Source organism: Amycolatopsis sp. NPDC102389 (assembly GCF_044765885.1).
GTDB lineage: Bacteria > Actinomycetota > Actinomycetes > Mycobacteriales > Pseudonocardiaceae > Amycolatopsis.
In genome coordinates this window covers 56638-113995 of the sequence record NZ_JBIWKX010000015.1, presented here as the reverse complement: position 1 = coordinate 113995, position 57358 = coordinate 56638, and the positions used below count along the sequence as shown (strand labels likewise).

Annotated in this window: 52 protein-coding genes (2 of these 52 running past the window's edge); 31 read left to right on the top strand and 21 right to left on the bottom strand. The window is 69.6% G+C overall.

Features of this window, described 5'->3' with window-relative positions; translation table 11 throughout:
• A protein-coding gene (locus tag ACIRGA_RS16230) for a ferritin-like protein (RefSeq protein ID WP_400941681.1) crosses the window boundary here: on the bottom strand, positions 1-611 show its 5' portion. The gene continues 436 nt to the left of window position 1, outside the view; 611 of the gene's 1047 nt are visible here — the first part of the coding sequence; its start codon is at positions 609-611; its stop codon lies off the left edge, out of view.
• Between the two features lie 155 nt (positions 612-766).
• Here ACIRGA_RS16230 and ACIRGA_RS16225 point away from each other — a divergent pair, with 155 nt between their 5' ends.
• The 4 genes from ACIRGA_RS16225 to ACIRGA_RS16210 are packed head-to-tail and all read left to right on the top strand — an operon-like array spanning position 767 to position 4603.
• Positions 767-1525: an SDR family oxidoreductase gene (locus tag ACIRGA_RS16225; RefSeq protein ID WP_400941678.1), complete on the top strand. Its 759-nt coding sequence runs from the start codon at positions 767-769 to the stop codon at positions 1523-1525.
• Positions 1522-3252 (top strand): FAD-dependent oxidoreductase, encoded by a 1731-nt coding sequence (locus ACIRGA_RS16220; RefSeq protein ID WP_400941676.1) that lies wholly within the window; start codon positions 1522-1524, stop codon positions 3250-3252. The genes ACIRGA_RS16225 and ACIRGA_RS16220 overlap by 4 nt, the downstream gene beginning before the upstream one ends.
• A gap of 58 nt (positions 3253-3310) precedes the next feature.
• Complete coding sequence (locus ACIRGA_RS16215; RefSeq protein ID WP_400941673.1) at positions 3311-4219, top strand: RNA polymerase sigma-70 factor; 909 nt, start codon at positions 3311-3313, stop codon at positions 4217-4219.
• Between the two features lie 18 nt (positions 4220-4237).
• Positions 4238-4603: a hypothetical protein gene (locus ACIRGA_RS16210; RefSeq protein ID WP_400941672.1), complete on the top strand. Its 366-nt coding sequence runs from the start codon at positions 4238-4240 to the stop codon at positions 4601-4603.
• A 40-nt stretch (positions 4604-4643) separates the two neighbouring features.
• Here the strand turns inward: ACIRGA_RS16210 and ACIRGA_RS16205 are convergent, their stop codons facing one another.
• On the bottom strand, positions 4644-5021 hold the full coding sequence (locus ACIRGA_RS16205; protein ID WP_400941670.1) for a cupin domain-containing protein: 378 nt from the start codon (positions 5019-5021) through the stop codon (positions 4644-4646).
• Between the two features lie 100 nt (positions 5022-5121).
• On the opposite strand from ACIRGA_RS16205, the gene ACIRGA_RS16200 reads away from it, so the two are divergent.
• Positions 5122-6360, top strand: a complete 1239-nt coding sequence (locus ACIRGA_RS16200) for a PucR family transcriptional regulator (protein ID WP_400941668.1) — start codon at positions 5122-5124, stop codon at positions 6358-6360.
• A gap of 78 nt (positions 6361-6438) precedes the next feature.
• Entirely contained in the window at positions 6439-8433 is a 1995-nt protein-coding gene (locus ACIRGA_RS16195) for a fatty acid desaturase (protein WP_400941666.1), read from the top strand.
• Positions 8434-8464: 31 nt separating this feature from the next.
• On the opposite strand, the gene ACIRGA_RS16190 is transcribed toward ACIRGA_RS16195, so the two are convergent.
• Complete coding sequence (locus ACIRGA_RS16190) at positions 8465-9307, bottom strand: alpha/beta fold hydrolase (RefSeq protein WP_400941664.1); 843 nt, start codon at positions 9305-9307, stop codon at positions 8465-8467.
• Positions 9308-9415: 108 nt separating this feature from the next.
• Between ACIRGA_RS16190 and ACIRGA_RS16185 the strand changes: the two genes are divergently transcribed.
• The 4 genes from ACIRGA_RS16185 to ACIRGA_RS16170 all read left to right on the top strand — a co-directional run bounded on the left by ACIRGA_RS16185 (position 9416) and on the right by ACIRGA_RS16170 (position 15078).
• Positions 9416-10441: an NADP-dependent oxidoreductase gene (locus tag ACIRGA_RS16185; RefSeq protein ID WP_400941662.1), complete on the top strand. Its 1026-nt coding sequence runs from the start codon at positions 9416-9418 to the stop codon at positions 10439-10441.
• A 36-nt stretch (positions 10442-10477) separates the two neighbouring features.
• Positions 10478-11056: a TetR/AcrR family transcriptional regulator gene (locus ACIRGA_RS16180; protein WP_400941659.1), complete on the top strand. Its 579-nt coding sequence runs from the start codon at positions 10478-10480 to the stop codon at positions 11054-11056.
• 97 nt (positions 11057-11153) lie between these two features.
• Positions 11154-13658: a tetratricopeptide repeat protein gene (locus ACIRGA_RS16175; RefSeq protein ID WP_400941657.1), complete on the top strand. Its 2505-nt coding sequence runs from the start codon at positions 11154-11156 to the stop codon at positions 13656-13658.
• Positions 13659-13941: 283 nt separating this feature from the next.
• Positions 13942-15078 carry an integrase core domain-containing protein gene (locus ACIRGA_RS16170; protein WP_400941655.1) on the top strand — a complete coding sequence of 379 codons (1137 nt, stop codon included), beginning with the start codon at positions 13942-13944 and terminating at the stop codon, positions 15076-15078.
• A 200-nt stretch (positions 15079-15278) separates the two neighbouring features.
• On the opposite strand, the gene ACIRGA_RS16165 is transcribed toward ACIRGA_RS16170, so the two are convergent.
• From ACIRGA_RS16165 to ACIRGA_RS16150, 4 genes are all read right to left on the bottom strand, one after another.
• Entirely contained in the window at positions 15279-15830 is a 552-nt protein-coding gene (locus ACIRGA_RS16165; RefSeq protein ID WP_400941652.1) for a hypothetical protein, read from the bottom strand.
• 199 nt (positions 15831-16029) lie between these two features.
• The gene (locus ACIRGA_RS16160) at positions 16030-16497 is read right to left on the bottom strand and encodes a hypothetical protein (protein ID WP_400941650.1); all 468 of its coding nucleotides are present in this window, start codon (positions 16495-16497) and stop codon (positions 16030-16032) included.
• A 70-nt stretch (positions 16498-16567) separates the two neighbouring features.
• Positions 16568-17644 carry an endonuclease/exonuclease/phosphatase family protein gene (locus ACIRGA_RS16155; RefSeq protein ID WP_400941647.1) on the bottom strand — a complete coding sequence of 359 codons (1077 nt, stop codon included), beginning with the start codon at positions 17642-17644 and terminating at the stop codon, positions 16568-16570.
• Between the two features lie 181 nt (positions 17645-17825).
• Complete coding sequence (locus tag ACIRGA_RS16150; RefSeq protein WP_400941645.1) at positions 17826-18581, bottom strand: hypothetical protein; 756 nt, start codon at positions 18579-18581, stop codon at positions 17826-17828.
• A 288-nt stretch (positions 18582-18869) separates the two neighbouring features.
• Between ACIRGA_RS16150 and ACIRGA_RS16145 the strand changes: the two genes are divergently transcribed.
• The 3 genes from ACIRGA_RS16145 to ACIRGA_RS16135 are packed head-to-tail and all read left to right on the top strand — an operon-like array spanning position 18870 to position 21162.
• Entirely contained in the window at positions 18870-19394 is a 525-nt protein-coding gene (locus ACIRGA_RS16145) for a hypothetical protein (RefSeq protein WP_400941643.1), read from the top strand.
• A gap of 22 nt (positions 19395-19416) precedes the next feature.
• Positions 19417-20400: a GlxA family transcriptional regulator gene (locus ACIRGA_RS16140; RefSeq protein ID WP_400941640.1), complete on the top strand. Its 984-nt coding sequence runs from the start codon at positions 19417-19419 to the stop codon at positions 20398-20400.
• 18 nt (positions 20401-20418) lie between these two features.
• Positions 20419-21162, top strand: coding sequence for a DJ-1/PfpI family protein (locus ACIRGA_RS16135; RefSeq protein ID WP_400941638.1), 744 nt, complete (start codon positions 20419-20421; stop codon positions 21160-21162).
• Here ACIRGA_RS16135 and ACIRGA_RS16130 read toward each other — a convergent pair.
• Positions 21159-22385 carry an FAD-dependent monooxygenase gene (locus ACIRGA_RS16130; protein ID WP_400941636.1) on the bottom strand — a complete coding sequence of 409 codons (1227 nt, stop codon included), beginning with the start codon at positions 22383-22385 and terminating at the stop codon, positions 21159-21161. The two genes, ACIRGA_RS16135 and ACIRGA_RS16130, sit on opposite strands and share 4 nt — an antisense overlap.
• A gap of 31 nt (positions 22386-22416) precedes the next feature.
• Entirely contained in the window at positions 22417-25407 is a 2991-nt protein-coding gene (locus tag ACIRGA_RS16125; RefSeq protein WP_400941634.1) for a BTAD domain-containing putative transcriptional regulator, read from the bottom strand.
• Positions 25408-25527: 120 nt separating this feature from the next.
• Here ACIRGA_RS16125 and ACIRGA_RS16120 point away from each other — a divergent pair, with 120 nt between their 5' ends.
• The 4 genes from ACIRGA_RS16120 (at position 25528) to ACIRGA_RS16105 (ending at position 30439) form a co-directional block, all read left to right on the top strand.
• Positions 25528-27258, top strand: coding sequence for a cation:proton antiporter (locus ACIRGA_RS16120; RefSeq protein WP_400941631.1), 1731 nt, complete (start codon positions 25528-25530; stop codon positions 27256-27258).
• 973 nt (positions 27259-28231) lie between these two features.
• Positions 28232-28540 carry a hypothetical protein gene (locus tag ACIRGA_RS16115; RefSeq protein WP_400941628.1) on the top strand — a complete coding sequence of 103 codons (309 nt, stop codon included), beginning with the start codon at positions 28232-28234 and terminating at the stop codon, positions 28538-28540.
• A gap of 34 nt (positions 28541-28574) precedes the next feature.
• On the top strand, positions 28575-29822 hold the full coding sequence (locus tag ACIRGA_RS16110) for a nucleotide sugar dehydrogenase (protein WP_400941626.1): 1248 nt from the start codon (positions 28575-28577) through the stop codon (positions 29820-29822).
• Positions 29823-29902: 80 nt separating this feature from the next.
• Entirely contained in the window at positions 29903-30439 is a 537-nt protein-coding gene (locus ACIRGA_RS16105) for an EF-hand domain-containing protein (RefSeq protein ID WP_400941624.1), read from the top strand.
• A 49-nt stretch (positions 30440-30488) separates the two neighbouring features.
• On the opposite strand, the gene ACIRGA_RS16100 is transcribed toward ACIRGA_RS16105, so the two are convergent.
• From ACIRGA_RS16100 to ACIRGA_RS16075, 6 genes are read right to left on the bottom strand one after another with little or no spacing between them, the layout of a single operon-like run.
• On the bottom strand, positions 30489-30890 hold the full coding sequence (locus ACIRGA_RS16100; RefSeq protein WP_400941622.1) for a DUF6917 domain-containing protein: 402 nt from the start codon (positions 30888-30890) through the stop codon (positions 30489-30491).
• Entirely contained in the window at positions 30823-31767 is a 945-nt protein-coding gene (locus tag ACIRGA_RS16095; RefSeq protein WP_400941621.1) for a Gfo/Idh/MocA family protein, read from the bottom strand. The genes ACIRGA_RS16100 and ACIRGA_RS16095 overlap by 68 nt, the downstream gene beginning before the upstream one ends.
• The gene (locus tag ACIRGA_RS16090) at positions 31764-32813 is read right to left on the bottom strand and encodes an Ldh family oxidoreductase (RefSeq protein ID WP_400941763.1); all 1050 of its coding nucleotides are present in this window, start codon (positions 32811-32813) and stop codon (positions 31764-31766) included. Before ACIRGA_RS16090 ends, ACIRGA_RS16095 begins: the two co-directional genes overlap by 4 nt.
• Positions 32810-34030: a M20/M25/M40 family metallo-hydrolase gene (locus ACIRGA_RS16085; protein WP_400941618.1), complete on the bottom strand. Its 1221-nt coding sequence runs from the start codon at positions 34028-34030 to the stop codon at positions 32810-32812. The genes ACIRGA_RS16090 and ACIRGA_RS16085 overlap by 4 nt, the downstream gene beginning before the upstream one ends.
• Positions 34027-34845 (bottom strand): sugar phosphate isomerase/epimerase family protein, encoded by an 819-nt coding sequence (locus tag ACIRGA_RS16080; RefSeq protein ID WP_400941616.1) that lies wholly within the window; start codon positions 34843-34845, stop codon positions 34027-34029. Before ACIRGA_RS16080 ends, ACIRGA_RS16085 begins: the two co-directional genes overlap by 4 nt.
• Positions 34835-35863 (bottom strand): Gfo/Idh/MocA family oxidoreductase, encoded by a 1029-nt coding sequence (locus ACIRGA_RS16075; RefSeq protein ID WP_400941613.1) that lies wholly within the window; start codon positions 35861-35863, stop codon positions 34835-34837. The genes ACIRGA_RS16080 and ACIRGA_RS16075 overlap by 11 nt, the downstream gene beginning before the upstream one ends.
• A 249-nt stretch (positions 35864-36112) precedes the next feature.
• Between ACIRGA_RS16075 and ACIRGA_RS16070 the strand changes: the two genes are divergently transcribed.
• From ACIRGA_RS16070 to ACIRGA_RS16025, 10 genes are read left to right on the top strand one after another with little or no spacing between them, the layout of a single operon-like run.
• On the top strand, positions 36113-37177 hold the full coding sequence (locus ACIRGA_RS16070) for a DegT/DnrJ/EryC1/StrS family aminotransferase (protein ID WP_400941610.1): 1065 nt from the start codon (positions 36113-36115) through the stop codon (positions 37175-37177).
• On the top strand, positions 37174-38295 hold the full coding sequence (locus ACIRGA_RS16065) for a DegT/DnrJ/EryC1/StrS family aminotransferase (protein ID WP_400941607.1): 1122 nt from the start codon (positions 37174-37176) through the stop codon (positions 38293-38295). The genes ACIRGA_RS16070 and ACIRGA_RS16065 overlap by 4 nt, the downstream gene beginning before the upstream one ends.
• Complete coding sequence (locus ACIRGA_RS16060) at positions 38295-38936, top strand: class I SAM-dependent methyltransferase (RefSeq protein WP_400941605.1); 642 nt, start codon at positions 38295-38297, stop codon at positions 38934-38936. The genes ACIRGA_RS16065 and ACIRGA_RS16060 overlap by 1 nt, the downstream gene beginning before the upstream one ends.
• Positions 38933-39856: a UbiA family prenyltransferase gene (locus ACIRGA_RS16055; RefSeq protein WP_400941603.1), complete on the top strand. Its 924-nt coding sequence runs from the start codon at positions 38933-38935 to the stop codon at positions 39854-39856. Before ACIRGA_RS16060 ends, ACIRGA_RS16055 begins: the two co-directional genes overlap by 4 nt.
• Entirely contained in the window at positions 39853-41145 is a 1293-nt protein-coding gene (locus tag ACIRGA_RS16050; RefSeq protein WP_400941600.1) for a protoporphyrinogen/coproporphyrinogen oxidase, read from the top strand. Before ACIRGA_RS16055 ends, ACIRGA_RS16050 begins: the two co-directional genes overlap by 4 nt.
• Positions 41142-42635: a class I adenylate-forming enzyme family protein gene (locus ACIRGA_RS16045; RefSeq protein ID WP_400941597.1), complete on the top strand. Its 1494-nt coding sequence runs from the start codon at positions 41142-41144 to the stop codon at positions 42633-42635. Before ACIRGA_RS16050 ends, ACIRGA_RS16045 begins: the two co-directional genes overlap by 4 nt.
• The gene (locus ACIRGA_RS16040) at positions 42626-43417 is read left to right on the top strand and encodes a class I SAM-dependent methyltransferase (protein WP_400941594.1); all 792 of its coding nucleotides are present in this window, start codon (positions 42626-42628) and stop codon (positions 43415-43417) included. Before ACIRGA_RS16045 ends, ACIRGA_RS16040 begins: the two co-directional genes overlap by 10 nt.
• Complete coding sequence (locus ACIRGA_RS16035; RefSeq protein WP_400941592.1) at positions 43414-44787, top strand: CoA transferase; 1374 nt, start codon at positions 43414-43416, stop codon at positions 44785-44787. Before ACIRGA_RS16040 ends, ACIRGA_RS16035 begins: the two co-directional genes overlap by 4 nt.
• Entirely contained in the window at positions 44784-46334 is a 1551-nt protein-coding gene (locus tag ACIRGA_RS16030; protein ID WP_400941590.1) for a class I adenylate-forming enzyme family protein, read from the top strand. Before ACIRGA_RS16035 ends, ACIRGA_RS16030 begins: the two co-directional genes overlap by 4 nt.
• Entirely contained in the window at positions 46321-47400 is a 1080-nt protein-coding gene (locus tag ACIRGA_RS16025) for a hypothetical protein (protein WP_400941587.1), read from the top strand. The genes ACIRGA_RS16030 and ACIRGA_RS16025 overlap by 14 nt, the downstream gene beginning before the upstream one ends.
• 123 nt (positions 47401-47523) lie before the next feature.
• On the opposite strand, the gene ACIRGA_RS16020 is transcribed toward ACIRGA_RS16025, so the two are convergent.
• The 6 genes from ACIRGA_RS16020 to ACIRGA_RS15995 form a co-directional block, all read right to left on the bottom strand.
• Positions 47524-47781, bottom strand: a complete 258-nt coding sequence (locus ACIRGA_RS16020; RefSeq protein WP_400941584.1) for a Prokaryotic metallothionein — start codon at positions 47779-47781, stop codon at positions 47524-47526.
• Between the two features lie 30 nt (positions 47782-47811).
• A complete protein-coding gene (locus ACIRGA_RS16015; protein ID WP_400941582.1) occupies positions 47812-49758 on the bottom strand; it encodes an aconitate hydratase in 1947 nt (648 codons plus the stop codon).
• Between the two features lie 125 nt (positions 49759-49883).
• Positions 49884-50987: an acetate kinase gene (locus ACIRGA_RS16010; RefSeq protein WP_400941579.1), complete on the bottom strand. Its 1104-nt coding sequence runs from the start codon at positions 50985-50987 to the stop codon at positions 49884-49886.
• A complete protein-coding gene (locus ACIRGA_RS16005) occupies positions 50975-53275 on the bottom strand; it encodes a phosphoketolase family protein (protein ID WP_400941576.1) in 2301 nt (766 codons plus the stop codon). Before ACIRGA_RS16005 ends, ACIRGA_RS16010 begins: the two co-directional genes overlap by 13 nt.
• Before the next feature lie 51 nt (positions 53276-53326).
• Entirely contained in the window at positions 53327-53983 is a 657-nt protein-coding gene (locus tag ACIRGA_RS16000; protein WP_400941574.1) for a response regulator, read from the bottom strand.
• On the bottom strand, positions 53980-55083 hold the full coding sequence (locus tag ACIRGA_RS15995; RefSeq protein ID WP_400941571.1) for a sensor histidine kinase: 1104 nt from the start codon (positions 55081-55083) through the stop codon (positions 53980-53982). The genes ACIRGA_RS16000 and ACIRGA_RS15995 overlap by 4 nt, the downstream gene beginning before the upstream one ends.
• A 183-nt stretch (positions 55084-55266) precedes the next feature.
• Here ACIRGA_RS15995 and ACIRGA_RS15990 point away from each other — a divergent pair, with 183 nt between their 5' ends.
• The 4 genes in view from ACIRGA_RS15990 to chrA are tightly spaced (at most 54 nt apart) and all read left to right on the top strand, a layout consistent with a single transcriptional unit that may run on beyond the window.
• Complete coding sequence (locus tag ACIRGA_RS15990) at positions 55267-55599, top strand: DUF6223 family protein (protein ID WP_400941568.1); 333 nt, start codon at positions 55267-55269, stop codon at positions 55597-55599.
• Between the two features lie 54 nt (positions 55600-55653).
• The gene (locus ACIRGA_RS15985) at positions 55654-56406 is read left to right on the top strand and encodes an ArsR family transcriptional regulator (RefSeq protein ID WP_400941565.1); all 753 of its coding nucleotides are present in this window, start codon (positions 55654-55656) and stop codon (positions 56404-56406) included.
• A gap of 25 nt (positions 56407-56431) precedes the next feature.
• Complete coding sequence (locus tag ACIRGA_RS15980) at positions 56432-56815, top strand: VOC family protein (RefSeq protein WP_400941563.1); 384 nt, start codon at positions 56432-56434, stop codon at positions 56813-56815.
• A protein-coding gene (gene chrA / locus ACIRGA_RS15975; protein WP_400941560.1) for a chromate efflux transporter crosses the window boundary here: on the top strand, positions 56812-57358 show its start. It continues 644 nt past the right edge of the window; the window shows 547 of its 1191 coding nt (coding positions 1-547); it begins with the start codon at positions 56812-56814; its stop codon lies off the right edge, out of view. The genes ACIRGA_RS15980 and chrA overlap by 4 nt, the downstream gene beginning before the upstream one ends.

The following is a 57358-nucleotide window of genomic DNA, read 5'->3' as shown; positions in this document are numbered from 1 at the left end:
CGCGCGGCGCCCTCGCCCTGCTCGACGACCTCCGCCAACGCGGCCAGCGCCGACTTCAGGTCGTGGACCGGGATCACTTCGCCACCTCCGCCCCTGAGGTGGTACTCGCCGATCTGCCGGGCCGGATCGCCGCTGAAGACCTTCTCCTCGCCCAGCTTGTCGCACAGGGCGCGGAAACCGGCTTCGATGGCGGCGTAGAACTGCCCGATCGTCTGGTACTCGTCGGCTTGCGGCGGCGCGTCCGCCGACGCGGGCTGTTCGATGCGGAGGAACAGATCGAGGGCTTCGGGCCCGAACGGGGCCAGGTGGACGTGCACGGACCGGTCGCCGTGCGGCAGCGGATGCGGATACGGCGGCAGCAGTTCCGGCGTGTCGAGCTTGGGCGCGCCGCCGACGGCGTTGAGCAGATTCGCCGCCAGCGCCAGGTGGATCATCTCCTCGGCGAGGACCGTGCCGACGACTTGGGCGGCTTCGGCGTTGCGGGCGGGGTCCAAGGAGTACAGCGCGCACAGGTACGGGGGAATCGTCGCGTGCTCGAGCTCGATCGCCCACTGCAGGTGGCGGCGGAGATCGTCGATCGTTTCGATGGCGTGGGCGCCACTCGTGTCCATGCGGTACCTCGGTTCGTCGGATCGGTGTCGCCAGCCAGGACAGGACGCCATCGCGGTTTGTGACATCCGGGCTGTCACAAACCGGGAGCCTGTCGTGTCCTGGTTGGAGAACGGCGTTTCCCGGATCGGCCGGGACGCGGAACGAAAGGCATCCCATGAAGATCGTCGTGATCGGCGGCAGCGGGCTGATCGGCTCGAAACTCGTCCGGAAGTTGGGAGAACACGGCCATGAAGCCGTCCCCGCGTCACCCGATTCGGGCGTGAACACGTTGACCGGCGAAGGGCTGGCCGAGGTACTGGACGGCGCCCAGGTAGTCGTCGACGTTTCGAACTCGCCCTCGTTCGCCGACGACGCCGTGCTGGACTTCTTCCGCACCTCCACCGGAAACCTCCTCGCCGCCGGGGAGAAGGCCGGAGTGGAGCACCACGTGGCGTTGTCGGTGGTCGGCACCGAGCGGCTCGCCGAAAGCGGTTACTTCCGCGCGAAGATCGCGCAGGAAAAGCTCATCAAGGACGCGGGGCGGCCGTACTCGATCGTGCACGCCACACAGTTCTTCGAGTTCGTGGGCGGCATCGCCCAGTCGGCGACCGAGGGGAACACCGTGCGCCTGTCGGACGCCCGCATCCAGCCCATGGCCGCCGAGGACGTGGCCGCCGCGGTCGGCCGGGTCGCCGTCGGCGCACCGCTGAACGGCACCGTCGAGGTGGCCGGTCCCGAACAGTTCGGTCTCGCCGAGCTGATCCGCACCGGCCTGGCCTTCCGCGGTGACCCCCGTGAGGTCGTCGCCGACCCGGAGGCACGCTACTTCGGTGCCTTGCTGGACAAGGACATGCTTCTTCCCGGTCCCGATGCGCAGCTCTCCGCCACCCGGTTCGCCGACTGGCTGCCGCTGAACCCGGCACCGGCGAAGTGACCACGACCGACCGTCAGATCGCGACGTCCGTTCTCGTCATCGGGACCGGCGGGAGCGGCTTGCGCGCCGCGATCGAACTGGCCGAACGTGGTGTCGACGTGCTCGCGGTCGGCAAGCGGGCGAAGTCGGACGCGCACACCACGCTCGCCGCCGGTGGCATCAACGCGGCGCTGGCCACGATGGACCCGGAAGACTCCTGGCAGCAGCACGCGGCGGACACGCTCAAGGAGAGCTACCTGCTGGCCGATCCCGAGACCGTGCGGATCGTGACCGAAAACGCCGCCCGTGGCATCGAAGACCTCGAACGCTACGGAATGCCCTTCGCGCGCGAGGACGACGGGAAGATCTCACAGCGGTTCTTCGGCGCGCACACCTACCGCCGGACCGCGTTCGCCGGTGACTACACCGGACTGGAGATCCAGCGGACATTGGTCAACCGGGCCGCGCAGCTCGGCGTCCCGATCCTGGACACGGTCTACATCACGCGGATCCTGGTCCGGGACAACGTCGTCTTCGGTGCCTACGGGTTCGACCTCGAGGACGGGACGAGGTACGTGATCCACGCCGACGCGGTGATCCTCGCCGCGGGCGGGCACACGCGGATCTGGCGCCGCACTTCGTCCCGGCGGGACGAGAACACCGGTGATTCGTTCCGGCTCGCCGTGCTGGCCGGTGCCCGGATCCGGGACGCCGAGCTCGTGCAGTTCCATCCGTCCGGCCTCATCGCGCCGGAGAACGCGGCGGGCACCCTCGTCTCCGAGGCGGCACGCGGCGAAGGCGGAGTGCTGCGCAACGCGCTCGGCGAGCGGTTCATGGCCCGATACGACCCCGACCGGATGGAACTGTCCACACGCGACAGAGTGGCGCTGGCGGCCTACACGGAGATCAAGGAGGGCCGGGGAACGCCGGGCGGCGGGGTGTGGCTCGACGTCTCGCACCTGCCGAGGGAGACGATCATGCGCCGGCTGCCTCGGGTCTACCAAACCCTGCTCGAGCTCCAGATGCTGGACATCACCCGGGAACCCATCGAGATCGCCCCCACGGCGCACTACTCGATGGGCGGTATCCGGGTCCGGCCGGAGGATCACGGAACCGGCGTCGAGGGCCTGTACGCCCTCGGCGAGGCGGCGAGCGGCCTGCACGGCGCGAACCGGCTCGGCGGGAACTCCCTGATCGAGCTGCTGGTCTACGGGCGCATCGTCGGTGCGGCCGCCGCGCGCTACTCCCGTGACCTGGGAGCGCAACAGCGGTCGCCGTCGGCGATGGAGGAAGCCCGGCGCGAGGTCGACGAGCTGCTGGCCGCCGACGGCTCGGAGAACGTGCGCGCCCTGCAACGGACGTTGCGCGACACCATGACGGAACACGCCGGTGTGGTCCGCGACGAGACGGGCCTGCGCACCGGCCTGGCCGAGCTGGACGAACTGGAAGCCCGGATGCGGGACCTGGGCGTGCATCCCGACACCGCCGGGTTCCAGGACCTCGCGCACGCGTTCGACCTCAAGGCCGCGGTGCTGGCCGCGCGCGCCACTCTCGAGTCGGCGCTGGAGCGCCGTGAGACACGGGGCTGCCACAACCGCGCGGACCATCCCGGGCTCGACGAGTCGCTGCGCGTGAACCTCGTGTGGTCCGGGCCGGGACAGGTCGAGCGCGAAGAGCTTCCGCCGATCCCGGAGGAGATCGCGTCGCTCATGCGTGAGGTCTCCACCGCGGGCAAGCTCGTCGAATGAGCAGGAGGGTCCCGGCCGCGCCGCCGGGACCCTCTGGCCGGCCTCGTAGAGTGGTGAGGTGGCGGATTCCTTGGTGGGTAACGAAATCGGCGGAGCGGACGATCTCGAGGAGGCCATGGCCGTCTTCACGCGGATGCGGCCACGCCTGTTCGGGATCGTGTACCGCATGCTCAGCAGCGTCACCGAGGCCGAAGACCTCGTGCAGGAGGTCTGGCTGCGCTGGCAGACCTATGACCGGTCCACAGTGGTCAATCCGGAGGCGTTCCTGGCCACGACCACCACCCGGCTGGCCATCAACGTCCTGCAGTCGGCGCGGAAACGGCGCGAGACCTACATCGGGCCGTGGCTGCCCGAACCGGTCGACACCAGCGCGGACCCGTACCTGGGCGCCGAGCGCGGCGAGGCTTTGGAGTTCGCGGCCCTGCTGCTGATGGAGAAGCTCTCCCCGAACGAACGCGCGGCCTACGTGCTGAGGGAAGCCTTCGACTACTCCTACGCGGAGATCGCCGACATCCTGTCCGCGACCGAACCCGCGGTGCGTCAGCTGGTCAGCCGGGCCCGCAAGCACATCGCGAGCGAACGGCGCGCACCGGTGACCGCGGCCGAGCAGCGCGAGCTGCTGACCACGTTCCTCGCCGCCGCCCGCTCGGGCGATCTGAGCGCGCTGGAGCGGCTCTTCACGCCGGACGTGACCAGCCTGTCCGACGGCAACGGCCGCAAGGGGATCGCCCGCACGCCGATCGTCGGCGCGACGCGGGTGGCGAAGTTCCTGCAGGCGATCTCCACCTGGTTCTGGGACGGCGTCGACGTCGGCTGGGCGATCACGAACGGGCAGACTTCCGCCGTGCTACGCCAGGACGGCGTCGTGTACGGCCTGCTCACCGTCAGCGCCACCGCCGACGGCATCGACCAGCTGCTGTGGCTGGTCAACCCCGAGAAGAACGGGGCGGTGTCCGTCGGGGGCTGAGAAAGAACGGGGCTTCGGGTGCTCGATCGGCATGACCAGGCCGTCCGCAGGTTCGCCGAGGCCTGCCGGCGGGGAGACGTCACCGCACTCGCCGCCGTCCTGGACGTCAACGCCGTCGCCACGTGCGACAGCGGAGAAGCCGCGCCCGCGCCCGCGCCCGCGCACGGTGGGGGAGAGGTCGCCCGGCTGGTCATGGCCGTGCTGTGCGGACGACCGGGTGCCGAGCTGACCGTCGAGTCCGTCAACGGCCGCGCCGGGCTGGCCCTGCGCCGTGCCTCCCGCGCCGTCGCGGTCGTCGGCACCGAGACGGCCGGGTCCAAGGTCACCGCGCTCTGGATCGTGCTCAACCCGGCGAAGCTGGGCGGCTGGCATCGCCGCCGCTGACCGGGCCCGCACCGCGTCCGCCGTGCGGGCCCGGATCACCTCAGCGCGGCTTCCTCCTCGACCACCCATTCGCCTGAAGCTCTTCCTCGGGCACGAGGTCGACCATCGGCTTGCCCGGCTCGCAGAGCATGGTGACGGTGAACCGCACCGGAACGTCGTCGCGGTTGTTGCCGTCCTGGTAGTGGATGACGTCGCCGCCCGGCTCCCAGAACGCCTCGCCCGCCCGGACGACGCGCGGCGGCTCGCCTTCGAGCTCGAAGACCATCTCGCCCTCCAGCACGTAGCCGAAGGCCGGTCCGGGGTGGCGGTGCGGCGGGGTGCCCACGTCGCCCGGCGGGTACTCGATGACGATGGTCATCGCATGCGCCCCCTCCGGGATGAAGGGCGGTTTCGCCTCCTGCAGCACGGTCAATGACATCGGAAGACCTCCTCGTCGAACGGATGTATCCGCTAGGACCGGGCAGCCGGGCGATTTGTGACCCTCGGCCGTGCCGCTGTACCGCGGTTAGGCTCCCTGAATGGGTGTGAGTGTGGGTGAGCCGGCCGAGCTGCGCCGCATCGCCGCCGAACTGCTGGGGAATGTGTCGTCGTACGCCGACGACATGCTCGGCTACATCCTCGAACGCGTCCCGGAGGCCGGTGCCGACGACGACCTTCGCGGGCTGACGCTCGGGTCCTGCTCGTCGAACCTCGAGGCGGCCCTGTCGATGGTGCGGCACGGCATCGACGTCAGCGCCGCGACGGCGCCGGTCACCGCCCTCGAGCACGCGCGCGCCATGGCGGCACGCGGCTACAGCGTCGATGTGATGCTGCGCTTCTACCGGATGGGGCGCGCCTACTTCAGCGAGCGCATCCTGGCCGGCATCACCGCTTTCGTGCCGGATCCGGCAAGGGCGCTCGCGGTGGTGGACGACCTGCAGCGGTACGCGTTCGCCTACGTCGACCGCATCTCCAGCGAGGTCGCCGCCGAGTACGTCGCCGAGCTGGACCGGATGCAGAACCAGGCCCGCGCGGCCCGCACCGACGCGGTCCGCGGGTTGATCGCCGGGGACCGGATCGACCTGGGGCGTGCCGAGCGCACATTGTCGCACCGGCTGACCGGATGGCAGACCGCCTTCGTCTGCTGGACCGATCGCGACGACGCCGACCTCGCGCGCGTCGGTGCCGAAGTCGGTGCTCATTTCGGTTCCGGTCATCCGCTGCTCGTCCCGGACGGTGCCCAGGCGCTGTGGGGCTGGGTCTGCGGCCCGCGCGCTCCCGGCGTGGCGCCGGAGGATCTCGCGCCCTTGGCCGCCCGGATCCCCGCGATGGTCCGGATCTCCATCGGCACGCCGGCGAAGGGCCCCGGCGGTTTCCGTGACTCGCACGCGCAGGCGCAGCGCGGCCGTCGGATCGCCGAGCTCTCCGGCCGGGCCGCCCCGGTGACGTCGTACGCCGAGCTGGCGCTCGTGGACACGATGAGCGGCGACCTGGACCTGGCCCGTGCCTTCGTCGCGGCCGAGCTCGGCGCCCTGGCGGTCGAGGGACGCCGGGTGGAAGAGGAACGACGGACCCTGCTGGCGGTGCTGGACGCACAGGGCGGGCTGGCCGCCGCGGCCGAGGAGCTGGGGGTACATCGCAACACGGTGCTGCAGCGCCTGCACCGGGCAGAGGAACGTCGCGGGCGTCCGGCGACGGACCGGGTCGCCGAGCTGCACGCCGCGCTGCGGCTGGTCCAGGTGCTGGGCCCGGTGGTGCTCACCTCGGAATCCGGCTGAGCGGCATGTGCGGCGCGCACATCCCCCTGGGCTCGGACCTACTGTTCGGGGCAGCTCACGCTCCGTACGTTGCGGGCTATGTCAGCGACAACAGAAGCCTCACGCCACGCGCTTCCCGACCCTGGTGAACGGGTCCCGGCGATCTCGTGGCCCATCGTCGGCATCTTCTGCGGTGCCATCGCGGTCTTCGCGTTCTCCACCTGGGCGGCGCTGACCGGCAGGCTTCCGGTCCCGTTGACGGTGTTGCTCAGCGCGGCCGCGATCTTCGTGCTGTTCACGGTGCTGCACGACGCCGCGCACTACTCGGTGAGCACCCACCGCGGGGTCAACGTGGCCTTCGGCCGGGTCGCGATGCTCTTCGTGTCGCCGCTGATCTCGTTCAAGTCGTTCGCGTTCATCCATATCGAGCACCACCGCAATACCAACGACGACGAGAACGATCCCGACCATTTCGTCAGCGGCGCTCCGCTATGGCAAGTCCCGGTCCGGTTCGCGCTGATGGACGTGCCGTACCTCGGTTTTCTGGTGCGCCACTGGCGGCGTCGTCCCCGGGCGGAGGTGCTGGAGACCTCGTTCCTGCTGGCGGCGAGTGCCGCCGTGATCGCCGCCGCCGCGTTCACCGGGCACCTGTGGACGCTGGCGGTGCTGTACCTGATCCCCGAGCGGCTCGCGATGATCGTGCTGGCGTGGTGGTTCGACTGGTTGCCGCACCACGACCTCGAGGACACACAGCAGGAGAACCGCTACCGCGCGACCCGCAACCGCGTCGGCGCCGAATGGGTCCTCACACCCCTGCTGCTGTCGCAGAACTATCACCTCGTGCACCACCTGCACCCGTCGATCCCGTTCCACCGCTACGTCGCGACCTGGCGACGCAACGAGGAGGCCTACCTCGAACGCGAAGCGGCCATCGGCACCGTCTTCGGCAGGCAGCTCGACCCGGACGAGTACCGCGACTGGAAGAGGCTGAACGGCAAGCTGTCCCGGATCCTCCCCGTGCGGGTGCCGAAGCGGTCTTCCGCTCGTGCCGCGGTGTTCCATCGGGTGCGGGTCGCCGGGGTCGAGAGGTTGACCGACGACAGCGTGCTGATCCGCTTCGAGGTACCCGACGACCTGCGCGAGGAGTTCTCCTTCGAGCCCGGGCAGCACGTCACCGTCCGGACCGATCTCGGCGGCGAGGGCGTGCGGCGCAACTACTCCCTCTGCTCTTCGGCCACCTCCGGCGCGCTGGAGATCGCCGTCAAGCACCTTCCCGGCGGAGCCTTCTCCACCTTCGCGATGGAGCGACTCCAGACAGGCGACACTCTTGAGCTGATGACGCCGACCGGGTCGTTCGGCACCCCGCTCGACCCATTGGCCACGAAGAACTACGTGGCGATCGCCGCGGGCAGTGGCGTCACCCCGGTGCTCTCGATCCTGCGGACGGCGCTCGCCGTCGAGACCGAGAGCCGCTTCACCCTGGTCTACGGAAACCGGGACGCGGACAGCACGATGTTCCGCGACGAGCTGGACGAACTCGAGGCGCGGTACGCCGACCGGCTCCGGATCGTCCACGTGCGCTCTCGCGACCCGCGACACCCCGCGCGGCTGCGAGGTCGCATCGACCGCGCGAAGCTCGAACAAGTGCTCGGCCCCGACCTTGCCGTCGCCGCGGTGGACGACTGGTTCCTTTGTGGACCGGTCGAGATGGTGACTGACCTGCACGGACTGCTCGTCGAGCGCGGAGCCGAGCTGGACCGCGTCCACGTGGAACTCTTCCACGGCTACCGGAAGCCCAGGGCCGCCGACGGCTTCGCTCCCGCGACGGTCGCGGTCGGCCTGCGCGGCCGACGGCAAGAGGTTTCGGTGGCAGCCGGCGACACCGTCCTCGAGTCCGCGCTGAAGGCCGGGCTGGAGGCGCCGTATGCCTGCCTCGGCGGAGCTTGCGGCACCTGCAAGGCGAAGGTCCTGCTGGGGTCGGTCGCGATGGAACAGAACTTCGCCCTGTCGCGGGCCGATGTGGAGAACGGCTACGCGCTCACCTGCCAAGCGCATCCGACCACGCCGTCGGTCACCGTCGACTACGACGCCTGAAGGGCGGACGCCGTCCTCAGGGTCGATGAGGTCAGTCCTCGAGGAATTTCAGGACCTCGGCGACGAATTGCCGGTGGTACTGGAAGATGCCGCCGTGTCCGGCGTCGGGATAGAGCGTGAGCCGGGCGTTCGGCAGGCGCCGGGCCAGCTCGGTGGAGTTGCCGCTCGGCACCATCCGGTCGTGGGCACCGTTGGCGACCAGGACCGGTTGGCGGATGGCCGTCAGGTCGGAAGGCCGTTGCACGCCCCAGGAATGAATGGCCTTGAGCTGGCTGCGGAACGCGGTGACCGAGATCGCCTTGTCGCGGTCGGTCCCGCGCTCCTTCAGCCGGTTCACGAACCGGCGCGCCTCGGCCTTGCCGTTCGCGGTGCGGGTGAAGAAGAGGAGTTCCTTCGGGTCCTTGAAGGTCAGCGTCGCCCTGAAGGTGTCGAGAAGGGTGATCGGGGTGACCTTGTCGATTCCCTCACCTCCGGCCGGGCCCGTGCCGGCGAGGATCAGTTTGCGGACGAGCCGCGGTTCCAGTTCGGCGATCACCTGGGCGACGAAGCCGCCCAGCGAGAATCCGAGTAGGTCGACCTGGTCGTAACCCAGCGCCCGGATGAAGGCGACGGCGTCTCGTGCCATCGCGGCGACCGAACGTGGGGTTTTGCCTTGTGAGGCACCGATTCCCCGGTTGTCGAACGTGATCACGCGGTGGTGCGCGGCGATGCCGTCGACGACGCGGGGGTCCCAGTTGTCCAGGACCGCGGCGAGGTGATTGAGGAAGATCACGGGCGTGCCACCGTCCGGGCCGAGCTGCCGGTAGGCGAACTCCACGCCGTGGACGTCGATGGTCTCGGTCGGTGTGTCTTCGTAGGCGGTCGTCACGGTCATGGCGGCTTCCCATCCTTTGGATTATGGTCATACTACCATGAGTGGTGAGGGTGTCCGGATGCAAGAGTTTCGGCACCGCCGGCAAGATCACGAGGAAAGCGGGCAGGTATGAAGGCGTACGTCGTCGAGAAATACGGCAAGGACGGCCTGCGTGCCGCGCAGGTGCCCGAGCCCGCCGTCGGAGACCGCGACGTCCTGGTCCGGGTGCACGCGACCAGCGTCAATCCGCTCGACAGGATGGTCCGCGACGGGGAGTTCAAGCGGCTCCTGAACTACAAGACGCCGTTCGTGCTCGGGCACGACGTGGCAGGCGTCGTGACGCGCGTCGGCCCGGCCGTCCGCGGCGTCGAGGTCGGCGACGAGGTGTACGCGCGTCCGCGCGATCTGCGGATCGGAGGGTTCGCGGAGTACATCGCGATCGACCAGGACGACGTCGCGCCCAAGCCGGCATCGCTCACCTTCCAAGAGGCGGCCGCGGTGCCGCTGGTGGCCTTGGCCGCCTGGCAGATCCTCGTCGACCGTGCCGGGGTGAAGCCGGGGCAGAAGGTCCTCGTCCACGCCGGTGCCGGTGGCCTCGGATCGACGGTCGTCCAGCTCGCCAAGCACCTCGGCGCCACGGTGGCGGCCACCGCGAGCACGGCCAAGCAGGATTTGGTCCGCAGTCTCGGCGCCGACGTCGTGGTCGACTACACCAAGGAAGACTTCTCGAAGGTTTTGTCCGGCTACGACGTGGCTTTGGACTCCCTGGGCGGAGAGAACCTCGAGAAGTCGTTGACGGTGCTGAAGCCCGGCGGCCTGGCGATCGGGGTCACGGGGCCGCCGGACGCCGCGTTCGCCGAGCAGCTCGGAGCCCCGGCGTTCCTGGGCGTGGCCATGAAGCTGCTCAGCCGCAAGGTGCGCAAGCAGGCCAAGGCTCTGGGCGTGCGCTACGAGTTCTTCTTCATGCGGGCCAACGGTTCTCAGCTGCGTGAGCTCGGCGCGCTCTACGACAAGGGGGAGCTTCGCCCGGTCATCGACCGGACCTTCCCGTTTGATCGCACGCTCGATGCGATGGCCCACGTCGAGCAAGGCCGCGCCAAAGCGGGCAAGGTCGTCGTCTCGATCGTGCCCGAAGACGATCTTCCGCGCGTTTAGAGTATGGTCGTACTGGCATCGAAGGGGGTACGTGGCGTGGTGCGGTACGGGAAAGAGCACAAGCTGGTGACGAGACGCCGGATCATCGAGACGGCCGGTCGGCGGCTCAAACGCGACGGTATCGACGGCTCCGGCGTCGCCACGCTCATGGCGGACGCGGGACTGACCAACGGTGCGTTCTACGCCCACTTCGGCTCCAAGGAGGACCTGGTCGCCACCACGGTCGCGGATCAGCTGTCCGGACAGCGCGAATGGCTCGCCACGATGGAGCCGGGCCGGGCCGGGGTCGAGCAGATCGTGCGTGCCTACCTCGCGCCCGAACACCGGGACAACCCGGGAGACGGCTGTCCGTCCGCCGCGTTGCTGGACGAGATCGGCCGCTGCGCGGAGCCGACCAGGCAGGCCTACACCGACGGCATGCTGGCCATCATCGACGACATGGCCGCTCGCCTCGCACCGGACGATCCGGCGGCGGCTCGCGCCACGGTGCTCAGCGTCTACGCGTTGATGATCGGGACCCTGCAACTGTCCCGTGCCGTGACCGATCGCCGGCTCGCTGACGATCTGCTCGATCAGGGCGTCCGGAACGCGCTCACGCTGCTCGCCGAGTACTAGAGAGTGCACGGCTCGTGAAGAATCCGGTGTGGACACTCCCGGCCGATTCTCCTAAATGGACATTGCGGAACGACCGCACGGACTACCCTTGTCGATCATGAGTCCCGACCGAACGCCGGACGAGGGCGGAGCGCAGCCGGAGCCGCTGGGCGCCGGATCGTTCGACGAGCTGGCCGCCCGGCTGAACGCGCTGCGCAGCTGCAGCGGTGTGTCCTATCGGGAGCTGCACAGGCGGGTCGTGCGCGGACGGCGAGCGGCGGGAAACCCCGATCTGCCGGTGTTCAACACGGTTTATCGCTGCTTGCGGCCGGGACGGCGGAGGGTGGACGCGGACCTCATCGCGGATATCGTGCGCGCGCTCGTCGCCGATGAGACGGTGGTCGCGCGGTGGCGACAGGTGTGCCAGGTGATCGCGGGGCTCACGGCCGACTCGTCGTGGGTGACCGTGGCCGGCGAGCTGCCCGCCGACAGCGCGGAGTTCGTCGGCAGGCACGCCGAACTCGCCGCGATCACCGGGTCCGGCGACGAGCGGCGGCCGCCGGTGGTGGTGATCGACGGGATGGCCGGTGTCGGCAAGACCAGTCTCGCCGTCCGCGCCGCGCACCGGCTGGCATACGGCGCCGACATCCGGTTGTGGGCGGATCTGCGGGGCTACGACGCCGACCGCGCGCCCGCCGACCCGCTCGCCGTGCTGGACGAGTTCCTCCGGCGGCTCGGGGTGCCGGGCGGCGAGATCCACCGCCTCGGCCCCGAGGGCAGGCAGGAGACCTACCGGAAGCTGCTCGCGGAGCGGAACCCGGTCGTGGTGCTGGACAACGCGGCGGACGCCGGCCAGGTGCGCCCGCTGCTGCCGGACCGGCCGGGTGGCACCGTGCTGATCACCAGCAGACGGCGCCTGACCGGTTTGGCCGGTGCGCGGCTCGTGCACCTGGAAGCGCTTCCGGGGACCGAGTCGCTTGACATGTTGCGCAGGCTGGTCGGCGCGGGCGAAGTCGACGAGGACACCGAGGCCGCAGCGCGGATCGCCGAGCTGGTCGGTCATCTGCCGCTCGCGTTGACGGTGGTGGCCGGGCGGATCCGGAACCGCCGCGACTGGACGTTGCGCGACCACGCCGCCCGGCTCGCGGAACGCCGGGACAGCCTGCGGGTCGAGGACGAGCTGGAGAACGCCATCGGCCTCTCGTATGCCGACCTGCCCGCCGAGGCCGCGCTGCTGCTGCGGCTCCTCGCGATCCATCCCGGCCGCGACGTCGACACGCGCGCGGCGGCCGCGCTCGCCGGAGTGGACCTGCGCACGGCGGAGGCACTTCTGGGCGAACTGGTCGCCGGCAGCCTGGTGCAGCGGCGCGTCCAGGATCGGTTCGGCCTGCACGACGTGGTCCGCCTCTACGCGGCGGGACTGGCGCGAGACGTGGACGCCGCTTCCGCGCGACAGGCCGCGCTCGGCCGGTTGTTCGACTACTACCGGCACGCCGCCTGCCGTGCCATGGACCGCTACGCCCCGCACGAACGCGACCGCAGGCCCGCTGTGTCCACTTCGGACGTTCCGGCGCCGGACTTCGCCGACCTCGCGGCGGCGACGGCGTGGCTGGACGCCGAGCGGCACAACCTGGTGGGCATCACCGCGCTGGCCGAGGACCAGGGCAGACGCGAGGACGCGGCCATGATGTCGCCGATCCTGAACCGGTACCTGTACAACGCGGTGCACTTCGCCGACGCGGAGACCGTGCACGGCATCGCGGTCCGCGCCACCGACCCGCTGCTCCAGGCGAGTGGGCATATGAGCCTCGGTGCGGTCTACCTGCGTTCCAACCGCTACCCGGAGAGCATCGACCAGCTCAAGCAGGCGCTCGCGCGGTACGACGCGGGCGGTGACCGGGCCAGCTGGGCACGGGCGCTGAACAATCTCGGCAACGCGTTCGACCGGCTCAGCGACTTCGCGGCGGCCGAGGACTGCTACCGGCGGGCGTTGCTCGTGCACCGGGAAAACGGCAACCGCACCAGCGAGAGCCGCGCGCTGGGCAATCTCGGGAACAGCGCGATGCGTGTCGGCGACTGGGACAAGGCCGCGACGTACCTGGAGGAGGCACTGGCGATCATGCTGGAGGTCGGCGACCAGGTCGGGGAATGCCTGACCTACGGCAATCTCGGCACGGTGCGCGAGCAGCAGGGGCACTCCGCCGAGGCGCTCGACCACTACCGGCGGGCGCTCGTCACGGCGCGCGAGTTCGGCTACCCGTTCCCGGAAACCGAGGCGTTGCTCCACATCGGCGTGCTTCTCGCGCGGCTGGGCGAGCACGACGACGCTCTGGCGCATCTGACCGAGGCACTGGACCTCGCGCGCCGGAACAGCTTCGGCGAGTTCGAGATCAAGGCGCTCAACGGCATGGGCAGCGCACTCGGCGACTTGGGTGACGCCGCGGGCTCGATCGACAGGCACCGGGAAGCCCTTGCGGTCGCCGAAAAACTGGGCGACCGCTACGAACAAGCACGGGCGCACAAGGGGATTGAGCGCGGTGCGGCCGCCACCGGCGACACGGGCATGGCCGACGATCACGGGCGGAAGGCGCGGGCCCTGCTCACCGAGATCGGCCTGAGCTAGACGGCGTCCTGTTGGCGATCTCCGCACCCAGGTGTCGCGAACACTTGCGGGCTTGCCGAAGAGGACCAGCGCGGTCCCGAGTGTCCATAAAGGACATTTCCTTAGGTTGCAGTGACCGATTTGGGCACTTTGCGCATCTTCGCGCGGGGGTCGTGAGTGGCAAGGAGGGTTAGAACCCTCTTCAGTCTCGTGAGAGTTGTCGTACTGTGTGTCTCACTTGATGTGTCGCTTGATCACGCTATGACTTTGTGTCGTGGTGAGGAAGCAGGCGAAGATGAGGCTCATGGACGCGACCCTGATCGTGGATCCGGAGATCGACAATGTGGCCGAGTGGTGCCGGGTGAATGGCGTGAATCCACGCACGTTTTACCGGCACCGCGCCCGGATCCTGGCCGAGGGCGAGTGGCGGCCCCGGTCACGGCGGCCGCACTCGAGCCCGGCTGCGACGCCCGGGCCGGTGGTTGAGCTGATCCTGCGGTTGCGGGAGGAGCTGGCTCCGGACAACGGTGCGGACAACATTCGGGCGGAGCTGGAAACACTCGCCAACAGGCCCGGCTGGCCGGTCGGGACGCGGGTGCCGGCGCGGGCCACGATCAACCGGATCCTGGATCGCAACGGCCTGCTGGAGAAGAACCCGAAGAAGCGTCCACGTTCGTCGTGGCGCCGGTTCGCTTATGCCCGGCCGCGGGACTGCTATCAGATCGACGGCAGTGTGGTGGTGGCCATCGACGTGCTCGACGACTGCTCCCGGGTCTGGGTGGCCAGCCATGTCGCGCCCGCGGAGACCCCTGCCGCCGCCCTGGCCGCGATCAGCGCCGCCATCACCGGCTGGGGCCCGCCCGGGTTGATCCTGGCCGACAACGGCACCGCCTGGGCCCACCCGCATCGTTCCCGCGATAAGACCCTGACCAGTGTTTTCTCCCGAACCGTGTCCGCCGCCCACGGCAGCCGGGTGATCCATTCCAGCCCGTATCACCCGCAGACCTGCGGCAAGGTCGAACGCCTGCACGGCACCGCCGCCCGGTTGCTCAACCACCGCTGGCCCGATCCGGCCGCCACCATCGCCGAGCTGCAAACCCGCCTGGACCAGGTCCGCGAGCACTACAACACCCGCCGCCGGCACTCCGCCATCAACACCACCCCGGCCCTGGCCTGGACCCATGCGGCCAGCCACGGCGGACCAGGCGATCTGCCCCGCCAGGACGACGCCACCGTCCACAAGATCAAGGTCATGCCCAACGGCACCGTCGCCCTGGCCGACTACCGCATCAGCGTCGGCCGCGAACACGCCGGCGCCATCGTCATCCTGCTCCGCTGCGGCGAGCGGGTCACCGCCTACACCACCAACGGTGACCCGCTCGGACACATAACCCTGGACGAAACCAAGAAATACCAAGGAAAAGTCGCTCAGGCAGCCTAACCAACACACCAAACCGCGACACGACTACCGAGACACACCCTTGACACATCTCCCGAGACATGACAGGGGTTCTAACGACACTTGCCACTCACGACCCTCACGGAAAACCGGTCATGCGAGCATCAAACGGGCATTCGGGCGCCAGTAACGGTCCTGTGTGGACACTCGATGTCCCGGGTCCGTGGTGAGCGCGAGCCGACTCACTTCCAGCTGTATGCGCCACCGAGGAAGCCTAGCTGGACCTTCGCCCGCACCTTGGGGTAGCCGGAGTGGCCGTAATAGCCGCCATTCTTCTTCGGGATACCCGACCAGCGCACGAGAACGGTGCCACTGGTTCCGCAGCCCGCCGTCGTCCACTTCGCGACCATCTTCTTCTTGGCGGTGCTGTAGTAGTGGCCCTGCGCCTGGACGCAGACCCTGCTGTTGCTGCCAGGCGGGATCTGCCACTTGTAGCGGCGGTGCTGCGGGTTCTTCTTCGAATCCAACGTGATCCAGGCGCAGTCCGACTTGTCCACCGCCCACTTTCCGCGGCCGGCGATGTCGCCACGCCATCCGCCGCAGGCGGCGGTGACGTCGCCGCCCTCCGGGACCTCTTCGGTCAGCTCGACCTCGACCGCGCTGCCGTCGGCCTCCGATTCGGCGACCGTGGTGGTGTCCGCCTGCTCGTCAGCCATCGCCGGCGCGCTCTGCACGGCGAGCGCCATTCCCGCGACCACCAGGCCGGTCGTCACCCGTGTCGTCCATTTCTTCACTATTCATCTCTTTCTCGTCGTATTCGACAGGACAGTCGTCCCGCTGACGGAAGGGCATGACTTTTATGAGTGCTTGATTTACCGTCAGCCGGTTATGTGAACACGGCAGACGGTATCGCAATGCGCTGGACCGCATAGTGATCTTGTGCGGCGACTTTGATCGAAGTTGTTCGAAAACGCCGGGCCGGTGGTGCCGCCGTCAGAGCGGGTGCCGGTACTTCTTGGTGAACCGGACGCCGTTGAAGGTGTGGGTGCAGCAAGAGCAGGACGGCTCCAGGTCGCCGGCACCCAGTTCGGGGCGGACGGCCCGCAGCCGGTTGTCGTCGTCGACGTAGAGGCCGCTGTAATAGCTGGCCTCGCCGATTCGCACGTATTCGCGTCGTTCGTGCGGCTGCCGAGCGACCAGCCAGTAGATCGGGTCGGCGGAGTCGAGCCGCGCGGTGGCCTCGTCGCGCACCTGGTCCCAGTCTTCGCCGATCTTGCCGAGCAGGAACCGGAACAAGGGCGTGTAGTCCAGGCCCCGGCGTTCCCTTCCGCCCATAGGTCCACGCGTGAGGTCGGAGGCGCGTTCCCTTTTCGTGGTGCGCTGGTGCCGGTAGTCGCCGCCGTGGTCATGGTGGACGAACCTGGCTCGGGTGTTCACGCGACGGTACAGCGGCTCCTTCACCGTTCCAGTCTTCCTGGTCGGGGCCGAGGACGCCAGTGACCCGACACTTCCAACGATACGGGACCTGGTTTCAGGACGGCTTGAGGTCCACGACCACTGCGCAATGATCGGACCATGCCACGTTCCGTGGTGCGCACATGTTCTCCGGGTTCTCCGCCGGGCCCGGCAAGATCGCGGTCTTGACTACCGAAAACCCGACGGCCGAGGGGTACGAAGCTCGCTGGCCGCCGATGATGTAGTCAATACTCCCACCTGTCAGCTGATCAAACTTGGGGAATTTTTCGATTCCACCATTGAAGTCGCCGAGTAGAATAGGAGGGTATGTCGTATTGTCGTACTTTCTGGACTCGGTGTAGTCGATGAGCGAAGCGGCTGCTTCGATCGACCCGGAGATCAGTGGATGTAGGTGAACGTTATAGAGGTTGAACTGCGATGACGGATCCTCTGCGAACGAAAATCGGACAACGCCTGATTCGAAGTGATTACTCTTATCGTCGCTGAAGAACACGGAGGTCCAATAGGTCCCGTCGCCGTCGAGTAACTTACACATGTCCTTGAACTGTTTGGCGGGAGACGAGCATGGGTAGCTCATCCGTGGGTTCACACCGAGAACTGACGGCCGTGAGGCGCCAGGCTGGGCGGGACGTCCTCCGGCTCTGGTCACATTGACCAGTCGTGCGCTGTTGTAAAGCACTGCCTGCCCTTGGCTGAGTCCGGGGTGATTGGTCGGAGCGGCGCCGAGGTACGCGATTCGATATTGTACCCCGATCGATTCCTTCAGTTTGGAGATGAGAAAATGCAATGACTCGTGATCCGCCGGATCACCGTTGGCTAGCCATTCTTTTCGGGCGGTCGCCTCCTGTAAGGCGACGATGTCCGGTGCGACTCCGTACTGTTTGAACCCGTCGCCGATTCTGGTGTATCTCTCTCGCCAGGGGAGTGGAACCTCGGGATTCGAGCTGTATTCAGGAAGGGCGCCCGCGATGTTCAACGTCATCACGGAAAGTCGGAGAAGGTGCTTGGCGGCATCGCTCAGTGCTCGACCGGCCGTGCATCCGCAGACCAGAAGCACCGAGATCAGGAAAATAATCTTCAGGAATAGTGAAACGCGTTTGATCAACCAAGTGGTCGGAGTCGAGACGTACATGATCCACCTCTTCCGGTTGGCGTACGTCCTGTCGATCGCTCTTGATTCGTTCGGGCCGTAAAGGCTCAGAGGTACGAGGCTAATTATCGTGTCACAGTCGGGCTTGTTTGGAAACGGCCTCCGATGGGTGTGCTGCTCATTCGGGGTGCTGCTGTTACCTGACTGGAGGCCGACTTCCGGCTCAGCCCTTGGCGAGAATCCGGCCGACCGCCTTGAGGGCATCGTCCAATTCGGACGAAATCGATCTCGCTTTCTGGGCGAAGGCCGACGGTGTCAGCTCCGGCAGAGGCCGCCTGCCTTCGCGCAAGGCATTGAGCTGCCGCTCGTTTTCAGCGGCTTGGAGGTCGATGCCACAAATCGTTCCGCCGGAGACCAAGCCCAAAGATTCGATCCACGTCTGTGTGTCGTACCGCGCCGCCGCGCCGTAGCCGACGATTCGGGTGCCGGCTTCGAGGCAGCTCGTCACGGCCTTCTTGTACTTGTCGTTCTTGATCAGATCGGGAAGGTTTTCGCCGGCGGCGGAGACCGTCTTCCCGAGCAGGTCGAACGTCGCCCACTGGCGTTGAAGGACAGCGTCGATCTGGAGCGTCACCTGCGCCGGAGAGGAGGAAACGGTCACCGCGGTGCCGGGTTCGAGCGGCGTTCCGGGCAAGGTCCTCTTCGCTTTCCAGAAGCGGAAGAGCTGGACGTCCGTGGGCACGCCGCCGTGAGGATCGATCCCGACGTTCTCGGGTGTCTGGATCACCCAGACGAACTTGGTGCCGTTGCTGAGGAAAACCGACGTACCGAGACCGTTGGTGCACATGACCAGCTGAGACAGGTCTCGCGGCGGTCCTCCGGTCATCGACAACGGAACCCGCCTGCCGGTCGCGGCATCGGGGCAACCGGTGGCTTGCGTGGTTTCGTCGTCGCAACCCGTCGTGGTCGAAGTGATCACCAGGGCAAGCGCGACGCACGCTGTCCGTGAGCGTTGTCGTCGCATCACCGCCCCCTTCCATGGGAGAGACCTGTATGCAGGTCGCCGCGCCGGCGGAAGCCGTTACAGGGAAACGGATACGAAGGGGTGTCTCGTCCTGTCCCAGGGACGGCGAGAAACCGCTGTTCAGTGCCCATCTCATGTCCCGCGTCGCTGGTTGGGACACGAACCCCTTGTGTACGGGGAAATTCCGAAGAAACCTTGCTGAGGAAACCCAGTCGAATCGTCACCGAGTCGAAAGGAATTCGTATGCGAGCCATTCGCTTCATCGGCGCCGCTTGCGCCGCTGTCGCCATCACCACCGCCCTCGGCGGATCGGCCCAGGCCCAGGCCGAGGCGCGGCCGACCGGACAAGCCGACGCGGAGAAGTCCTTCTGCATGGATCGTGCCGGGGTCTTCCTGGACAGCGGCAAGGGCGAGACCGTCAAGGGTCGCTACACCATCGTCCAGACCGAGAGTCTCGCGGACGTGCAGGCCGGCGGCTACGCCGAGGACATCTCGACCGGAGACAGGGTCGTGGTCCAGCGCAGCCACCGGAAGTTCGAGATGCGCGACAAGCCCTGGTACCCGGACGACGACCTGATCGGCGGCAACTACGGATCCTGCCGCAGCCGGAAGGCGACCTGGTACGACGCCAACGTCCGGGACTGGATCAAGTCGCCCGCTGTCGCCTTGCAGATCTGGGACACGATCTACAGCTACGCGGTGCGCAGCTGCGTCGAAACCCCTGAGGGATACCGGGGCTGCACCGCCTGGTACGTCGACCACCTCTGAGACACCTGGGTAGATTCTCCGTGTGGGGGAATCGGTGCGCCGGGTGGTGATCGTCGCGTTCGACGACGCGCAGATCCTCGACGTGGCCTGTCCCAGCGGGGCGTTGGAGATCGCGAACTCGCACGGCGCCGCACCACCGTATGTCGTCGAGCTGGCGACGGTCCACGGGCGGACGACGCGGAGTTCGTCGGGGATCATGCTCGCGGGCGCCCGGCGGCTCGCCGACGTGGCCGGGCGGATGGACACGGTGATCGTGGTCGGTGGCGCGGGAACGGGGGCCGCCGCGGCGGACGAGCGCTTGCTGACGCAGGTGCGGCGGCTGGCCGGATTGAGCAGGCGGGTCGCCTCGGTGTGCACGGGCGCGTTCGTGCTGGCGGCCGCCGGGTTGCTCGACGACCGGCGGGCCACGACGCATTGGGGATACGGCGAGCTGCTCGCCGCGACCTTTCCCGCGGTGCGGGTGGATTCGGCTCCGCTCTACATCCGTGACGGCAACGTCTTCACCTCGGCCGGGGTGATCAGCGCGCTGGATCTCACGCTCGCGCTGATCGAGGACGACTGCGGTCCGACGCTGGCCCGCGAGGTCGCCCGTGAGCTGGTGACCTATCTGCACCGCCCGGCCAATCAGGCGCAGATCAGCACGTTCCTGGCCGCCCCGCCACCGGGCAACCGGGTCGTGCGGGATCTGCTGGGGTACATCACCGCGCACCTCGCCGAAGACCTGAGCCCGTCGGCGCTGGCGGCACGCGCCGGGGTCACCACCCGGCATCTCACCCGCTTGTTCACCGCACAGCTGGGCAGCACCCCGGCCAGGACCGTGCGGACGGCGCGGACCGAAGCCGCCGCCCAGCTGGCGCGCTCCACCGCGTTGCCGTTGTCCGCGGTCGCGCGGCGCTGCGGGTTCGCCTCCGCGGAGACCCTGCGGACGGCTTTCCGCCAGTACTACGGGATCAGCGGGGACACACTTCGCAGGATGACGGACATGCCCCGCCCGATCAGTACCTGAGCGCCACAGAATCGCGGCATGGACAGTGCGAAGACCACCCGCAGGACGGTTCTGGCCGGTGCCGCGGCAGCCGCGGCCTTCGGCCTCACCACCGGTACGGCTCAGGCGGAAACCCCGGGCTTGAAGATCGGCATCCTGCTCTACGACGGCTTCAGCCTGCTGGATCCGACTGGGCCGGCCGAGGTGTTGTCCCGGCTTCCCGGTGCCACGGTGACGATGATCGCCGAGCATCGCGGCCCGGTCCGCACGGACACGCGTGATGTCGCGGTGCTGGCGGAACGTTCGGTGGCCGAGGTGCACCGTCTGGACGTGGTGCTGGTCCCGGGCGCGGGCAACCGCGGCACGGTCGCCGCCATGGAGAACCCGGTCCTGCTCGACTGGATCCGGCGTATCCATCGGCATACGAGCTGGACCACGTCGGTGTGCACGGGATCCTTGATCCTCGGCGCGGCCGGGCTGCTCCGTGACCGGGCCACCACGTACTGGGCCTCGGCGGACTATCTCGAAAAGACCTTCGGCGTGCGCTACGTGCCCGAGCGGTACGTCCAGGTCGGCAAGGTCATCACCGCGGCGGGGGTGTCCGCCGGTATCGATCTCGCGCTGTATCTCGCCTCCCTGGTGGCCGGCGAGGAGACCGCCCGCGGGATCCAGCTCGCCGTCGAATACGACCCGCGACCGCCGTTCGACTCGGGCGACGCCGCGAAGGCGAGCCCGGAACTCAAGGCGCTCGCGCTGAAACTGCTCGCCGACTCGCAGGTCTAGCGGGGGCCGTCCGAGACCGGGCGTTCGGCGTAATCCTTCAGCACCAAGGCGTTCGCCGCTTCCCGGATCGGGCGGGCCATCTGCTCCAGGACGCGGTTGCGGCCGGGGAGGTAGGGCATCAGTTTGATCATCCGGGTGTTGAACCACGCGAACGCCCGCGACTGCGGGATGATCCCGCGTAGCGCCATTTTCGCCAGAGCCTGGTTCTTCTCGACGTACGGACGCATTTCCGCTTCGTAGCGGGACAACGCCGTCGTGAAGCCGCCCGAAGCCGCCAGCTCGCCCGCCAGGACGTACGCGCCGACGATGGCCAGGCTCGTGCCCTGCCCCGAAGCCGGCGACGGGCAATAGCCCGCGTCACCGAGAAGGGTGACGCGTCCGGCCGAAAACCGGTCCATGCGGATCTGGCACACTGGGTCGAAATAGAAGTCACCCGCATCGCGCATGGCGTCGAGCAGAGCCGGGATCTCCCAGCCCAGCCCGGAAAACTGGCGGGCGACGAGGTCCTTCTGGCCTTCGACATCACCCCGGTCGTAAGGCAGCGGCGGGGCGCTGAACCAGAACGCGGCCTTGGCGTCGTCGGCGCGCGCGGTGCTGTAGACGTTGACCATTTTGCCGGGCGCCGCCGAGTGCAGCAGTTCCCAGCGGTCGAGCTCGAAGGTGTTGGGAACGGTCGAGATCGAGATGTAGGCGTCGAACCGGTGCAGGAAGTCCTCCTCCGGGCCGAACGCGAGCGCGCGGACGCCGGAGTGCAGCCCGTCGGCGCCGACGACCAGGTCGAACCGGCGCGGGGCACCGTGGGCGAACGTCACGTCGACGCCGTCGGAACGCTGTGCCAGCGCGGTGATCCAGTCGCCGAAGACGTACTCGGTGTGCTCGCGGGTGGCGTCGTAGAGGATCTTCGCCAGGTCGCCGCGGAGGATTTCGGTGTCCTCGCCGTGGCGGAAACCGAAGGTGTCGGCGTCGAGCGTGGCGAGCTCCTTGCCCCGTTTGTTCACGAACGCGGCGCCCCGCATGTCGGTGCTCGCCGCGTGCACCTCGTCGAGCAGGCCCATCCGGCGGACGACGTCGACGGCGACGCCGCGGATGTCGACCTTGTAGCCGCCTTCGCGCGGGCTCGGGGCCCGTTCGACGACGGTGGCGCTGAAGCCGTGGCGGTGCAGCCACCAGGCGAGGGCGGGCCCGGCGACGCCGGCGCCGGAGATCAGGATGTTCTTCGTCATGTCCGGCAGCGTGGGCGCGGCCGCTGACCGGTCACGAACCGAGCGCGAACCGTCGCTGACCGAGCTCGTGGATCGCCTGCTCAGGGGGCATTTCCCGGCCTCTGGTGAAGGCGTCGGAGTAGGCGTCGGCGCCGATGCGCGACCGGACGCGGTCCACCACGCCGTCGACGTCGGCGTCTCCGGCGACGGGCGTGCCGCGCAGCCCGACCGCCACGCCGAGCAGGAAAGCCGCCCGCTCGTCCTCCTCCCGCGAGGCGAGGACCCCGGCCAGCCCCTCGATCGCCTGGGCCGCGCCGGGCAGGTTCGCGTATTCCAGCGCGGTGGCGAGCGCCTCCTGGTGCAGTTCGGTCGCCGCGTCGAGGTCGCCGTCAGCGGCCATCGTCCAGCCGAAGCCGGTGTGGAGCCGGATCCGGGTCTCGCCGCCGGTCACCGGGCCGACGGCCAGGCCGATCGCGGCGGAGTACCAGCGCCGGGCCGTCTCCAGGTCACCGGCGCGGCGCGCGACCTCTCCCAACCCGCCTCGGGCCCGGGCGAGCGTCAGCGGAGTGCCCCGCGCCTGGTCGGCGGCGGCTTCGTAGTCGGCTTTCGCGGCCTCGGTGTCGCCCGCGCGCAGGACGCCGTCGGCGCGGCGGCAGAGCAGATCGGCGGCGTCTTCGAAGGAACCGAGTTCGGCGGCCAGCCGGACGGATTCGTCCATCAGCTCGAGGAACCGGACGTGGTCGCCGCGCCAGTCCGCGAACTCCGCGAGCTTCTCCAGTGCGCTGGCCGCGCCCCAGCGGTCACCCAGTTCGCGGAACTCGGCCAGTGACGCGGTGAAGTGCGTCTCGGCCTCGGCGACCCGGCCGTCGTACTGCGCGCCGAGGCCGTCGCCGATCCGCGCGAACGCCCGCGACCAGCGGTCCTCGCCGATGAGCGCGGCGAGCCGTTCACCTTCTTTCGCCTTGGGGTGCGGGGAAAAAGCCCACAACAGGAACAGGTACGGATACCGCAGCGGACCCTCGAGCCTCCGCACGATCGGCTCGATCCCGACGTCGGTGGCCGACGCGTGGACGAAGCCGAGGACGTACTCCTCGGCCAGGCCCGGCGGCGGTTCGGGGCCGATGGCGGCGAGCGCGGCGTCCGCGAACGGCGTCGCTTCACTGCGCAGGCCACGCAGCCACCAGTACCAGGACAGGGCCGCGAGGAGCCGCAAGGCGAGGTCGGGGGCGGCGGTCACGCTCCAGCGCAGGGCGGCGTGCAGTTCGGCGTGCTCGGCGCTCAGCTCTTCCAGCGCCGCCAGCTGGTCCGCGCCGCGCAGCTTCGGTTCGGCCGCGAGGGCGAGGCCGAGGAAGTATCCGGCGTGCTCGGCGCGCCGTTCTTCGCCGTGCTCGGCGCAGAACGCGCGAATGGTCTCCAGCATCCGGTACCGGCCGCCGTCGAACTCGACGAAGGACTTCTCGACCAGTCCGGCCAGCACGTCCTCCGCGTCGGGAACGGCGCAGACGCGTTCGACGGCGTCGAGTCTCGCGCCGCCGGCGAACACCGCGAACCGGCCGGCCAGGCGCTGTTCTCGCGGGTCGAGGAGGTCCCAGCTCCACTCGACGACGCCGCGCAGGGTCCGGTGCCGCGGCTCGGCGGTCCGCTCGCCGCGGGACAGCAGACCGAACCGGTCGCCGAGCCGGGCGGCGACGTCGGCGGCGGACAAGGTCCGCAACCGCGCGGCGGCGAGCTCGATCGCCAACGGCAGACCGTCGAGCCCGGCGCAGATACGGGCCACGGTGGCCGGGTCCGGCGTTTCATGGGGAGCGACTGCCGCGGCCCGCTCGGTGAACAACCGGGCGGCGGCGCCCGCGGACAGGGGACCGACCGGCACCAGCGTCTCGCCGGTCAAGCCCAGCGCTTCGCGGCTCGTGACGAGCACCCGCAGGTCCGGGCAGCCGGACAGCAGCCGCCGCACCAGCCGCGCGGCTTCGGCGACGACGTGTTCACAGTTGTCGAGGACGAGCAGCGGCGAGCGGTCGGCGAGCCCGGCGGCCAGGCGATCGGCGGGGTCGGAAACCGTTCCCGGGGTCAGGACGCCTTGTTCGCGCAGGCCCAGCGCGGCGAGGACGGCGGGAGCGACCTCCGTCGCCGTGGCGAGTTCCACGAAGCAAACCTCGCCGTCCACTCGGGAAGCCGCTTCGACGGCGAGCCGTGTCTTGCCCGCTCCGCCGGGACCGGTGAGCGTCACGAGCCGCGTCGTGCCGAGCGCGGCGACGAGCCGGTCGAGTTCGCCGCGGCCGACGAATCCCGTGAGCGGTACGGGGACCCGGCGGGCAGGCGACCCACGCAAAACGGCGGCGTGCGCGTCGGCGAGTTCCGCCGACGGGTCGGCGCCCAGTTCGTCGGCGAGGCGGTCGCGGGCCTCGGCGAACACGGCGAGAGCCTCGGCGGACCGGCCGCTGCCGTGCAGGGCGCGCACGAGCTGGGCGGTGAGCCGTTCCCGCAGCGGGTGTTCCCGCGCGAGTTCACGGAGTTCGGCGACGAGCTTTTCGTGCTGTGCCAGGGCGAGCCCGGCCTCGACCCGGTCCTCTATCGCGGCCAGCCGCAGCTCGGCGAGCCGGGCCGCGCGCGGCGGGTCGGCGAGCCCGTCGAGGGCGGGCCCCCGCCACAGCGCCAGCGCTTCGGTGAAGAGCGCGAGTTTCGTATCCGGCTCGGCGGTCTCCCGCGCCTGGGCGGTGAGGCGTTCGAAGCGGTGGAGGTCGACGGCCTGCGGATCGACGGCCAGCCGATATCCCGCGGGGGTGAATTCGACGAGCCCGTCGGACGCGCCGCCGTCCTTCAGCCGCCGCCGGAGGCGGGAGACCTGAGACTGCAGGGCTTCGGCGGCGCCCTCGGGCGGATGGTCGCCGTGCAGGCCGTCGATCAGCCGGTCGGCGCTGACGATCCGCCCGGCGTCGAGCGCGAGGAGGGCGAGCAGACCGCGCAGCTGCGGCCCGCCGAGCGCGACGGGCGTCCCATCGGGGCGGCGGGCTTCGACCGGCCCGAGGATGGCGAACTGCACGCCGTCGATTCTGGCCCACCGCGACACGCCGGGTGGGGAGTGCTCCGACTTGCGGGTCCGGTGACGGCGTGTCACCAATGGACACGACAGGCCCTGAACGGCGAGAGGACACGAAATCCGGTGAACCTGACTCTCGTCGTCGTACTCGGTGTCGTCAGCATCGTCGTGGTGGCCGCGTTCTCCGAGCGGCTCAACGTGGCCGCTCCACTGAGTCTCGTGCTGGCAGGCATCGGCCTGAGCTTCCTGCCGGGCGTCCCGCATCCGGAGGTCGAACCCGAGCTGATCCTCGCCGGGGTGCTCCCGCCGCTGCTGTATTCGGCGGCGGTGAACATGCCGGTGGTCGACTTCCGGCGGAACATCCGGCCGATCACCGGGCTCGCGGTCCTGCTCGTGGTGGGGACGACGTTGGGCGCGGGCTGGCTGTTCCACGAGCTCGTGCCGGATATCGGCTGGCCCGCCGCGTTCGCGCTCGGCGCGGTCATCAGCCCCACCGACGCCGTCGCGGCGACGTCCGTGGGACGGCGGCTCGGCCTGCCGCCCCGGCTACTGACCGTGCTCGAAGGCGAAGGGCTCGTCAACGACGCCTCCGCGCTCGTGCTGCTGCGGTCGGCCGTCGCCGCGGTCGCCGGGTCGGTGTCCGTCTGGGGCATCGTGGGGGAGTTCGTCTACGCGGTCGTCGTGGCGGTCGGGATCGGGCTGCTCGTCGGGATCGTCAACGTCCGGGTGCGGGCGTTGCTGGGCAACGCCGTGCTCAACACCGCCATTTCCTTCGTGGTCCCGTTCATCGCCTTCCTGCCCGCCGAAGAGGCCGGTGCCTCGGGCGTGCTCGCGGTCGTCGTCGCCGGCCTGGTGACCGGGCATCTCGCTCCGCGGCATCTGCGCGCGACGGATCGGCTCGCGGAGACCGTCAACTGGCGTACCGCGGCTTTCCTGCTGGAGAGCGCGATGTTCCTGCTCATGGGACTCAGCGTCAAAACGCTCGTCGACGAGGTGCACCAGGACGGTTCGAGCGTGGGGCGTGCGCTCGTCATCGGCCTGGCCGCCTCGGCGCTCGTCATCGTCGCGCGGATCGTCTTCGTCGGGCCGCTGGTCGGCGGCCTCTACCGGGAGCAGCGGAAAGCCGCCCGGTTCAAGCCCCGGCTGGAAACGACGCAGGCGGTGCTGCGGGGCGACGAGTCGCATCCCGCCGTCACCGAACGGCTGGAGAAGGCTTCGCCGAGGCGGGTGGCGCATTTCCGGAAACGGGTCGACCGGGCCGCCGCCGACGTCGAGTTCCGGCTCACCGAGACACTGGGCTGGCGCGGCGGTGTGGTGCTCGGCTGGGCGGGGATGCGCGGCGCGATCACCCTCGCGGCGGCACAGACCCTTCCGCAGGACACGCCGGACCGCGCCCTGCTGGTCCTGATCGCCTACGTGGTGGCGACCACGACGCTGCTGGTCCAAGGGATGACGCTGCCGGCGGTCATCCGCGCGGCGCACGTGCCCGACGAGGACCCTGGCCGGTTGCGGCGCGAGTACGTCCGGCTCATGACCGAGCTGGCGGACGCGGCTAAGTCCTTTTTGGACGATCCCGCCCTGAAGGATCGGCGCGACGAGCCCTTCGACGACCGGATCGTGGACCGGGTGCGCTCGGACGTGCGCGTCCCCGGAGCGCCGGACGATCGCCCGGCGCCGGACCAGGTCGAGCGCTATCTGCGGCTGCGCTTACGGGTCCTGACCGAACAGTCCGAACGCCTCCAGCACGCCCGCTCGAGCGGCGAATACAGCTCGGAGGCGTTGGGCCGGGCCCAGACCGCCCTCGACGTGGAGATGGCCCGCCTCGAGCAGCTGGCGGACAAACCGGCCTCCTGACCGCACGTCTCCCAGCGCCTCCTGTTCGTCTCGGGACGCCACGTTCCCGCTGGTGAGAGCCACTGTTTCGGTACCGCGTCCCAGGCCCCGTTCCCCTCTCTTCGGAGATTCCATCGTCATCAGCCGGACGGCCCGGCGGCAAGGGGGGCGCCAACGTGGCTTGCGCGTTCTTGACTGTCCATAAGGGACATCGATCGACATTCGAGTGGCTGATTTGAGTGCTTTGCGCGACTTTGCGACCGAGTCGTGAGCGGCAAGTGTCGTTCTGATGGAACGGTATTTGCTTACCTGCCCGTACGATCAAGCTCCAAGGACTGAGCGGCTCCTCGACGATGTGGGAACGGGACACTCGACGTCCCGATTTCCACACGCGAGGGTGCAGCGGCGAGCGTCCGACGTCATCGAACTCCGAGACCTTGGCCCCTTCGACGGCTCGCCGACGACCCGCTCAGACGGCGGGCTGGGTGACGCGACACCGCACTCGCGTGTTCAGACCCGGAACTCGCGTGTTCGTAGACGAAACTCGCGTGTTCAGACTCCACACTCCCGAGTGCGGCATCCAGACACGCGAGTCACGTCCCTAAGCACGTGAGTCGCGACCTCGCGAAACCGCATATATGCGATATTCCGCCACCGGAATATGTTCCTTGTGGCCACTCATGACCGGACGGTCGATGGGTCTCCTCACTACCCGCCGATGTGATCGCTCGAGAAACCGGAAACACCTTCATTGACCACAAAGGACGGTTCGGCCCAGTAGTCCTCCGTCGTCCGGGAAACCGTTCGCGCCACTCGTTCATGTGAACGGCATGTGTTCGAAGATCACGTAGAGAGCGCTTGAAGCAGCCATCCGAATGATCTGTCCGGACCGGCCGCAACCTGCGCGCGTGAAGATCCGCCGGGCAACGGGTTTCACGCGGAGTGACTGTTAGCGTGCGGAGAGAAGTCGTGATCTTGGATGTGGAGGCATTCGATGAACCGTCTTGTCATCGCGGCGTTGAGCGCGGCAGCCGCGGGCGCCTTGCTGGTCGTGCCGAGCCCGCCCGCCGAGGCGGCGGCGGGCAGTGTGGTGGTCTTCTCGACCGAATTCCAGCGTCTGGATACCTACAGGAATCCCGAGGGCTGTCACAAACTCCCCATCGCCGCACACGTTTTGATCAACCAGACCTCGTCGGGAGTGGTCGTTCACGGCGATCCGTTCTGCCTGACGCCCGGCTTGACGGTCAATCCGGGGTACGGCTCCCACGTTCAGCCGGGCAGTGGCTCGTTCTCGGTCAGCTGATCGGTTCGCGTGACATCGAGACTGAGGGGGTCCCGTGTCTGTCGACGTTGTCGTGGTAGGAGTCGGCTACGTCGGGCTACCGCTGGCGGAAGCCGCCGTCGCGGCGGGGTTGTCGGTGGCCGGATACGACACCTCGCCGCGGGTGGCGGCCGAGGTGGCCGCGGGCCGCTCGCATATTCCCGACGTGTCCGCGAGCCGGTTGCGGTCGATGCGGGCGAGCGGGTTCACGGTGACCACCGATCCCCGGGTGCTCGGCGACGCGAAGACGATCGTGGTCTGCGTGCCGACCGGCCTGGATTCGGCGGGAGGCCCCGATCTCGCCGCCGTCCGAGCGGCGGCGGGGACGGTCGCCGAACAGCTGACGCCGGGCACGCTGGTGGTCATCGAGTCGACGAGTTTTCCGGGCACCACCGACGAGATCGTCCGGCCCATTCTGGAGAAACACGGTCTGACCGCGGGAAAGGACTTCTCGCTCGCCTACTCGCCCGAGCGGGTCGACCCCGGAAACCGTCGCTTCGGCATCCGTAACACCCCGAAGGTGATCAGCGGGCACACCCCGGCGTGCGCCAAGGACTGCGCGGAGTTCTACGGGCGGTTCGTCGACTCGGTGGTGGTTGCGCGCGGCACCAGGGAAGCGGAGATGGCCAAGCTGCTGGAGAACACCTACCGCTACGTGAACATCGCGCTGGTCAACGAGATCGCGATCTTCTGCGACCGGATCGGCGTCGACGTGTGGGACGTGCTGCACTGCGCCGCGACCAAGCCCTTCGGCTTCACGCCCTTCTTGCCGGGGCCGGGCGTCGGCGGGCACTGCATCCCGGTCGACCCCAAATACCTGCTGGACAAGGCCGAGCGGGAAGGAGCCCTGCTCGGTGTGGTGCACGCGGCTCGCCTCGTGGACGACCAGATGCCGGAGCATGTGGTCGATCGGGTGACACGATTGCTCGCCGAACAGGGGAAACCGTTGCCAGGAGCGAAAGTGCTCCTGCTCGGTGTCGCGTACAAGGCCGATGTGCCGGACACACGCGAGTCCGCGGCCATCCGGATCGCCGTCCGGTTGCGCGCGCTCGGCGCCGACGTCTCCTACCACGATCCGGTGGCCACCACGGTGCCCGAACTCGGGCCGCCGGTGGCCGACCTCGACGAGGTGCTCCGTACCGCGGACGTCGCCGTCCTGCTGGTGGCGCACCGCGCCTACGACCACGGCCGCCTGGCCTCGACCGCCAGGTTGCTGTTCGACGTGACGGGACAGGTGCCCGGAAAGGAGGTCGTCCGTCTTTGAACGTCCCGCCCGGCCGCGCGCCGGGCGGACGCCGGTACCGCGAATTCTTCCGAAGCTTCCGCGAAAAGGAGAGTGCACGAATGACCACGGCGGTCAAGAACGACAGGCTCAAGAAGCGTTTCGAGAAGTGGGATGTCAACGGCAACGGCAGGATCGAAAGGTCCGACTTCGAGGCCGAGGCCGGCAGGATCATCGATGCGTTCGGCGAGGACCACTCCTCGCCCCAGGCCCGCGCGGTGAAGGACTCGTTCCTGACGATGTACGAGTACCTGGCGGGCAAGGCGGGTGTCGGCCCGAACGGCTCGTTGGACGAGCGGCAGTTCACCGAGGTGATCGAAGCGCAGATCTTCCAGGAGGGCGACGCGGGTTTCGCGCGCGTGGTCCGCCCGACCATCGCGGCGATCGTCGGCCTGTGCGACACCGACGGCGACGGCGAGGTCGACCAGAAGGAGTTCGCCAAGTGGCTGAACGCCATCGGTGTCGAAGCCTCGGCCGTGGCCCCCGCGTTCCGGGCGATCGACGTCAACGGCAACGGGAAGCTGACCGTCGACGAACTCGTGCACGCGGTCCGTGACTACCACCTCGGCAAGAGCGACGTGCCCTTGCTGGGCAAATGACGGTGACCTGACGGCGTGGTGGTGAGTGGCCCTCCGGCGCGGAGGCCACTCACCACCGGCCGCGGAAGCAGACTTCCCGTTCCGGCTTCAGGCCGATCTCCTCACCGGTGACGGGCAGCGCGGTGTGGATGAGAATGTTGTAGTGGTTGGGAAAATGGCAGCCGTCGAAGCCGAGAACGGTGCCGACGAGTTCGCCACCGATCCACACCTCGTCGCCCCGGTCGATCACGCCGGCCCGCGCTATTTCGGCGAAGCCGAGGAAACCGACGTGATCGATCCGTGCCCCCGGCTCCGTGTCCTCATGGCTGGTCGTGACGAGTTCGTGCACCTCGCCGGCGCGGACGCACCGGCTGGCGAACGGTTCGAGACTCATTCCCCGGTCGTCACGCTGATGGACGAGCACCTTCACCACGGTGCCGGTGATCTCCCGTTTCGGTCCGTCTTCCCGCATCGTTCTCCCTCCGGTAACACTCGTCCACTATGGACAGTGCTTCGAGGCCGCTGTCCCGCCAAGCCCCACCCTCGCGGATGGCCTCCGCGAACTCGCGCAGCAACCCGGCGTACTCGTGCCACAGCGATTCCTTGAACTCCGGGTAACCGGCGAGCAGGTCGGCGCGCAGGACGGTCCCGTCGGTCAGCCGGACCTCGACGTCCTTGACCTCACCGGGAAACGACCAGTCGAGTTCCACGACGGCGCCCTCCAGCACGAGCGTCGCCCGCCGGTCGACACCGTCCGCGTCACGCGTGATCCGGACGTCCCGCAGCACCATCGAGCCGAGGAACAGCCGGACGAGGTCGAGGGCGTTCGGCCCGTTGTCCGCCACGCAGCCACCGCCGCACCGCGCGGCGTCGAGATACCAGCGATCACCGCCGACGTGCTCTTCGATCCGCTCCAGGTAGCGCACGGTCAGCGAAACGATCGGTGGCCCGACGGCGAGCCGCTCCCGCAGGGCGAGCACATTGCCGTTGTACCTGCGGTGGAAGGCGGTGAACAACGCGACGTCCCGCCGCGCCGCCCGCGCCACGAGATCCTCGCCGTCGGCGAGCCGGGTGGCGAGCGGCTTCTCCACGCACACCGGCAGGCCGGCGTCCAGCACGTCCCGGCACACGGTGGCGTGGACGTCGTTGGGCGCGGTCACGATCACCGCGTCGAGCCCGCCGGCGGCGAGCATCGCCCGATGATCGCGGAAGCCGGGCACAGCGCACGTCGAGAGTTTGGCCGGGTCGAGATCGCAGACCGCGGCGAGCGCGAACTCCCGCGACCGCTCCAGCGCGGCGAGGTAGAACTTCGAGATGACGCCGAGTCCGACGACTCCCGCCCGGATCATCCGGCCGTCCTCTCCAGCGCCGCGCGAAGTTCTTCGTAGACCATGTCCGGCACCGGAACACCGTGCTCGCGGAACCGGGCGGCGCGCTCGCCCTCGTGCCAGCCGGGATAGGCGACCGGGGCGGCGGGATCACGGGCGGGCCAGCCGCGCACGGCGGTGAAGAGCGCGGACGCGTCGGAGGCGAATCCGGAACGCAAGACCGCCGGGGCGATCGCCAGCGCCGAGACCCCGATGTCGTCGTCGCGGTCCGCGTCGGCGGACGTGGCGCCGAGTGCGGCTCCCGGCACCAGCGCGCCGAGCACCTCGACGAGCAGGCCGAGCCCGAATCCCTTGTACGCGCCCGTTTCGGGAGCTCCGCCCAGCCACTGCAGATGAGCCTCACCCCGGTCGAACGCGGCGGGATCGGTCACCGGCGAACCGTCGTCGTCGGCGAGCCAGCCCGGCGGGATCTCCCGGCCCGCCCGCGCCGCGGCCCGGATCCGGCCGGTCGGGACGACGGTGGTGCTCATGTCGAGGACGAACGGATGCGCGCCACCGGCAGGGCAGGCCAGCGCGAGCGGGTTCGTGCCGAGCATCGCGGCCGTGCCACCCGGCGGCGGGGCGATGCGCTGCCCACCGCAGTTCGACGCGATGAGGCCGATCATGCCGTGCGTGACGGCGCGCGCGGCGTGGTGACCGGCGCAGCCGATATGCGTGGCCCCGCGCAGCGACACCATGCCGATGCCGTGCCGTGAAGCCCTGGCGCACGCCAGCTCCATCGCCTGCGACGCCGACCACAGCCCGAGCGTGCGGCGGGCGTCGGCGAGGACGCACGCGCCGAGATCGGTCTCGACGACCATGTCCGCCTTCGGTTCCGCGCGCCCTTCGTCGAGCAGGGGCAGGTACAGCCGGGTCAGATTGACCAGACCGTGCGAGGTCACGCCGGTCAGGTCACCGTGGCACAACGCGGCGGCGGCGATGGCCGCCCGGTCCTCGGGAACCCCGCGGTCCACGAAGATCGTGGTGACCTGGGAAAGCAAAGCCGGATAGGGCACCAGCACGGTCAGGCTCCTCCGTTCCGGCTGAACCGCACGACGATCTCGCGTACGAGCTCACTGAACCGGTCGAGTTCTTCGACGTCGGCATATTCCCCCCGCGCATGCGCGTTGTTGGCGCCCAGCGAACCGGGGCCGAGTACGGCCGTCCGGGCGCCGGGGACGTCGGCGAGCCACAGGGCGTCGCAGGTGAATCCGGGTTCGTCGTCCGGCCAGCGTGGAACGAACGCGTCCAGCAAAGGAATGTCCTGCGCGGGCAACGCCGGCAGGTCGCGTTTCAGCCATCGCAGGCCGGTGATCGCCGCCGCGTCCGTCGCGGTCCGGGCGAAGGCCGGCGACTCCCGGAACCGGGAAACGAATCCGGCGATGCCGGTGCGCAATCCGTCCTCCAGAGCCGAAGTCATCTTCGCCGCTACTTCTTCGCAGTCGTAAGGAATGTTGAGCAGAAGCTCTCCGCTGCCGTACACCCTGTTGTGCAGCCGTCCGGTGTGCAGCCCGGCCACACAGACCTGACCGTGCTTCGCCAGATCTTCCGCGAGGTGCTGGGCGAGGAAGCCCAGCAGCACCGTCGCGTTGTGCCCTCGGTGCGGCTCGTCGTCGATGGCGTCCTCGCCGTCCACCCGCACGCACGCGGTCATCGACGCCGAACAGCGCGGCAGGTACCGCAGCCCGGTCGGCTCGCAGAAGATGTTGAGGGCGCCGTGAAATCCCGCTTCGACGAGCGGCCGCGTGCCGAAGGTGCCCATCGCGCCGCCCTCTTCGCCGGAGACGGCCTGGATGACGACACCGACGTCCCGGCCGACCGCCGGATCCCCCGCGAGGGCGGCCCGGACACCGGCCAGCAGCGCCACCGCGGGTCCTTTCGCGTCGATCGCGCCGCGGCCGGTGAACCTGGTGCCGTCGAAATCCGCCGGTTCGAACGGCGCCACCGTGTCGAGGTGCACGTTGAACATCACGGCGGGCGCGGCCGGGCCGATCCGCAGCACGAGGCTCGGCTGGCAGGCGAGGAACCCGGGCCCGGCGTCGCGGACGGCGAGGGGAACACCGGGGCGGTCCAGCACCGAGGGGTCCGGGGCGGCGAAGCTCAGGACGTCGAAACCGATTTCGGTCGCCGCGCCGGCGTAGGCGCGCATCGCGTCCCACAGCCGGACTTCGCCGGTGGTCTCGAGCGGTCCGGCCGTCGGCAGAGCGAGCAGCCGTAACAGCAGGTCCCGATCCGCGGGGATCACTGGACCAGCCCGGCCATCGCGCGGCCCGCGGCGACGAACGTGGACATCGCGTTGGGGGCGAGCACACCCTTTTCGTGCGGCTTGATGGCGAGATGTGGTTCCACCGACCACGCGCCCTGGTAACCGTTGGCCCGTAAGAGTTTCACGCAGTCGGCGACCCGCGCGGCGCCCTGACCGGGAAGGGTGAAGCCGCGCTCGTCGGCGTCCTTGACGTGCACGTGTTCGACGTGGCTTGCGATGTCGGCGAGCAGGTCGAACCCGTCGTACCCGTGAGCGACGCCGTTTCCGGTGTCGAACAAAAACTTCAGCGCCGGGCTCGCGACCTCGTCCAGCAGTTCGAGCATGCGCTCGGCCTTCGTGCCCGCCCAGCCCGAGCAGTTCTCGTGCAGCAGCGTCACCCCGTGCCTTTCGGCGCGTTCGGCGAGGGCGGCGATCCGCGCGATGACCTCAGCGCGCCACCGGGGTTCGCTCAGTCCGTCGTGGGGATAGGACATGATCCGGAGGTAGCGGGTACCGATCGCGCGGGCACGCCTGGCGAGCACGTCGAGTTCGGCGAGGTCGTGCCGGAAATCGGTGCTGATCGGCCTGGACCAGCTGCCGATCCGGGACGCCAGGCAGACCACGCGCACCCCCTTGTCCGACAAGGTGGCCGCGATGGTGTCGAAGCGTTCGTCGGTGAGGTCGGCGATGGCCTCTTTGTCGACGCTGCGCAGTTCGATCGTCTTCCACCCCAGGGCATCGAGCGCCGAGAGCTGGCCGCTGAGGTCGGCCGCGGCCTCGTCCGTGATACCGGCGAGCACCGGGTCAGCCGGCATGGGTGGCCACCGCGCCGGGTTCGGGCCGGGCGGGCCGGGAGACCGGTTCCGCACAGATGTTCTTGGCCACCGAAAGCAGGCGCACCACCTCGGTGGCGAAGGTGAACCCCTGCGTCTGCTCCCCGTCCAGCCGGAACTTCCGGTACGCCTCGAACATCCACTCGGTCATCGCGTCGTCCCGCAGCACGACGTGTTCGGACCGGCCGTTCGAAGACAGCGTCAGCTGCGAGTGATGGTCCTCGCCGCTCACCGCGAAATGCCCGACGGCGGTGCCCTGCTCGAATTCGACGGTGACCCGCCGCTCCCGCACGGGGGAGGTGAGGTCCGAACGGATCTCCGTGTGGACACCCGAATTGTGCCGGAGCCCGACCGTGGCCCCGCCCATCCGGGGGCCGACGTTGCCGTCGACTTCGAGATCGGACCCGGACGCGTGGGTGACCCGGGCGGCGCCCGCGAGCCGCAGCGCGAGCGCGACCCCGTGCGGCAGTTCGACGTCGAAGGCGGTCGGATGCCCCGGCCGGACGAGGGAACGGCGGAATCTCGGCTTGTTCTGCACGATGCCGATCGACTTCGCGGCGCCGAACCGGCCGTCTCGGATCAGCTCGGCCAACCGCGCCGTGAGGGTGCTGGCGAGCCAGGGTTCGACGACCTCGACATGCAGCTTGTACTTGCGCCGCAGGCGGATGATGCGGGCTAGGTCGTCGATGTCGGCGGCGAGCGGTTTCTCCACGATCACCTTGCGGAAGCCCAAGGTGGCGAGCTCGGTGAGCACGGTGAGACGTTCGGTCGGTGGTGTGCAGACGTGGGCCACGGTGCCGCCGGGATCGAGCCCGGCGGCCGCGGCGTCGATGGTCGGCGCGACCACGAGACCCGGCCGGGAGGCGACGTTCTGTCGCGGCTCGCACGCCGTGACGGGGCCGTCGTCGAAGAGCTGAGGGGTTCGTTCGCGAAGTTTGGCCAAGACCGGAAGATGCAGACCCGCGCCGGCGCGGCCGAGTCCCACAACGAATGAACGCACAGGTGAGCCCGCTCCTCGAGTTTCGCAATTCGAAATCCATTTCAAAACTGACATCGCGAAGATCGACTGTCAATACTTCGGTCCCGGGTTGACCAGGAAGTGCGAATCTGCCGGGCGGCCGGATTGCCTGATCTACGCTCGGGAACGGTTCCTACGCCTCCGGAGGTGGGTACACTGTCAGTGTCTTTCCACGACCAATCGGCCACATTCGAGCGAACCTGGACCAGTACCAGGCGACATATTCTCGACGTGATCGAGAATGGCAAATATTCGCACGGTCGCAAGGTCGCCGAGCTCGAAGCCGCGCTGGCGGCGTACACGGGCGCGAAGTTCGTCATCGGGGTGAACAGCGGAACGGACGCGCTCGTCCTCCTGCTGAGGGCGGCGGGGCTGGGGTCCGGTGAGGAAGTGGTCGTCCCGGCCTTCTCCTTCGGCGCCACGGCGACCTCGGTCGTGCTCGCGGGCGGCACCCCGGTCTTCGCCGACATCGAGCCGGACGGGTACGGGATCGACCCCGCCGCGGTGGCCGACGCCGCCGGGGAGCGCACGCGGTTCGTCATGCCGACGCATTTGTTCTCACAGCTCACGGATATCGACGGGATCCTCGGCGTCGCGCGCCGCCTCGGGCTCACGGTGGTCGAGGACAGCGCGGAGGCCATCGGCATGCGGCACCGCGGCACCCACGCGGGACTGTTCGGTACCGGTGGTGTGCTGTCGTTCTTCCCGACGAAAACGCTGGGCGCGCTCGGCGACGCGGGCGCGGTGCTCACCGACGACCCGCGGATCGCGGCGACCGTCGACGCGCTCCGCCACCACGGGCGGTTCGGCGCCACGATCGCCGACTTCCCCGCGATCTCGACGGAGACCGGGCTGCCCGGCCTGAACAGCAAGATGGACGACATCCAGGCGGCCGTCCTCCTCGCGAAGCTCGCCGGGCTCGACGACGACATCACCCGGCGCGCGGAATTGGCTTCCCGGTACACCGAGGCGCTCTCGGGCGTCGCGGGGGTGCGCAAGCTGCCGGTGGCGCGGCCGGACAGCGTGTTCTACGTGTACGTGATCGAGGTGGACTCGCGGGACGACCTGGCGGCGCATCTGGCGGCGAAGGGCGTGCAGACCGAGGTGTACTACCCGACGCCGCTTCATCTGCAGCCCTGCTTCGCCGGGCTCGGCTATCGGAAGGGTGAATTCCCGAACGCCGAGAATGCCTGCCGTCACACTCTCGCGTTACCGCTGTATCCGGATATGCCCGCCGCCGATTGTGACCGGGTCTGCGACTCGATCCGCGATTTCTATCACGGACGGCGCGGATGACGCTCCCGTTCTTCCCGGCGGATCTCTTCGACGACGACCGCGCGGAACTGCTGGACATCGTCAGGCGGGTCGGCCTCGCGCCGGAACAGAAATTCATTCTCGGAGTGCATACGGCCCGATTCGAGCAGGTCATCCGTGATTCGATCGGGGCCGCGGACGCCATTGCTTGCGGCAGTGGAACCTCGGCGCTGATGCTGGTGCTGCGCGCGATGGACGTCGGCCCGGGGGACGAGGTGATCGTGCCCGCCTTCGGGTGCGCACCGCTCGCGGCCGCGCCCGCGCTGCTCGGCGCGACCCCGGTGTTCGCCGACATCGACCCGTGGACCATGGTCGTCGATCCCGCCGCGGTCGCCCGCCTGATCACCCCGCGGACCAAGGTGATCATGCCGGCGCACATGTTCTCGGTCATGGCGGACATGCCGGCGTTGCGCCGGATCGCCACCGACGCGGGGGTGCGGCTGCTGGAGGATTCCGCCGTCGCGCAGGGCGGGACGCTCGCCGGAACCCCGGCCGGGAAGTGGGGTGACGCGGGCGTGTACTCGTTCGTGCAGGTCAAGACGTTCGGCATGCCGGGCGAGGGCGGCATGGTCGTCACCGACGACCGCGAGCTCGGCTCGGTGGTGCGGATGCTGCGCAACCACGGCCAGGACGGCGAGAACCGGTTCCTGTATCACTGTGTCGGGTACAACAGCCGGTTCGACGAGATCATGGCGGCGTTCCAGCTGTACCGGTTCCCGGGCCTGTCCCAGCGGCTCGAACGCCGGGCGCGGATCGGCGAGTACTACACCGGACGCTTCGCCGAGCTGGCCGGGTGCGGGGTGCTCGCGCCGCCTCCGGCTCGCGACGGGCGGTGTTACTACGTCTATTCGCTGCTGAGCGAGCGCCGGGACGAACTCCGGGATCACCTGGCGGCGCAAGGGATCGGCTCGCACGTGTACTACCGGGCACCGTTGCCGCGGCAACCCGCTTTCGCCGGCTACACCCGGCCGGGCGGCGCCTGGCCCGCGGCGGAATCGGCGGCGCGACGCACACTGGCCATCCCGATCTACCCGCATCTGACCGACGAACAGGTGGAACGCATCGCGGACGCGGTGTGCCGATTCGCGAAGGAGTCTTGATGCAGCAGGTAACCCGGACCCCCGCGCCGAGTGAGGTCGCCGACGAGTGGCGCAGGCGCGCGGAGCGCCCAGGGCTGGCCCGGGTCATGCGCGCCTCCCAGCCCGCCGAACTCGCGGCCGAAACGACCGCGCGCACCATCCGGCTCGTCACCGACCTGCTGCGGTCACTCGGCGGGGTGGGGGCCGCGCTGGAGATCGGCTGCGGGATGGGCAGGCTCACCCCGGCCATCGCGGCGCAGGCCCGCACGGTGACGGCGATCGACATGACCCCGCGGATGCTCGCGCTGGCCAGGGAGAACTGCGCGCATCTGTCCACTGTGGACTTCGTCCGGACGACCGTCCAACGGCTTCCCTGGCAGGACAGGCGATTCGACGCAGCCGTCTGCGTCTGGGTGCTGATGCACGTGCTGGCCGACGACGAGATCGCCGAGGCGTGCCGGGCGATCTCCGCGGCGGCACGGCATCTCGTCCTGGTGGAGTACGAGGAGGCCGACATCCCGGTCGGCAGGTTCTCGCGGTTGCGGACGGTGGAGGAGTACTTGGCCCTGCTTCCCGGCGCCCGCCTGCTCGAACGGCGTGAGCTGCACTACGGCGGCGACCGGTCGTTCGCCGCGCTGATCGCGCTGGACGACCCGCGATGACCACTCTTGCCGTCACGCGCGGCAAAGCGTACTTCCGGCTCGCGAAGCTCGACATCGTCGACTACTACCTCGGCGTGGTCCTGGTGTGGACGCTGCTCGCGCCGGTGTCGAGGTTCGACCCGGGTGTCTTGGCCTCGGTCGGTGTGTTCCTGCTCGGCGAGGTGTTCGTGATCGCGGCGATGGTCGCGCTGGACGACCTCACCGGCTACCGGGACGGCAGCGACATCACGAACTATTCGCCCGACGACGCCCGGCGCAAGCGGTACCGCAAACCACTCGTGGCGGGAACGCTGAACGAGGAGCAGGTGCTGCGGTTCGCGTGGGCGACCGGCGTCGTCGGTGCGGCGTTGTGGCTCGCGGCCATCGCGATCGCGCCCCACCGTCCTGTGTGGACTGTCGTGCTCATCGTGGTCACCTACGTCTTCTCGTTGCAGTACTCGTGGGGCGTGAAGCTCAGCTACCACGGCTTCCAGGAGTTCTTCATCGCGGCGCTCGGCTGGGCGCTGGTGCTGGCGCCGTACGGTCTCGCGTCCGGTGAGTTCACCGGATTCGCGCTCGCCCAGGCGTTGCTCTTCGGGCTGGGGCCGCTGCTGTTCGGCGTCTACTCCAACACCAACGACGTCGACGGTGACCGGCGGGTCGGCAGGCCGACGGTCGCGGCCCTGACCTCCCCACGAGGCAACATGTTCTTCGTGATCGCCGTATCGGCGGCCGAGTTCGCGCTGATCGTCGCCGTACCCGCGCTCGGTGGTCCTTGGTGGTTCCCGCTCGCGCTGTCGCCCACGATCGTGGCACGGATCCGGCAGGTGTGGCTCGGGTTCGCGCTGGACGACATCCTGCGGGCGCGGATGCTCGGCATCCGGATCCACCGGCTCACCGTGCTGACCCTGGTCGTGGTGAACCTGGTGGTGATCACGTGACGGATGTCGACGTGGCGGTGATCGGCGCCGGTGTCGCCGGGCTCACCGCCGCGTACCGGCTGGGCGAGTCGGGGCGGGAAGCGCGGGTCTTCGAAGCGGCCGACGTGGTCGGCGGCCGGATGACGACCCTGCGCGAGGACGGCTACCTGATCGACACGTGTGCCGAGCAGATGGCCGAGCGGGGCTACGAAGCGACTTGGCGGTTGCTGGGGGAGCTGGGTATCGACGCCGCCGCGGCGCCCCGGATCGGCCGTGGCATCGCGATGTGGCGGGGCCGGGCGCGATCCGGCGTCGCACAGCCGCGAGGGCTGCTCACCGGAGCGGGCCTGTCCCTCCGGGCGCGGCTGGACGCGGCTCGCGTGATCCGGGGGAGCTTCGACACCGAACGCCCGGAGGCGTCCCGGCTGGGCGGGGCCACTGTCGCGAAGCTCGCCGCCCCGCATCATCCGGATCTGCTGGACTACCTGCTGCAGCCGGTCGTCTCCGGCTTCTTCGGCTGGGATCCCGCGCGTTCGGCGGCCGCGCCGCTGCTCGCCCTGCTCACCGCGGTGGGCCCACCTCCGACGTGGCGGGCGTACCGCGAGGGCATGGACACCTTCGCCCGCGCTCTCGCCGCGAAAACCGACGTCAGCACGGGGTTCCGGGTCGATCAGGTCGTCGATGACGGTTCGTCGGCGCGAATCCTCAGTGGCACGCGTGAGATCACGGCGCGCGCGGTGGTGCTGGCCGTGCCCGCTCCGGTGGCGGCGCGGCTGTACCCGCGGCACGGTTCGGATTTCCTCGACGCGTGCTCGTTCACCCCGGTCGTCAAGGCGCATCTGCTGCTCGATCGCCCGCTCGGTGGTCCCGACTACGCCTTGGTCGTGCCGACCGCGGAAAACGGCACGGTGTCCACGGTCATCTTCGACCATCTGAAACACCCCGGCCGCGCGCCGGAAGGCCGCGGACTGGTCACGCTCATGGCCCATCCGGCCGTGGTGCCGGAGCTGCTCGACGCCTCCGACGAGGACGTGGCGAGCCGGTTGGCCGGCGCCGCCGAACCGCTCGTTCCCGGCCTGAACTCGGCGATTCGCCGCTCGATCGTCCGGCGGGTGCGGCATGCGGCGCCCGAAGCGACGCCTCGGGCGCTCGCGTTGCGGGCGTCGTTCGAGGCGGGTCTCGGCCGTGGCGTCGTCGATTACGCGGGCGACTGGGTCTTCCTCAGCCCGTGCAGCGAATCGGCCGTCCGCTCCGGTCTCCGGGCCGCTCGACGGCTGGCCACTCGTCCGGCGGAGGAAAGGGCCCGATGAAACCGCACGACATGGGAACGCTGTTCGACCAATGCGCGCACACCGGGACGAGGGTCCACCTCGACCGGCCGTTCGACATCGCGCCGGAGCGCGGCACGTTCTACACCGTCGCCGAACTCGCCGGGCTGGTGCGGGACGCCGCGGGATGGCTGGCCGAAGCCGGTGTTGGGCCGGGGGACCGGGTCGCCATCGTCAAACGCAACCACTGGGACTACGACCTGCTCGCCTGCGCCGCGGTGCGGATCGGGGCGGTCCCGGCGAAGCTGTCCGGCCTGCTGCCGGACGACACGGTGGAACTCCTGCTGAAACGCCTCGGCCCCGCGGTGCTCGTCACGGATCGCCCGTCCCTTGGCGCGGAACGGATCCTGCGTGTCGAGGACTTCGCCGCCGCGTCACCGCCCGCGCCGCATCGAAGGCACGACGACGCACCCCTGCTCATCTGCCACACCTCGGGAACGACCGGCACACCGAAACTGGTCGTCCACACGACGCGGACGATCATCGACCGGCTGGCGCGCCCGGAGTCGGTCCGCTGGCCCGTCCTCGGTCTCCGGCGTGACGACGTGCTGGGCAACGCCAGCGCGTACGCGCACGGCCGCACCTTCTGCTGGACGGCGTCGGCGCTGTGCCTCGCGCCGAAGGAGATCGTGATCCTGAGCGATTCCTCTTCGGCGGCAACGGTTTTCGGCCGCCATCGGCCGACCGTCATCGAGGCCCTGCCGTCGGCGTACGTGCGCTGGCGGCCGCTCGCGGGCACGCCGGAGAACCCGTTCCGCCGGGTACGGAGGTTCGTCAGCACCTACGACGCCGTGCATCCCCCGGTGATCAGGACGATGCTCCACGCCACCGGCCGGAAGTGTCCACTGTGGATGCAGGGCTGGGGTCAATCGGAGACGGGACCGTTGTCGTTCCGGTTCTTCACCAGACGGTCCGCGCAGACGACGCGCGATCTCGGCAGGCCGTTGCCGGGCCTCGCCCGGTTGCGGGTGGTCGATCCGGAGACCGCCGAACCGGTACCGCCCGGCACCGCCGGACTGGTGCTGGCCCGCACTCGCGCGCGATGCGTGGCGTACGTGGGTGAACAGGACCGGTGGGAGGCCAAGGCCCACGGCCCGTGGTGGAACACCGGCGACCTCGGTGTGGTGAGCCGGACCGGCGCGGTGACCCTGCTGGATCGCGAGGTCGACAGCGTTCCCGGCATGAGCTGTCTCGAAGTGGAGGACAAGATCGAGGACCGCCTTCCGTCCATCGCCGAATGCGTGCTGCTGTCCGCGGCGGGGCGGGCGCCGATCCCGGTCGTGGTGACCGACACCGGGCTCGACCCGGCGCGCTGGCGGGCCGCGGTGCTCGACCTGCCGCCGCTGGGGGAGCCGGTGGTGCTCCCGTGGGAGGAGGTCCCGAGAACGGGGACCGGGAAGGTCCGGCGGCTGGAACTGCTGGCGCGGCTGACCGGGACGGCCGAAACGCACGGATCGGGAAGGTGGACGTGAAAACGGCTTATGTGTTCGACAACGACAGTGGGCACGCCACTGAACAGCACCGCTGTCTTTCCGAGGCGTACGACCCGATCACGTTCGCGCGGCTGACCGAGACCGGCGTCGGCGACGGCTGGTCCTGCCTCGAAGTCGGCGCGGGCGGCAGCGGCGTCGCGCAATGGCTCGCCGCCAAGGTGGCGCCGACCGGGTCGGTGCTGGCGACCGACATCAAGACCGGCCACCTCGCCTCCGGGCCCGGGTTGACCGTGCTCCGGCACGACATCGTCCGCGATCCGTTGCCCCGCCGCGATTTCGACCTCGTCCACGCCCGGCTGGTGCTGCAGCATCTGCCCGAACGGGAAACCGTCCTCCGCGCGCTGGTCCGCGCACTGAAGCCGGGTGGGTGGATGCAGATCGACGAATTCGACATCTCCTACGGCCCGGTGCTGCTCGCGCCCGACGCGCGGTCGGCGGAACTCTACGAGAAGTTCCTGACGGCCAAGGAAAAGACGTTCACGATGGCGGGCGGGGACGGCACGTGGGGCCGCCGCGCCGCCGCGTCCATGGCCGCCGCGGGCCTGGTCGACGTCGATCCGGTGCCCGTGCTCTTCCCGTGGCGGGCGGGCTCACCCGGGCTGAACCTGCTGATCCACCACACCCATCACCTGCGGGACAAGCTGATCGCCGCGGGCATGACCGACGGTGAGCTCGCCGAGGTGCGCGCGGTCATGGCGGATCCGGGGTTCCGCGCGTCGTCGTGTGTCGTGTACTCCGTGCACGGCAGGCGCCCGCGATGAGCACCGCGCTCGACACCGTGGCCGTGGCCGGCCCCGTCGACCTGCCGATGGCCGGGGAGCTCGACGTCCAAGCCGCCTGCGGGATCATGCATGTACATGGCCGGAAGTCCGGCGTGCCGACCCGGCTGGGGCTCGACTACGCGTCCACCCTCGCGGCCGAACTCGCCGAACTGGGCGCTGTCGCGCTGAAACTCGCCCACGGCCGGGGGATCCCCCTGCGCGGCGTGTCCACTTCACTGGCGCAGGCGGCTTTGCTGGCGATCTCGCAGTATCTCGCGGCGGCGACGACCGACGACGATCACCGGGAGCCGCTGGTTCCCGGCGGGCCGCCGTTCCGCTCGGCCGACGGGGTCTCCTTCGAGATCGAAACCCTCGATCCGGCGGTGTGGCAACGGTTCTGGCCGCTGTTTGGCGTGGACGAGCGCACGACTGCCCATGGCTGGCGGCCGTTCGTGCACCGCTTCGCCACCGCGACCTGTCCTTTGCCGCCGCGGCTGACGGAAACCCTTGCCGCACGGCCGATCGCCGAGATCGAGGCCGCCGCCGTCCGGTCCGGTATGACGCTGGTGCGAGTGGCGGACGGCCCGCTCGAGATCTCGCCCGCGTTCGTCGTGAGCGGCGAGGGCCGCGGCTATCGGCCGGTCCGGCCGGTGGAGCCGCTTCCGTTGTCCGGTTTGCTCGTGCTCGAATCATGCCGCCGGGTGCAGGGCCCGCTGGCAGGTCACCTGCTGCGGCTGCTCGGCGCGACGGTGCTGAGGATCGAACCGCCGGGCGGAGATCCGCTGCGGTGGGTCCCGCCGATCGCAGGGCGGACGTCGGCCAGGTTTCGCGCGCTCAACGACGGCAAGGAAGTCGTCGAGATCGACCTGAACACACCGGACGGCAGAAGCCATTTGCTCGAACTCGCCGCCGGGGCCGACGTGTTCCTGCACAACTGGGCGCCGGGCAAGGCCGGGCAATGGTCGCTGCGCGCCCTCGATCTGGCGCGCGCCCGGCCGGGGATCCTGTACGCGCACGCGTCGGGATGGGGCACCGAAGCGGGACCGGAACCACGGGTGGGCACGGATTTCGTCGTGCAGGCCCACGCGGGCGTCCCGTCGTCGCTGATGACGATCGTCGACGTGTTCGGCGGGGTCGTCTGCGCGCACGGGATCGTGACGGGGCTGGCCCGTGGCGCCACCCGCGTCGAGTCATCACTGCTGTCCGCGGCGGGCAGGCTCAACGCGGGCGCCTGGCGGTCCTGCGATCGTCCGTTGACCGTTCCGGTGTGCGACGACCTCGCCGCCCTGGGCGCGGATCCCCGGTTCTCCCGCGCGCTGATCCAGACCGACTGCGTACTCGTCGGGTCGCCGTGGGAATTCACCTCATGACGTGGGTGTCGGCGACCGGGGTGGTCCTGCGTGACCTCGTGCCCACCGCGTTACGGCGCGAATGGGTCCGATGTGGACACTGCCCGGATCGCGAGCTGTACTCGCTGTTCCGTGACCGGGTCCGCGAACATCCGTTGCGCACGGCGGTGATCGACGACGAGGGCGCGCTCGACTACGCGGAGCTGGACGCAGCAGTGCGGAAACTGGCGGCCCGGCTCGCGGTCGCCGGATGCGGTTCGACGGAGATCGTCGCGGTGCGCGAACCCGACGGACGCGACGCGGTGATCGCCGAACTCGCGGTCCTCGCGCTCGGCGCCGTGGTGTTGCCGCTGCCGTCCGGTTCGGACAGCCTCCTGGACCGCGCGGGTGTCCGGTTCGTCATCGAGAACGGACGAGTGACGGGCTCGGCGGATCCGCGCCGCGCGGCTCACGTCCGCCCGCATCCGGACGCTCCGGCCAGGATCCTGGTGTCGTCCGGCTCGGAGTCGGAACCGAAGATGGTCGCCTACTCGCACAACGCTTTCGCCGGCGGCCGGGCCAACTATCTCCGTGCCGTCCATGGTGAAACCGCGGTCCCTCGCGACCTGGTCCTCGTCTCGCTGACCTCGGGATTCGGCTCGTTCGGGGTGCCGGTGACGCTGTGCCGCGCCGGGGGCACGCTGATCTTGACGCGCCGGTTCGAGGCGGGCGCGGCGCTCCGGCTGATCACCGAGCACCGCCCGACACAGGTGTTCGCCGTTCCCGCGATGTGGCGGCGCATGGTCGAGCACACCGCGGCGGTGGACACTTCCGGACTCGTGTCCATCGTGTCGAGCGGCGACACGCTGCCGCCTTCGACACGCGACGCTTGCCGTCGGCGGTTCGGCGTCGGGATGATCGACATCTACGGTTCGTCCGACGGCGTCAACTGTCATACGACGGAGCCGGAGAACGGGGTCGGCGTCCCGGATCCCGCGGTGTGCGAGATCCGCCTCGTCGACGGCGAGATCTGCGCACGAGGTCCGATGACACCGTTGTGCCACGTCGGCGCGCCGGAACTGGACGCCGCGAACCGGCTCGACGGGGGCTGGGTGCGGACGGGCGACAACGGCCGGTTCGACGACCAGGGCAGGCTCCACGTCACCGGCAGGCGCAAACGCGTGGTGATCCGCGGCGGGTACACGATCAGCCCGGCCGAGGTCGAGCTCGCGATCGGGGACCATCCCGCGATCAGCGAGGTCGCCTGCGTCCCGGTCCCGGACCCCGGTCTGGGTGAACGGCTCTGCGCCTGCGTGACCGTCCGTGATGGGCACTCGCCGACGTTGACCGAACTGACGGCGTTCCTCACCGCCGGAGGCCTCGCCGTCCGCAAGCTGCCGGAACTCCTGCTCACCCTGCCCGAACTCCCGCTGGGCCGGACCGGCAAGGTCTGCCATCGCACGCTCGCCAGGCTCGCGGCCGGTCATGATTCGGTCGCCCGCTCCCGGGTACCCGAAGATCGGCAACGGAACCGACGAGACAGGAGACGCCGTGCACAGCTCAACGCTCCGGGAAGTGACCGCACGTGAAGGCCCGTTCGCGTCGGTCTACTTCGACAACTCGCACAACACCGAGGACGCCGCCGCGCAGCTGGACCTGCGCTGGCGTGCGATCCGCAAGCAACTCGCCGACGAGGGTGCCCGGGAGCGGACGCTCACCGCGCTCGACGACGCGGTGGCCGCCGCGCCACCTTCGGAGGGCAGGGCCGGACGTGCCCTGGTCGCGGGCGGGGACGAGGTCGTCCTCGACGAGGAACTCGTGGAGCCGCCGCCCCGGGAGATCGTCCGCGTCGCGCGGCAGCCGTATCTGCTCCCGCTCTTGCGGCTCAGCCCGGTCGTCGTACCGCATGTGGTGGTGGTCGTGGACAAGACCGGGGCCGATCTGTTCGCGGCGGGTGAGGACGGCGCCGAACGGCGGACCGTCCAGGGTGAGGAGCACCCGGTGCACAAGGTGCGCGGTGGCGGCTCGGCCTACTGGAACATCCAGCATCGCGTGGAGGCCGTGGTCGAGCGCAACGCCGCGGAGGTGGCCCGCGCGGCCGTCGAACTCGCCGACTCCGTCGGTGCCGCGGCGCTGATCCTCGCGGGCGAGGTGCAGGCGCGGACGCTGGTGCGTGAAGAACTCGCCCCGCGCGGCAAGGAAAAGGTCGTCGAGCTCGAAGAAGGCGGCCGAGCGGACGGCAGCGATCCGTCGGCACTGGAAGCTGAGGTGCGCCGCGTCCTCATCGAGCACGCGGAACGCCGTCGCCAGGACGTGATCGAACGCTTCCGTGTGGAACAAGGCCGTGAGGGCGGACTGGCGGCGGATGGGCTCGCGCGCACGACCGCCGCGCTGCGGTCAAGTGCCGTGGAGACACTGCTGATCGACGCCGATTCGCTGGCGGATCGCCTGGTCTGGGTCACGGACGCTCCGGCTCAAATCGCGACGTCGAGGGAGGAACTCGAACTCTCGGGGACCGGCGCGGAGGCCCTTTTGGAGTGCCGGGCGGATGAAGCGCTTCCCGCGGCCGCGTTGGCCGAAGGCGCGGACATCGTCCCCGTCAGCGGGGAAGGCCTCGGCGACGGCGTCGGCGCGATCCTGCGGTTCGCGATCTGATCGAGCGCCTGCGTCCGAGGCACGGACCGGCGACCATGTCGCGAAAGCCACTTTCGGGACATCCAACGTCCCGAAAGTGGCTTTCGCGACACGCTCGACGCCACGACACCTTTGCCTTACCCCTCAACGGGAAGCCGACACGGAGTCGCGAGCCTTGTCACCACCGGCGACGGAACTCTCCCTGGCGCAGTGGGCGCAGCAGAAGAACCGGTCTTCCACCTGGATCCCGTGCCCGACCACGCGGCATCCGCAGTGGTCGCAGATCGGGGCGAGCTGGTGGATCGCGCATTCGAACGAGTCGAAGGTATGCGTCGCTCCCTCGACCGTGCGGATCTCGAAGGCCTTGTCGTAGTCGTTTCCGCAGACTTCGCAGGTGGCCATCGGTCTTTCCTCCTCGGATCGGTACTTCGGTCAGTTCTGGGCGAGCAAAGGGATCCGGCCGCCGGCGAGCACCGCGTCGAGCTGGCCGGGGGAGAGCCGGTGGACGACGGAGTACTGCTCGTCTCGCGTCCGGTTGCGCACGGACAGTTCGCCCGCGGCGAGGGTTTCGTGGAGGTTTTCGAGGACGAGGACGTCACCGGCCGAGACCTTGTCGTAGTCGGCCGGATCCGCGAATTCCAGCGGTAGGACCCCGAAATTGGCGAGGTTCTGCCAGTGGATCCTGGCGAACGAGCGGGCCAGCACGGCACGGAGACCGAGGTGGCGGACGGTGATGGCCGCGTGCTCGCGCGAGGAGCCCTGTCCGTAGTTCGAGCCGCCGACGACGAAGTGGTCACCGGTTTCGGCGGCCCGGCGCGGATAGTTCTCGTCGATCCGGGTGAAGGTGAACTCCGCGAGTTTCGGGATGTTGGACCGGAACGGCAGGGCGCGGGCGCCCGCGGGGGAGATTTCGTCGGTGGAGACGTCGTCGCCGGTCTTGAGCAGCACCGGCGCTTCGAGCCGGCCGAGCAGGGGGTCGAAGTCCGGGAGACCGGAGATGTTGGGGCCCTTGACCAGTTCCTCGTCCGCGGCTTCGGATTCCGGCAGTGGCTCGACGAGCATGCGCGTGTTCACCGCGGAGCGTTCCGGCGGCGCGAGGTCGGGATGCGGGATGCCGTGGCCGGTGGCGAAGCCGCGCGGGTCGGTCAGGACGCCGGTCACCGCGGACGCCGCGGCGGTCTCCGGCGAGCAGAGCCACACGGCGTCGTCGGCGGTCCCCGAGCGGCCTGGGAAATTGCGCGGGAAGGTGCGCAGCGAGTTCTGGCCCGTCGCCGGCGCCTGGCCCATCCCGATGCAGCCGAGGCACCCCGCCTGGTGGATCCGGGCCCCGGCGGCGAGCAGTTCCGTGACGTGTCCGGCGCGGGTGAGGTCGACCAGGATCTGACGCGACGTGGGGTTGACGTCGAAACTCACCGAATCCGCCGTTTGCCGTCCCTTGACCAGCGCCGCGGCGACCGCGAAGTCACGGAAGCCCGGGTTGGCCGAGGAGCCGATGACGACCTGGCCGACCGGTGTTCCGGCGGCCTCACGGACCGGGACGACCTTGCCCGGCGACGAGGGTTCGGCGACGAGCGGTTCGAGGGTGCCGAGGTCGATCTCGTCTTCGACGTCGTAGGAGGCGCCCTCGTCGGCACGGAGTTCGGTGAAGTCGTCTTCGCGGCCTTCGGCGCGCAAGAACGCGCGCACGGCGTCGTCGGCGGGGAAGACGGTCGTGGTGGCGCCGAGTTCGGCGCCCATGTTCGCGATGACGTGCCGGTCCATCGCGGTGAGGCCGGCCAGGCCCGGGCCGTGGTACTCGATGATCCGGTGGACCCCGCCGCTCACCCCGTGCCGCCGCAGCATTTCCAGCACCACGTCCTTGGCGGACACCCATTCGGGTAGCTCGCCGGTGAGCCACACCCCCCAGATTTCGGGCATCCGCAGGCGAAGCGGTTCACCCGCGATGGCCAGCGCGACCTCGAGGCCGCCGACGCCGATCGCCAGCATGCCGAGCGATCCGGCGGCGCAGGTGTGCGAGTCCGAACCGGCGAGTGACCGGCCGGGAACGCCGAAGCGCTGCATATGGGTCGGATGGGAGACGCCGTTGCCCGCTTTGGAGAACCAGAGGCCGTACCGGCGGCAGGCCGACCGCAGGAACGCGTGGTCTTCGGCGTTCTTCTCGTCGGCCTGGAGAAGGTTGTGGTCGACGTACTGGACGCTGACCTCGGTACGCGCCCGGTCGAGCCCGAGCGCCTCCACCTCCTGCATGACCAGCGTGCCGGTGGCGTCCTGGGTCAGGGTCTGGTCGACGCGCAGGCCGATCTCGGCACCGGCGACCGGCTCGCCGTCCACGAGGTGCTCGTCGATCAGCTTGCGGGCCAGGGTGCGTGCGGCAGCCATACCGGTGGGCTACCCGGCTCGCTTCGCCGGCAATCACGCCGCGGCACATGAATCGACGTCGAAAGGGTATCCGGACCGGTAAACACGGCTTCCCTCGCGGCACCGGCAAGGCGGTCCGGGGCGGCTCAGGAAGCCGGCCCTGACCGCACCGCGGCGGCTGCCGCCGACGCCAGGGATAGTTCCTCGCGCGACCGCACGGTCAGGACCGGTATCCGCGCGTTCGCGCCGCTGATGACCGCGTCCTCCGAACGTTCGGAGGACAGGCCGCCCTGGATCCGGAGTACGCCGAGGCCGCCCGCGATGGCCTCGGCGACCTCGGGTTGGTCCCAGCCGATGTCGCCGGTGAACACCAGCGCGTCGACGTGGTCGAGGCTCGCCGCGGCGGCCGCGATTTCACGACGGGCACGGTGCTCGAACACCGCCATGGCGAACTGTGCCCTGACGTCACCGGACCGGCTGTCCCTGACCAGTTCGCGGGTGTCGTCCGAGCTGCCGGACAGCCCGAGCAGCCCCGAATGGTGGTAGAGGCCGTCCTCCAGTTCGTCCAGCGCGACGTGCCCTTCCCGCAGGAGCCACAGCAGCATGCCGGGGTCGACGCTGCCGGACCTTTTGGCCATCATCGTGCCTTCGAGCGGGGTGAAGCCCATCGACGTGTCGACACTGCGCCCGCCGGAGACCGCGCAGACCGAGCTGCCACCGGACAGGTGCGCCACGAGCAGGTTCAGCCCGGCGGCCGGGCGGGAGAGCAGCTCGGCGGCACGCCGGACCGCCCACGCGAACGAATGTCCGTGGAAGCCGTAGCGGCGCAGATCCCAGCGTTCACGCCAGCGCGCGGGCAGCGGATAGGTCCGCGCGACCTCCGGGAGCCCGTGGTGGAAGGCGGTGTCCGGGCAGACGACGTGCGGCACGTCCGGCAGCAGGCCGGTCAGCTGCTCCAGCAGGGCTTCGGTGTTCGGGACGTGTTGTGGCGCCAGCGATTTCGCCGCCGCGATCGCCTCGCGCACGCCGGCGTCCACCACGGACGGCGAGATGAGCGCGGACCCGCCGTGCACGAGCCGGTAGCCGACCACGTCGACCTTCAAACCCTCCACAAAGGACTGGACGTCTTCGGTGGCGTCGGCGGGCGGCTTCTCGATCTCCGCGGAGTCGACGACGTCCTCGCCGTCGACCACGTGCAGCCGCAGGCTTCCCGAGCCGGGATTGACGGTGAGGATCCTCATGCCCGCCACCGCCAGCCGGTGATCCCCGCCGGATCCTGACCGTCCTGATAGGACTGTCGCAGGACGGCGTCCCGGCGCCGGATCAGGTCGCGGGCGAGGTCACCGCCCGCCGAAGCCCAGCCCGGCGCTCGCCGGACGGCGTCGGCGGCGAGGTCGTGGCGGGTCATCCGGTTGCTCGCGAGCAGATCGAACGGGGTGGTCGTGGTGCCTTCCTCCAGGTAGCCGTGCACATGGAACCGGTCGGTGCCCGGACGTCCGTGCAACACCTCGTGTACCGCGGACGGGTAGCCGTGGAAGGCGAACACCACCGGAGTGTGTTCGCCGAAGCAGTCGGTGAAAGCCTCCTCGGACATCCCATGGGGATGCCGGTCGGGCGGGCAGAGCGCGAGCAGGTCGACCACGTTCACCACCCGCACCCGCAGGTCCGGCGCGGCTTCGCGCAGCAGCTGCGCAGCGGCGAGGATTTCGACCGTCGGGGTCGTCCCGGCGCAGGCCAGGACGACATCGGCCTCGCCTTCGGTGGTGCTCGCCCACGGCCAGACCGCGGCACCGGCCCGGCAGTGCGCGCGGGCCTCGCCGGGCGACAGCCACTGGGGGCCGCTCTGTTTCCCGGCGACGACGACGTTGATCAGGCCGGTCGAGCCGAGACAGCGGTGCATCGTCTCCAGCAGCGTGTTCGCGTCCGGCGGGAGGTAGATCCGCGAGGTGGTGGCCTTCTTGGTCAGCATCTGGTTGATGAATCCGGGGCCCTGATGGCTGTAACCGTTGTGCTCCTGGCGCCAGCCGTCGCTGGTGAGCAGGTAGTTCAGGCTCGCCACCGGTGCGCGCCACGGCACCTCGGCCGCCATCTTGAGGAATTTGGCGTACTGGTTGACCATGCTGTCCACAATGGACACGAAGGCTTCGTAGCAGGGGAACAGGCCGTGCCGTCCGGTGAGCAGGTAGCCCTGCAGCCACCCTTGGCACAGGTGTTCCGACAGCACCTCGTGCACACGGCCGCGCGGGCCGAGATGCTCGGTGTACCCGGGAACGTCACGGTCGAACTGGCGTGGTGTCGCTTCGAGAAGCGCGCCCAGCTTGTTGGACTCCAGCTCGTCCGGGCAGACGACGCGGAACGTGGCGGGCGCGCGCCGGACGAGTTCCGCCAGCCACTCGGCGAGTACTTCGGGGGCGCTCGCGTCGGCGGCGCCGGGCTCGTCGACCGCGACGGCGTACTTCGCGACATCCGGCAGCGGCAGGTCGCGGCGAAGCCGTCCTCCGTCGGCCTGCGGGGCCCGGCCGAGCCGCAATTCGGGAGCGGGCGGCACCGCCAGGATGTCCGCGGCCGGGACCCCGTTCTCGTCGAAGAGTTCCTCGGGCCGATAGGACCGCAGCCAGCGTTCCAGCGCGGCGAGTTCCCGCGGATCGTCCGCGGCGCCGGGCAGGGGGACCTGATGAGCGTGGAAGGTGCCTTCGAGCGGCGTCCCGTCCGGCGTGGTCGGCGGCAGGCCCGCTCCCTTGGAGCTTCGCAGGACGATCATCGGCGGCGGGCCCGTGTCGCGCTCGTGCGCCCGCGCCAGCGCCTCGGCCAGTGGGGTGTCCGGATCTTCGCTGTCGCGGACGTCCACCAGGATCGGGCTCCAGCCGCAGCCGGTGAAATAGGCGGCGAGTTCGTCCTCGGACATCGCTTCATAGATCGTCGGCGACGCGATCTTGTAGCCGTTGAGATGGAGGATGGGCAGCACCCGGCCGTCACCCTTGCCGGTGAATTTGGGGCTGTGCCAGGCCGCGGCGGTCGGCCCGGTCTCGGCCTCCCCGTCACCGATCACGCAGGCGACCAGCAGTCCGGGATCGTCGAGGACGGCGCCGAAAGCGGTCGCGAGGGCGTACCCGAGCTCTCCTCCTTCGTGGATGACACCGGGGACTTCGGGGGAGAGATGGCTGGGGAAGCCGCCGGGCCAGGAGAACCGTTTGACGAGTTCGGTGAGCCCGCGCTCGTCGAGAGACAGCTGAGGGTCGTATTCCGCGTGAGTGCCCTCCAGCCAGAGGTTGGCGTGGATGGCGGGCGCGCCGTGTCCGGGTCCCGTGACGAGCAGGGTCCGTTGCCCGGTCTCGGAAACGAGACGGTTCAGGCCCGCGTAAACGAGGGTCAGGCCGGGGCAAGTGCCCCAGTGCCCGAGCGGCCGCGGTTTCAGGTGTTCGGGCCGGAGAGGCTCGCGGAGCAGGATGTTGTCCTTGAGGTGGATCATCGCCGCGGCGAGGTAGTCGCACGCCCGCCGGTACCGCCGTAGCGTCCCGGCTTCGGTTCCGCCAGGCACCGGTCCCTCCTTCCGATGGGTTTTCGGAGGGGGTACCCGATGCCGGAGCGGTTAACCCGGTACGACCAGGCCCGATTCGTAAGCGAGGACCACGAGTTGCGCGCGGTCGCGGGCGTGGAGTTTCGTCATGGCACGGTTGACGTGGGTTTTCGCGGTCGACGGGCTGATCACCATCCGGTCGGCGATCTCGTCGTTGGACAGGCCGCGCGCGACCAGGGTCACGGCTTCGCGTTCGCGGTTGGTCAATTCCTTCAGCCCGGTACCGCTGCCGGCACCGAGCGGGAGGGTGACGTACCGATCGATCAGTTTGCGGGTGATCGAGGGCGCGAGCAGGGCGTCGCCGCGCGCGGCGACCCGTACGGCGTGAAGGAAGTCTTCGGGCTCGATGTCCTTGACGAGGAACCCCGCCGCGCCCGCGCGCAGCGCGTTGAACACGTACTCGTCCAGGCCGTAGTTGGTCAGGATGACGACGTGCACGCCGGACAGGGCCGGGTCGGCGGCGATGCGCCGGGTCGCCTCGATCCCGTCCACGACCGGCATCTGGATGTCGATGAGCGCGATGTCGGGCAGGTGTTCCTTGGCGAGTGCCACGCCTTCGCGCCCGTCGGCGGCTTCGGCCACGACCTCGATGTCGTCCTCGACGTCGAGCAGCGCGCGGAATCCGCTGCGCAGGAGCGGCTGGTCGTCGACCAGCAGGACACGGATCACGTTGGCTCCACGGGAAGTTCGGCTTGGACGGAGAACCCGCCCGCGGTTCGCGGCCCGGCGTCGAGCCGTCCGCCGAGAGCGGTGACCCGTTCACGCATCCCCAGCAGCCCGACGCCCGGGATCGGGGTGGTGCCCGGTGCGGCCTTGCCGTCGTCGTCGACCTGGATGGCGAGGGCACCGGGACGGTGTTCGATCCGGACCGACGCGGTGGTGGCCGCGGCGTGCCGGGCGATGTTGGTCAAGGATTCCTGGACGATCCGGTACGCGGTGCGGTCCACGGCCGCGGGCAGGTCACGCCGTTGTCCCTCGACGGTGAGCGTCGCGTCCAGGCCGGTCGCCTGTGCCCGGTCCACCAGGTCGGGGATCCGGTCGAGCCCGTACGGTGGATCGTTTTCGTCGTCGCGCAGGGCCTCCAGGGTCGCCCGCAGCTCCCTGGTCGCTTCACGACCGGCCTCGCGGATCGCCAGCAACGATTCCGGCACCGCCTCACCCCGTTTGGTGGCCAGGTGGACGGCGACTTCGGCCTGCACCTTGATGACGGAGATCTGGTGGGTGAGCGAATCGTGCAGCTCCCGTGCGATGTGCAGCCGCTCCTCGTCCGCCCGGCGCCGCGCGGTCTCCTCGCGGGTGCGCTCGGCCTCGTCGGCCCGCCGCTCGGCCTGTCGTAGCGCCTCGCCCGCCGCGCCGGCGGCGATCAGCCAGGCCAGCTGAAGGGCGTCACGGCTCTGCGCGAAGGCATCGCTGACAAAAGAGGCGTTGGCGGAGACCAGAAGTACGAGCGGGAGCGCGAAGATCATGAGCACCGACCCCGCGACGGCGACGATCCGGTGACCGGCGCGGACGGCGGCGTAGACCGCGACCAGATAGGCGACGGCGGGCACGGTGAAACCCACGGCCTGGTACCCCAGCGCGCACGCCCCGGTCACGGCCAGCACCGTGACCGGAGCCCGGCGGTGCGCGGCGAGCGCCAGGCCACCGGCGACCAGCGCCACGTAACCCAGCGGGCCGAGGCTCGTGACGGTGTCCTCACCGGACAGTGCCGTGACCAGCAGGACCACCGTCACCCCGACGGCGATCGCCCAGTCCCAGACCCTGTTCATGCGTGCACCCTAGCCAGCCGCCCGCCCGCGCGAGTCCTCCGCGTGGACGATCCATCGACTACCACGCACGCGGTATTCCACGACCTCTGTGGCAGTCCGGAATGCCCGCGTTCACCGGACGACGCGGGGCGGGTCCGGCGGACACCATCGGCGGACATCAGTCGTCGAGAGAAGGAGCACCCCATGACGGTCCACTTGTTGTCCGAACCGATCGCCGCCGGCTACCTGACTCCCGGGCGCCTTTGGTCCTTGGCGGCCGTGCTGGCGGGGACGATCGGCGTTGTCGTCGGCGGTCTTGTCCTTGCCCACAACCGTTCCGACGCCCGGCGAGGAGCCGTCGTGGCACTGACGGCGGGGCTGCTCGGCATGGCGGGCGGCGGTTTCGTGGTGGCAGCGGCCAAGGGAGGTCCCGGCACGGGCTACGGCATCGTCGGTGGCTTCATCGCTTTGGTGATCGGGCTGATCGCCGTGATTCTCGGCTGGCTCGCGCTGTCGCGTTCCCGTCGCGCTGTCTGACCCTTCGGGCCTGCGGTCTGGATATATCAACCTGTATTGATGTATCTTCGGGCAGTGGTGACCTTCGAGACGGCGGATCCGCCGCCGTTCGTCCGGCTGGCGAGTGACCCGCTGCGCTGGCGGCTGCTGCGCGAGCTGTCGCACGGCGACCGCCGGGTGCGGGAGCTGGTCGACCTGGTCGGGCAGCCGCAAAACCTGGTGTCCTATCACCTGCGCAAGCTGCGGGCCGCGGAGCTGGTCACGGCGCGGAGAAGCAGCTTCGACGGTCGTGACACCTACTATCACCTCGATCTGGGGCAGTGCGCGGACGCGCTCGCCGAGGCGGGACGTTCGCTGCACCCCGCCCTGGCGCCGGACGCGATGGACGCGAAGCGGGCCGGGCCCCGGCTCAAGGTGCTGTTCGTGTGCACCGGGAACAGTGGACGGTCGCCGATGGCCGAGGCACTGCTGCGGCATCGGGCCGGTTCGAGGGTCGAGGTGTCCAGTGCGGGCAGTCACCCGAAGCCGCTGCATCCCGACGCCGTACGCGCCCTCGCCGAGCGCGGCGTCGTCCTGACTCACGAGTCGTCCCATGTGGACGGTCTTCGGCGCAGGCGATTCCATTGGGTGATCAGCCTTTGTGACCGTGTCCGCGAGGTTTGCCCGGAGTTTCCCGGGCACCCGCGCGTCGTCCATTGGAGCCTGCCGGACCCGGCCAAGGAGATCGACGAGGCGGGCGAGACGTATCCGGCGTTCCGTCGTCTCGCCGCCGAACTGGACCGCCGGATCGGGTTCCTGACCGCCCGGTTCGGCGTGCCCGCACCGTGAAGTACCGCAACGATGAGGTGAGGAAATGACTTCGGACTTGGTGAGTGTGCGTTACCTGGTCGACGACGTCGCGGCCGCCGTCGAGTTCTACACCGGGCACCTGGGTTTCGCCGTGCGCTCGAGCGTGCTGCCCGCGTTCGCCGACGTGGTGCGCGGGAATCTCCGGCTGCTGCTGAGCGGGCCGGCGAGTTCGGCGGGCCGTCCGATGCCGGACGGCACGAAACCGGCACCGGGTGGCTGGAACCGCATCCATCTCATCGTCGACGACATCGATGCCGAAGTCGCCAGGCTGCGCGCGGACGGCGTCCCGTTCCGCAGTGACGTCGTAACCGGGCCGGGTGGCCGCCAGATCGTGTTCGACGACCCGGCGGGCAATCCGGTCGAACTGTTCCAGCCCGCGGCCCGTTGACGCCGTCGACAGAGTCCACAGAGGACGCTTCCGCCGCGCCGAGCCTGGGGACCGTCCTGCGGGAATGGGGCCGGATCGGCTGCATCGGGTTCGGCGGGCCTCCCACGCACATCGCCCTACTCCGCGAGTTGTGCGTGCGGCGCCGGGAGTGGTTGTCGGATCAGGAGTTCGAGGACGCGATCGCCGCCTGCAACCTGCTGCCCGGCCCGGCGTCGACCCAGCTGGCGATCTTCACCGCGTGGCGGGTACGCGGCCGTGCGGGCGCACTGGTCGGCGGCGCGGCGTTCATCTTGCCCGGCCTCGTCGTGATCCTGGCGCTGGCCGCGCTGTTCCTCACGGGGTCCCCGCCCGCCTGGGTCCGTGGAGCCGGTGCGGGCGCGGGTGCGGCCGTGGCCGCCGTCGCGGTGCACGCCGGTGTCGGCTTGATCCCGGCGGGCTGGCGGCGCGCGGCCGCCACTGGCCGCGTGCGCTGGGCGCTGTACGTCGTCGCGGGTGCCGCGTCGGCCGCCTTGGTCGGTCCGTGGCTGGTGCTCGTCCTGCTGG

Bases quoted from the DNA above. Each gene is read 5' to 3' on its own strand.
- ACIRGA_RS16225 (WP_400941678.1), top strand. From the start codon at position 767: ATGAAGATCGTCGTGATCGGCGGCAGCGGGCTGATCGGCTCGAAACTC.
- ACIRGA_RS16205 (WP_400941670.1), bottom strand. From the start codon at position 5,021: ATGTCATTGACCGTGCTGCAGGAGGCGAAACCGCCCTTCATCCCGGAG.
- ACIRGA_RS16200 (WP_400941668.1), top strand. From the start codon at position 5,122: ATGGGTGTGAGTGTGGGTGAGCCGGCCGAGCTGCGCCGCATCGCCGCC.
- ACIRGA_RS16195 (WP_400941666.1), top strand. From the start codon at position 6,439: ATGTCAGCGACAACAGAAGCCTCACGCCACGCGCTTCCCGACCCTGGT.
- ACIRGA_RS16190 (WP_400941664.1), bottom strand. From the start codon at position 9,307: ATGACCGTGACGACCGCCTACGAAGACACACCGACCGAGACCATCGAC.
- ACIRGA_RS16185 (WP_400941662.1), top strand. From the start codon at position 9,416: ATGAAGGCGTACGTCGTCGAGAAATACGGCAAGGACGGCCTGCGTGCC.
- ACIRGA_RS16175 (WP_400941657.1), top strand. From the start codon at position 11,154: ATGAGTCCCGACCGAACGCCGGACGAGGGCGGAGCGCAGCCGGAGCCG.
- ACIRGA_RS16170 (WP_400941655.1), top strand. From the start codon at position 13,942: ATGGACGCGACCCTGATCGTGGATCCGGAGATCGACAATGTGGCCGAG.
- ACIRGA_RS16155 (WP_400941647.1), bottom strand. From the start codon at position 17,644: ATGTACGTCTCGACTCCGACCACTTGGTTGATCAAACGCGTTTCACTA.
- ACIRGA_RS16145 (WP_400941643.1), top strand. From the start codon at position 18,870: ATGCGAGCCATTCGCTTCATCGGCGCCGCTTGCGCCGCTGTCGCCATC.
- ACIRGA_RS16135 (WP_400941638.1), top strand. From the start codon at position 20,419: ATGGACAGTGCGAAGACCACCCGCAGGACGGTTCTGGCCGGTGCCGCG.
- ACIRGA_RS16130 (WP_400941636.1), bottom strand. From the start codon at position 22,385: ATGACGAAGAACATCCTGATCTCCGGCGCCGGCGTCGCCGGGCCCGCC.
- ACIRGA_RS16115 (WP_400941628.1), top strand. From the start codon at position 28,232: ATGAACCGTCTTGTCATCGCGGCGTTGAGCGCGGCAGCCGCGGGCGCC.
- ACIRGA_RS16105 (WP_400941624.1), top strand. From the start codon at position 29,903: ATGACCACGGCGGTCAAGAACGACAGGCTCAAGAAGCGTTTCGAGAAG.
- ACIRGA_RS16100 (WP_400941622.1), bottom strand. From the start codon at position 30,890: ATGCGGGAAGACGGACCGAAACGGGAGATCACCGGCACCGTGGTGAAG.
- ACIRGA_RS16095 (WP_400941621.1), bottom strand. From the start codon at position 31,767: ATGATCCGGGCGGGAGTCGTCGGACTCGGCGTCATCTCGAAGTTCTAC.
- ACIRGA_RS16080 (WP_400941616.1), bottom strand. From the start codon at position 34,845: ATGCCGGCTGACCCGGTGCTCGCCGGTATCACGGACGAGGCCGCGGCC.
- ACIRGA_RS16065 (WP_400941607.1), top strand. From the start codon at position 37,174: ATGACGCTCCCGTTCTTCCCGGCGGATCTCTTCGACGACGACCGCGCG.
- ACIRGA_RS16060 (WP_400941605.1), top strand. From the start codon at position 38,295: ATGCAGCAGGTAACCCGGACCCCCGCGCCGAGTGAGGTCGCCGACGAG.
- ACIRGA_RS16055 (WP_400941603.1), top strand. From the start codon at position 38,933: ATGACCACTCTTGCCGTCACGCGCGGCAAAGCGTACTTCCGGCTCGCG.
- ACIRGA_RS16045 (WP_400941597.1), top strand. From the start codon at position 41,142: ATGAAACCGCACGACATGGGAACGCTGTTCGACCAATGCGCGCACACC.
- ACIRGA_RS16035 (WP_400941592.1), top strand. From the start codon at position 43,414: ATGAGCACCGCGCTCGACACCGTGGCCGTGGCCGGCCCCGTCGACCTG.
- ACIRGA_RS16030 (WP_400941590.1), top strand. From the start codon at position 44,784: ATGACGTGGGTGTCGGCGACCGGGGTGGTCCTGCGTGACCTCGTGCCC.
- ACIRGA_RS16020 (WP_400941584.1), bottom strand. From the start codon at position 47,781: ATGGCCACCTGCGAAGTCTGCGGAAACGACTACGACAAGGCCTTCGAG.
- ACIRGA_RS16015 (WP_400941582.1), bottom strand. From the start codon at position 49,758: ATGGCTGCCGCACGCACCCTGGCCCGCAAGCTGATCGACGAGCACCTC.
- ACIRGA_RS15995 (WP_400941571.1), bottom strand. From the start codon at position 55,083: ATGAACAGGGTCTGGGACTGGGCGATCGCCGTCGGGGTGACGGTGGTC.
- ACIRGA_RS15990 (WP_400941568.1), top strand. From the start codon at position 55,267: ATGACGGTCCACTTGTTGTCCGAACCGATCGCCGCCGGCTACCTGACT.
- ACIRGA_RS15980 (WP_400941563.1), top strand. From the start codon at position 56,432: ATGACTTCGGACTTGGTGAGTGTGCGTTACCTGGTCGACGACGTCGCG.